At 43.8% G+C, this 53220-nt stretch carries 38 protein-coding genes and 1 pseudogene (1 of these 39 running past the window's edge); 7 read left to right on the top strand and 32 right to left on the bottom strand.

What is annotated here, in order from left to right; all coding sequences use genetic code 11:
- The 10 genes from DWW70_RS11750 to DWW70_RS15240 all read right to left on the bottom strand — a co-directional run.
- On the bottom strand, positions 1-1030 hold the 5' portion of the coding sequence (locus DWW70_RS11750; RefSeq protein ID WP_015534061.1) for a sugar ABC transporter ATP-binding protein. It extends 470 nt beyond the left edge of the window; only the first 1030 of its 1500 coding nucleotides appear in the window; the start codon lies at positions 1028-1030; its stop codon lies beyond the left edge, outside the window.
- Positions 1031-1198: 168 nt separating this feature from the next.
- Positions 1199-2215, bottom strand: a complete 1017-nt coding sequence (locus DWW70_RS11755) for a sugar ABC transporter substrate-binding protein (RefSeq protein ID WP_118017836.1) — start codon at positions 2213-2215, stop codon at positions 1199-1201.
- Between the two features lie 505 nt (positions 2216-2720).
- The gene (locus DWW70_RS11760) at positions 2721-4718 is read right to left on the bottom strand and encodes a LacI family DNA-binding transcriptional regulator (RefSeq protein WP_118017903.1); all 1998 of its coding nucleotides are present in this window, start codon (positions 4716-4718) and stop codon (positions 2721-2723) included.
- A 33-nt stretch (positions 4719-4751) separates the two neighbouring features.
- A complete protein-coding gene (bsh, locus tag DWW70_RS11765; RefSeq protein ID WP_118017838.1) occupies positions 4752-5732 on the bottom strand; it encodes a choloylglycine hydrolase in 981 nt (326 codons plus the stop codon).
- Between the two features lie 31 nt (positions 5733-5763).
- On the bottom strand, positions 5764-6192 hold the full coding sequence (locus DWW70_RS11770; protein ID WP_118017840.1) for a GNAT family N-acetyltransferase: 429 nt from the start codon (positions 6190-6192) through the stop codon (positions 5764-5766).
- Positions 6193-6388: 196 nt separating this feature from the next.
- The gene (locus DWW70_RS11775) at positions 6389-7408 is read right to left on the bottom strand and encodes a sensor histidine kinase (RefSeq protein WP_015534065.1); all 1020 of its coding nucleotides are present in this window, start codon (positions 7406-7408) and stop codon (positions 6389-6391) included.
- A gap of 24 nt (positions 7409-7432) precedes the next feature.
- The gene (locus tag DWW70_RS11780; protein WP_004849887.1) at positions 7433-8101 is read right to left on the bottom strand and encodes a response regulator transcription factor; all 669 of its coding nucleotides are present in this window, start codon (positions 8099-8101) and stop codon (positions 7433-7435) included.
- A 15-nt stretch (positions 8102-8116) separates the two neighbouring features.
- On the bottom strand, positions 8117-10198 hold the full coding sequence (locus tag DWW70_RS11785) for an FtsX-like permease family protein (protein ID WP_004849884.1): 2082 nt from the start codon (positions 10196-10198) through the stop codon (positions 8117-8119).
- Positions 10188-10961, bottom strand: coding sequence for an ABC transporter ATP-binding protein (locus tag DWW70_RS11790; protein WP_004849881.1), 774 nt, complete (start codon positions 10959-10961; stop codon positions 10188-10190). The genes DWW70_RS11785 and DWW70_RS11790 overlap by 11 nt, the downstream gene beginning before the upstream one ends.
- Before the next feature lie 331 nt (positions 10962-11292).
- Positions 11293-11535, bottom strand: coding sequence for a solute carrier family 23 protein (locus DWW70_RS15240; RefSeq protein ID WP_015534066.1), 243 nt, complete (start codon positions 11533-11535; stop codon positions 11293-11295).
- A 147-nt stretch (positions 11536-11682) separates the two neighbouring features.
- Here DWW70_RS15240 and DWW70_RS11800 point away from each other — a divergent pair, with 147 nt between their 5' ends.
- Positions 11683-13431 (top strand): alpha-amylase family glycosyl hydrolase, encoded by a 1749-nt coding sequence (locus DWW70_RS11800; protein ID WP_118649905.1) that lies wholly within the window; start codon positions 11683-11685, stop codon positions 13429-13431.
- A 63-nt stretch (positions 13432-13494) separates the two neighbouring features.
- Here the strand turns inward: DWW70_RS11800 and DWW70_RS11805 are convergent, their stop codons facing one another.
- The 8 genes from DWW70_RS11805 to DWW70_RS15345 form a co-directional block, all read right to left on the bottom strand.
- The gene (locus tag DWW70_RS11805; RefSeq protein ID WP_004849874.1) at positions 13495-14289 is read right to left on the bottom strand and encodes a hypothetical protein; all 795 of its coding nucleotides are present in this window, start codon (positions 14287-14289) and stop codon (positions 13495-13497) included.
- 35 nt (positions 14290-14324) lie between these two features.
- Entirely contained in the window at positions 14325-14906 is a 582-nt protein-coding gene (locus DWW70_RS11810) for a xanthine phosphoribosyltransferase (RefSeq protein WP_004849872.1), read from the bottom strand.
- 283 nt (positions 14907-15189) lie between these two features.
- Positions 15190-17631: a LuxR C-terminal-related transcriptional regulator gene (locus tag DWW70_RS11815; RefSeq protein ID WP_118649906.1), complete on the bottom strand. Its 2442-nt coding sequence runs from the start codon at positions 17629-17631 to the stop codon at positions 15190-15192.
- 128 nt (positions 17632-17759) lie between these two features.
- Positions 17760-27821, bottom strand: coding sequence for an InlB B-repeat-containing protein (locus DWW70_RS11820; RefSeq protein WP_158576555.1), 10062 nt, complete (start codon positions 27819-27821; stop codon positions 17760-17762).
- Between the two features lie 254 nt (positions 27822-28075).
- A complete protein-coding gene (locus DWW70_RS11825) occupies positions 28076-30628 on the bottom strand; it encodes an ABC transporter permease (RefSeq protein WP_118649908.1) in 2553 nt (850 codons plus the stop codon).
- A complete protein-coding gene (locus DWW70_RS11830; protein WP_015534070.1) occupies positions 30591-31292 on the bottom strand; it encodes an ABC transporter ATP-binding protein in 702 nt (233 codons plus the stop codon). The genes DWW70_RS11825 and DWW70_RS11830 overlap by 38 nt, the downstream gene beginning before the upstream one ends.
- A gap of 1 nt (position 31293) precedes the next feature.
- Complete coding sequence (locus DWW70_RS11835; protein WP_055145693.1) at positions 31294-32625, bottom strand: hypothetical protein; 1332 nt, start codon at positions 32623-32625, stop codon at positions 31294-31296.
- A 237-nt stretch (positions 32626-32862) separates the two neighbouring features.
- On the bottom strand, positions 32863-32988 hold the full coding sequence (locus DWW70_RS15345) for a hypothetical protein (protein ID WP_004849860.1): 126 nt from the start codon (positions 32986-32988) through the stop codon (positions 32863-32865).
- 840 nt (positions 32989-33828) lie between these two features.
- Between DWW70_RS15345 and DWW70_RS15020 the strand changes: the two genes are divergently transcribed.
- Entirely contained in the window at positions 33829-34110 is a 282-nt protein-coding gene (locus DWW70_RS15020) for a sodium ion-translocating decarboxylase subunit beta (RefSeq protein ID WP_055145690.1), read from the top strand.
- A gap of 66 nt (positions 34111-34176) precedes the next feature.
- On the opposite strand, the gene DWW70_RS15580 is transcribed toward DWW70_RS15020, so the two are convergent.
- From DWW70_RS15580 to DWW70_RS11860, 5 genes are all read right to left on the bottom strand, one after another.
- Positions 34177-34362 carry a type II toxin-antitoxin system RelE/ParE family toxin gene (locus tag DWW70_RS15580; protein WP_442852314.1) on the bottom strand — a complete coding sequence of 62 codons (186 nt, stop codon included), beginning with the start codon at positions 34360-34362 and terminating at the stop codon, positions 34177-34179.
- Positions 34363-34380: 18 nt separating this feature from the next.
- Positions 34381-34506, bottom strand: coding sequence for a hypothetical protein (locus tag DWW70_RS15585; RefSeq protein ID WP_015534075.1), 126 nt, complete (start codon positions 34504-34506; stop codon positions 34381-34383).
- The gene (locus tag DWW70_RS11850; RefSeq protein ID WP_015534076.1) at positions 34503-34811 is read right to left on the bottom strand and encodes a type II toxin-antitoxin system RelB/DinJ family antitoxin; all 309 of its coding nucleotides are present in this window, start codon (positions 34809-34811) and stop codon (positions 34503-34505) included. Before DWW70_RS11850 ends, DWW70_RS15585 begins: the two co-directional genes overlap by 4 nt.
- A 187-nt stretch (positions 34812-34998) precedes the next feature.
- Entirely contained in the window at positions 34999-35313 is a 315-nt protein-coding gene (locus DWW70_RS11855; protein ID WP_015534077.1) for a type II toxin-antitoxin system RelE/ParE family toxin, read from the bottom strand.
- A complete protein-coding gene (locus tag DWW70_RS11860) occupies positions 35303-35596 on the bottom strand; it encodes a type II toxin-antitoxin system RelB/DinJ family antitoxin (protein ID WP_015534078.1) in 294 nt (97 codons plus the stop codon). The genes DWW70_RS11855 and DWW70_RS11860 overlap by 11 nt, the downstream gene beginning before the upstream one ends.
- A gap of 292 nt (positions 35597-35888) precedes the next feature.
- Between DWW70_RS11860 and DWW70_RS11865 the strand changes: the two genes are divergently transcribed.
- On the top strand, positions 35889-36485 hold the full coding sequence (locus DWW70_RS11865) for an N-acetyltransferase (protein ID WP_118649909.1): 597 nt from the start codon (positions 35889-35891) through the stop codon (positions 36483-36485).
- 345 nt (positions 36486-36830) lie between these two features.
- Positions 36831-38357 (top strand): CoA-transferase, encoded by a 1527-nt coding sequence (locus DWW70_RS11870; protein ID WP_015534080.1) that lies wholly within the window; start codon positions 36831-36833, stop codon positions 38355-38357.
- 123 nt (positions 38358-38480) lie between these two features.
- On the opposite strand, the gene DWW70_RS11875 is transcribed toward DWW70_RS11870, so the two are convergent.
- From DWW70_RS11875 to DWW70_RS11890, 4 genes are all read right to left on the bottom strand, one after another.
- Positions 38481-39281, bottom strand: a complete 801-nt coding sequence (locus DWW70_RS11875) for a metallophosphoesterase (protein WP_243017723.1) — start codon at positions 39279-39281, stop codon at positions 38481-38483.
- Between the two features lie 93 nt (positions 39282-39374).
- Positions 39375-40712: an acetyl-CoA hydrolase/transferase family protein gene (locus tag DWW70_RS11880; protein WP_117874900.1), complete on the bottom strand. Its 1338-nt coding sequence runs from the start codon at positions 40710-40712 to the stop codon at positions 39375-39377.
- A 262-nt stretch (positions 40713-40974) separates the two neighbouring features.
- Positions 40975-41454, bottom strand: coding sequence for an Hsp20/alpha crystallin family protein (locus DWW70_RS11885; RefSeq protein WP_022216070.1), 480 nt, complete (start codon positions 41452-41454; stop codon positions 40975-40977).
- A 255-nt stretch (positions 41455-41709) separates the two neighbouring features.
- Positions 41710-43509, bottom strand: coding sequence for a diguanylate cyclase domain-containing protein (locus tag DWW70_RS11890; protein WP_118649911.1), 1800 nt, complete (start codon positions 43507-43509; stop codon positions 41710-41712).
- A gap of 155 nt (positions 43510-43664) precedes the next feature.
- Here DWW70_RS11890 and DWW70_RS11895 point away from each other — a divergent pair, with 155 nt between their 5' ends.
- Entirely contained in the window at positions 43665-44600 is a 936-nt protein-coding gene (locus DWW70_RS11895; RefSeq protein WP_004849828.1) for an AEC family transporter, read from the top strand.
- 140 nt (positions 44601-44740) lie between these two features.
- Here the strand turns inward: DWW70_RS11895 and DWW70_RS11900 are convergent, their stop codons facing one another.
- Together DWW70_RS11900 and DWW70_RS11905 are read right to left on the bottom strand one after the other, a co-directional pair.
- A complete protein-coding gene (locus DWW70_RS11900; protein WP_022216070.1) occupies positions 44741-45220 on the bottom strand; it encodes an Hsp20/alpha crystallin family protein in 480 nt (159 codons plus the stop codon).
- A gap of 209 nt (positions 45221-45429) precedes the next feature.
- On the bottom strand, positions 45430-46125 hold the full coding sequence (locus DWW70_RS11905; protein WP_330423968.1) for a nitroreductase family protein: 696 nt from the start codon (positions 46123-46125) through the stop codon (positions 45430-45432).
- 297 nt (positions 46126-46422) lie between these two features.
- Between DWW70_RS11905 and DWW70_RS11910 the strand changes: the two genes are divergently transcribed.
- On the top strand, positions 46423-46659 hold the full coding sequence (locus DWW70_RS11910) for a DUF6061 family protein (protein ID WP_044945660.1): 237 nt from the start codon (positions 46423-46425) through the stop codon (positions 46657-46659).
- A gap of 183 nt (positions 46660-46842) precedes the next feature.
- Here the strand turns inward: DWW70_RS11910 and DWW70_RS15590 are convergent, their stop codons facing one another.
- Both DWW70_RS15590 and DWW70_RS11920 read right to left on the bottom strand, forming a co-directional pair.
- On the bottom strand, positions 46843-47097 hold the full coding sequence (locus DWW70_RS15590) for an InlB B-repeat-containing protein (RefSeq protein ID WP_082241386.1): 255 nt from the start codon (positions 47095-47097) through the stop codon (positions 46843-46845).
- Entirely contained in the window at positions 47054-50473 is a 3420-nt protein-coding gene (locus tag DWW70_RS11920; RefSeq protein WP_118649912.1) for a M64 family metallopeptidase, read from the bottom strand. The genes DWW70_RS15590 and DWW70_RS11920 overlap by 44 nt, the downstream gene beginning before the upstream one ends.
- 260 nt (positions 50474-50733) lie before the next feature.
- Here DWW70_RS11920 and DWW70_RS11925 point away from each other — a divergent pair.
- A pseudogene (locus DWW70_RS11925) lies at positions 50734-52105 on the top strand (IS1380-like element ISClsp2 family transposase).
- Positions 52106-52262: 157 nt separating this feature from the next.
- Here DWW70_RS11925 and DWW70_RS11930 read toward each other — a convergent pair.
- Positions 52263-53162: a hypothetical protein gene (locus DWW70_RS11930; RefSeq protein WP_118649913.1), complete on the bottom strand. Its 900-nt coding sequence runs from the start codon at positions 53160-53162 to the stop codon at positions 52263-52265.
- Between the last annotated feature and the right edge of the window lie 58 nt (positions 53163-53220).

Consider the following 53220-nt stretch of genomic DNA (forward strand, 5'->3'; position numbering starts at 1 on the left):
CCTGTTTCTTTCTGTCCTCCGGAACCAGTGCTATGCCTGCCTTGATAGCCTGCATTGGATTCTTGAAGTGAACCGGCTTTCCTCCGAGTATCACCTCTCCCGATGTAGGCCGTGTCGCGCCAAATACCGCCTCCATGATCTCACTTCGTCCGGCACCGACCAGACCTGAGAAGCCCAGGATCTCGCCCTTGTGTACCGAAAAACTTATATCTTCAAAGACACCTGTCTGGGAAAGATTCTTTACCTCCAGAGCAACCTCTGCCTTGTCCATGTCGCAGTAATCTCTTGCATAGAAGCTCTCCAGATCTCTTCCTACCATCATCGCAACCAGCTCATTCGGGCTTGTCTCTGATGTCTTTTTTGTTCCTACGTATGCACCATCCCTGATGACGGTAACTCTGTCAGATATCCTGAAGAGCTCCTCCATTCTATGGGAGATGTAGATTATACTTACCTGTTTCTTTCTGAGATTCTCAATGATCTCAAATAACTGCTCCACCTCTTCATTTGAAAGTGATGAGGTAGGCTCATCCATAACTATGATCTTACCGTTGAATGAGACCGCCTTGACGATCTCCACCATCTGCTGCTGTGCGATGGTCAGATTTTCTACTATAGTGTCTGCTTTTATATTCACACCGAGGGATGATATCATCTCCTCTGCTCTTCTGTTCATCTCTGCAAAGTCCAGCGTTCCGAGCTTTGTCCTTATCTCTCTGCCGAGAAACAGATTCTGTGCCACCGAAAGATATGGAACAAGTACGATTTCCTGATGTATTATTCCTATACCATTTTCTCTGGCAGCCGGAACTCCGTTGATCTTGACCTCCTTGCCATTTACCTTGATGATTCCGCTGTCGGGCTGGTAAATTCCGCCGAGGACCTTGATCAGTGTGGACTTTCCTGCACCATTCTCACCGAGCAGTGCATGTACCTCTCCCAGCTCAAGGGAAAAGTCGATGCCACTTAAAGCATATATTCCGGAGAAGCTTTTCTTTATCCCTATCATTTCCAGAACTGTCTGTCCCATATTAAACCTCCAAGTTTCTAAAATAGATCTTTTGTTATCCTGCTTTTTCGGGATCTCGGCCGGAGATCTAAGATCCCCGGTCTCTCCCGTATTATATACACCTACGTTGTGTCATGTATGTCCAGCCGGGGGCAGCCCCGTGCTGTTACTGCCGGCTTCGATCCGGCCTTACTGCCAGTCGTTAACTGTCTGCTCAGCCTCATCCTTGAGTACGAGGTGTGAGTCAAGATATACCTTCTTCTCGTCGATCGTTGTATCTCCGCCCACATACTTCTGTGCTGCGTTGAATGCGTACTCAGCAATCTGTACAGGAACCTGACATGCAACTGCTGTGAACTCGCCGTCGAGGAGTGCCTGCTTGCCATCTGGTGAAGCATCGATACTGTATACACCAATCTGACCTGTCTTGTTGGCCGCCTTAACTGCTGCTGCAGCGCCAAGTGCTGAAGGATCATTGATACAGAAGAATGCCTGAAGATCTGTGTTTGCTGTGATGATATCCTCTGCAAGGCTCATTGATGCATCAAGTGCTGCCTCGCCATCCTGCTGTGCTACAATGTTGAACTTATCCTTGTTATCACCGAGTCCGTCAAGGAAACCATTTACACGGTCTACACAACTCTCATTTGATGGGAAGTCAAGGATCGCAATGTCTGCTCCGTCCGGATAATCTTTAGCCATCTGCTCACCGACAAGCTGTCCTGCCATGTAAGCATTTGTTCCAACGAACTGTGTTACGAAGTTCTCTATGTCATCCTCGATAACTGCTGTATCTACATTGAAGATTGGGATTCCTGCATCCTTGATCTCTGCAAGACCTGATGTGATACCTGCTGAATCAACCGGGATGATGAACACTGCGTCGTATCCACTATTTGCCACGTCTGATAACTGGCTGAGCTGTGTGTTCAGATCGTAGTCAGGATCAAGACATGTATACGATATTCCGTTCGCATCGCAGAGCTCCTTGAGCTTGGCATCGATTGAACTCTGGAATGTATTGTTGAGTGTGTTTGTACAAAATGCAAATGACAGGTCAGATGACTTTGTGCTCTCCTGCTTTGTACCTGATTCAGATGTACCGCTGTCTGATGCACCTCCTGCTCCTGATCCACAACCTGCCAGTAAACTGAGTGACATGCACAGGCATGCTCCAACTGCTAATAACTTTTTAAATTTTCTCATAATTTTTACCTCCACTATCATGTGTTTTCTTTGCTAATTCGTTGTCGAAAAACTGTTCTTAACCGGTTTATTTACGTAAATTTTAAACTGTTTTTCGTCCCTTGCATGTTTTGATGATATAACCTTTGTCGGTTATTGTCAATATCAAGTGTTTTATTTATTGTTTATTCGTCGTTTTGTACAAATAACGCCCGATTGCATTATAGGGTTCGCGGGTCTTTTATTATTTTTTACGTAAATATTTTACCAGATGTCATACTTATGGGATTTGTAGTGTATGATTGACACCCGTTACTTGTCACCTTGTCTCTTGTAATCTTGTCCATTGTCTCCGGTACCACTTCCCCCGGGAATATTCTCTTTTGGGTGTGGTTACAACAACTTGGACACAAAATTGTATCCTTGAGAACTTCTCAGGCGAAAAAGATACAATCTTCCAAGGTCTTGTGTATAAACGCAAAAAATCCGCCAGAAAGATACAATTTTCTCTCTGACGGATGTCATATCACCTCAATCTGTCCGGCATGGACTCATGGAAGATTTCCTTCCATGCAAGCCTGAGCTGTTTTGGCTCAACCTGATACGGCTGAACTCCCACATACTTTGGAAGCTGTTCTTCACTTACCAGGGACTTGGCAACAACCGCCGCAGCCGCTCTTCCCTGCTCGTATGGTCTCTGCGTGCTGAGTCCCTTGACTATTCCTTCTTCCATGCACCGGGCTATACCATGGTCAAGATCAGTTGTGAACACCGCCACATCCTCCCTGCCAAGCTCCTTGAGCGCCTTTATAGCCAGAAGCGCCGGGCGATCCCAGCTCACATACATTGCCTCAATTTCAGGATTGGCAGTTATCACGTCCTTGGCTACCTGATATGCATTGGATATCTCTCCAAAACTCCTGATCGTAACTATGTCAATATCCGGATAACTGTCCTTGATTATTCTCTCGGCGGCGTTATCCCTGACCCTTGTTCCATAGAATGCCGCACCATGAATAATAAAACCTGCCTTTTTTTTCTTATTTTCCTTACAATATTCTCCCAACATTCTTCCCGTGTTCGTTCCATTCTCCGACTCATTTACTGATACACAGGACACATAGCTGTTCTTGGACATACCCTCCGGAACATTGCTTATGAACACCAGTTTTGACACCTTGGAGAGTTCCTGAAACTTCTCTCTGGTACGGCTGTCATCCGCCGGGATGGCAATCACCGCATCAGGTTTCTGAAGCCTTATTCCATCGAGCTGTGCATTCTGAAGTTCAGAGTCAAAGTGTGCATCCATAACCGACACCACATCTATTCCAAACTGCTCAAGTTCCTCCCGAATTCCCTTCTCATGCAATTCTGCCCAAGACGTTCCGGTATAGTGGAAAGAGATCGCAACCCTGTAATGTCCTGCCTTTAGTCTGTGTTTCTCTTCTTTTGTCAGTACAACCGAATCCGGTGCTGCCGCTTTATCTCCAAATGGTCCATTGTCAAGCATTTTTGTGGATTTTCTGACTACAAGCTCTACATCTGCATAACAGTCATGCGATATGGCAACTCCCGTATTGATCTTCTCAAACAACATCCCAACAGCCTTGGCACTTAGTCCCTTCACATCTCTTCTCAGTATTGTAAGAGGTGGATAAGTAAGTTCAGACCAGCTCTCATCACCAAATCCAACCACAGATATTTCTCCCGGACAGTCGATTCCCATATCTCTCAGTGTCTTCATAAGATAAAGAGTTATTCTGTTGCCTCCCGCAAGTACAGCGGTCGGCCTGTATCTGCGCAGGGCTTTCTGAATAGCCAGCATGCAGTCATCCTCTCCTTTTTCCAACGTCACATCAACAATGTTTGCATCATTTGTATTTATATTGTATTTCTCCAGAGCATTCAGGAAACCTTTTGTTCTCTCATCCCTGGTGGTACTGTCCGTACTCTCTCTGAAAAACAAAACATTTTTGTGTCCACTCGCAAGCAGATAATCTGCGCCCTTAAATATAGCCTCACGGTCGCGAAACTCAACCGAGTCTATCCCTGATCCAAGTATATTTCTCTCCACGCAGACAAATGGAACACCCGACTGTATGAGTTTTGTGTAGTTAGATGCCACATCGCTCACCGGCGCATGTATGATACCGGCAACCTTCTTGTTGATCAGAAGTCCGGCAAGCACCTGCGCCTCCTCCTTGAGATCATTGTCTGTTATCGCCACAAGGAACTGATATCCCTGCACACTGACAAGCTGCTTCACATAAGCTACCATATCTCTGTATATAGTACTTTCAATGTTTGGAATAACTGCAACTATCGTGGACTCCCGTCCAACCAGCAGTTTTCTCTCCTTATCAGCTATCTTATTCTGGTATCCCGTCTCTACAATGATCTTCTCTATCTTATCCACAAGCTCAGGTCTTACATACCTCGTCCTATTTATAACATGTGATACCGTGGCTATTGACACCCCAGCCATCTCCGCTATTTCTTTTATTGTAACCTTGCTTTTACTCATACAGCATCCTTTCTCCCTTGTAAGCCACATACATCAGTTCTGCCAATTGATATTCTCCCCCTGGATAAGAGGGTATCTGGCAAGCTCTGCGCCGTCCAAATTCTCCCTGTTCATATCCACTGCATTTACCTGATGACCCTCGTAGGTATTGTAATAGTATATTCCCTTGTCAGCGTTGCAGCAGGACGTGTATATAGTGATCTCATATTTGTCAGATGCCACCTCACAGCATCCCCTCTGCTGATCCACAGAACCGAGTATATGGAAAAACTGGCTCACACTCTCAGCCTCAGAATCTCCAGACAGACTGTTCTGCTTCACAAATGCCACCCTGGCAAATCTTGACGTCGATGACAGATCCCCAGGAAGTCCTATTGCTCCCATGCCACGGCTGTAAGTATTCAGTCCCACCTCCGGTGCAAATGTGTTCACCGGCTGCTTTGGTGACAGTCCCATATACTGATTGAGCAGGAACATCTGCTGCGGAAATGGCGGGTTGTTCGTGAGAACCCCAACAGGATTCTCATACACATGAAGTCCGTCAGCCATGCACTCCACTGTTATGGCGCCATTTCTGTCCGCGATGATCCAGTGGAGCTGCGCTGTAGGAAGCTGCTCGGAAAACGGTGTTCCTGTCAGGTTCATCCTATCCAGTGCCACCCTTGCCTCACCTACACTGGCACAGCTTCCGAGTATCCATGGAATAAACTCATACTGGGCTACATTGTCCCTGTCACCGCTCTCATCCACTTCCTGATACGCGGCATTTCCAACGAAATTCAGGCCTGCCATTCCAAGTCCCTTCTCATTTATAGCATCATAGTAGAGAGGATAGCCACCCGCCACATGTGCCATTCCTATCATGGCATAATGGCTGTCCTTCCTGCCCATATATCTGAATTCAAACGGGTAATTTCTCGGAGTCACGGTGATCTCATCGCCGTACGAGAATTCATAATCAAGTGTTCTTCCAAAATAGAAATTCTTTGTCTTATATGTCGCTGCTGTACACATATTTGTCTCCTTTCAAATCTCAACAGATAATTTATATCATCATCTCAAAGCCGTAGCAGCTCTTTTCAAAGCCATAGTGCTCGTAGAAGCCATGTGCCCCTGTCCTCGGAAGTCCGGAATCAAGGGTGATAGCCTTGCATCCCCTCTGCTTTGCAAGCTCCTTTGCATGATCCAGGAGTGCCACACCATATCCCTTGCCACGGTCCTCCTCTCTCGTTATGAGACTTGGCACATAGCATGTGAGCCCCGACATCCAGAATGTATTAAAATAGTCTCCATGGCACATGCCTCTGCAAATGCCTTCATCCCATAATAAAAAAACAAAGCTACGATCGTCATCTATGACGTCCATATATACTTTGCGTATTTCTTCCCTGTCATATGTATTATATGTCCATAATTTTTCTATAAAATCAAATACAATATCAAAATCCTCTGCTGTCGCTTTTCTGATCTCCATAATTATATTCTCCTTTCCCACTGAGTTTCAGTCCACGTAAACTGACTTTGCACCATCAACTAAATTACAACCAATGCTTACATTATAAAATATCAAAGTGATTATTAACAGACCGCCACCCATAAATTTATTATAAAATATCCCGGTAAAAAGTGAGGAGGCAGATACGCACAACGCTGTATCTGCCTCCTCACTTTTATATCTTTGTCTCCACATCCGGGAATTCAAGTACTATCTCAAATCCATTCTGCCACTTTGAATTTGCCGTCACTGTGATGCCCAGGTCATGCGCCATCTCACTGACAAGATACAGTCCCATGCCCGTTGCATGCTTCCTGTTCTCACCCGAATCACCCGTGACACCCTTCTCGAATATGTATGGCATGTCACAGCTCTTTACACCTATGCCATTGTCACTCACGGACAGCAGCTTTTTGTCCCCCGCCGTCCAGAAGTCAAATGATATCTCCGGCTGCTCATTTGTGTATTTCATGGAATTGCTCACAAGCTGACCGAGTATAAACTGCAATCCCCTGCGGTCACTGTACACCTCTCCATTCTCAAGACACTTTCTGACCCGTATGCCCTTCTCCTCAAGCAGGGATCTGTAGTCAGCTATCACCTCATCCACGCATTCTTCCACATCTATGCTCTCCATGAGATAATCCTTGGAATCGCTTTTCAGTCTGGCGTAGTAGAGCATCTGGTCCACATAGTTCTGCATCTGGCTGGTCACATTGTCCATCTTCATCACAACATTATGAGGCAGCTCATCTCTCCTGTTGTCCACCACAAATGTCAGCAGAGAGATGGGGGTCTTGATCTCATGTGCCCAGTTCTCCACATACTCCTGATAATCCCTGAGCTGTCTGCCACTCTGCATCACTGAATCTCTCAGATCGTGAAGCTCCTCCGACAGCACGCTCACATATTCCTGTTCAGAAGCCCCGCACAGGCTCCTCATTTCTATCTCGCTCTGTTCATCCGGGGCAGTGACAAATCTCCTGAACGCCTCAATCTTCTTCCTGTCCTTTATACACAGCACCGAGCACACCGCCGCGAACAGTATCACAGTGAACATGCCAACCAGCACCCTTATTCTGACAAATGCCTCTGGTGCCACAAGCCACATGAAGAAGCAGAACGCCACGTCCATCAGAAGCAGCAGACCAAGCCAGACAATATTCTGTTTTATAACAAGTCCAAATCTTTTCATATTTTCTCCACTCTGACAAGTGGGTCAGGCACCTCCGTCCCCAGGGAATATTTTGTATCCAACGCCTCTTACAGCTATGATCTTTGCCTTCATATCCAGTCCCGCCATTTTCTTTTTGAGTCTTGTAAGATTCACCTGCAGGGCATTTTCATCTATATACTCCGATGTGCCCCACACTGCCTCACAAAGTTTCTCCTTAGACACGACATCTCCTCCGCTTGTCATAAGTGTCTCAAATATACGTCCCTGATTCTGTGGAAGCACCGCAGATCTCCCATCTATATACAGAGTGTATGTCTGAGTGTCCAGAAGAAACCCTTCTCCTTCGATCAGGTTCTGTCTGCCCTCGTACCTCTTGAGCACATTTGCCACCCGGGCCAGAAGCCGCTCACGGCGGCATGGCTTCGTGAGGAATTCATCAGCGCCCAGCTCCAGCGCATGGAGCTCGTCCTTTAGCTGGTCCCTCGATGTGAGAACCAGCACCGGGACAGAGCTCCGCCTCTTGATCTCCCGGCATATGTCAAAGCCGCTCCTGCCAGGAAGATTGATATCCAGCAGAAGAATATCCGGAGCCATGTCCAGTATCTGTTCTATTATGTTGTCAAATCCATCTGGCTTAACTGCCCTGTATCCTGCCTTTGTCAGCATATCCAGAAGTTCATCGCACATGAGGACATCGTCCTCAACCACCATCACACACTTCACCGTTTACTCAACCCTTTCCGGTGTCATCATCGCCATGAGATATCTGTTGCTTGAGCGTTTCACCGCTGTCATATAGATATATTCTACCACACACAACAGGATTATCATAACCGCAGCTATGATAAGTATCTGTTTCACACTGCCTCGCATGGATTCTGACAGGATTCCCGTGAGCAGAGCACGCACACCGAATATACTGCTGACCGCCGCCACGGCAACCGGGATTCCGAAATACCAGCCCACCTGTCTGTTTGCTGAGCTGCAGAGCATTTCGTATGTCGCGCCAAGCTTCACAAGGGTTCTGTACCTTCTGCCGGACTTTCTCTGTCCCATCAGGAACTGAACACCGATTATGGTATTTGCGATTATGAGGAACACCACCGCCAAATAAAGCGTTATATATCCTGCAGCCACCGTGTAGAACATATTTCTTCCTATGTTCTGCAGATAACTCTCGCAATCAGCGTTTATACTCTCAAAATCTATGCCGTCAAGTTTCTCATTTTCGTCCATTATGGCTTTCATGAGGCCCTTATCGTCCACGATATCCTTTTTGAGAACGGCATTTACATATAACTCGTAATTGTCATTTGTCAGTCTGGCAAATGTATCATCGTCCACGATAAGTCCGAACGACAGGGTTATCGATGAATCTGTCACAATCTTCGTGGTCTGGACCTCTCCGGTCAGATGATACTCATCTCCTCTTACATCCACCTCCGGACGCTCTGCCAATACCTCATTCAGTAAACCTCCGCGGTAATCAGTAAAGAAATCCGTATAGAGTGCCAGTTCATTCTCTCCGAGCTCCAAAGGCTCCTTTCCCGCAGTCTCAAGCACCTTGTTGTACGCACTCTCCTGGATCAGGTAAGGGTATGTCATGTATGACATGTTATTTATAAGCACGTCCCTGTCCTCTGAAACCTTGAGTTTTTCAAGTGCGGATATGACATTCCCCACGTTCACAGCATCATCATGGGACTCATTTTCACCCATCTTTATATAACCAAGCTTCATATCGAATACGTCCGAGAAATCCTCCAACACGCCGGTTTCCTCCAGTTTCGCGCGGATATTCCTGCTGTCCGTCTCAGCGTCACCCCCATATGAGGCAAATGTATAATCGAGCACATGATCCATATTCTGTCTGGATATACATATGCCAACGCCCGCACCGCAGCAGCACAGAGCGCCGAGTATGAGTATCGAGCTTATTGCAAGCGTTCCAGATTTTGTTGCTACATTTTCGTGTATCTGCCTGAAACCGAACACAGCAAGTGGTTTTGAGCCATTTGCACGTCTGGCCAGTGCATCAACAAAGAGCCTGAGACCGAAAAACAGCAGGAACATGCCAACAAATCCCAGTGTTATGGTGACCGCCATATATTTTACGCTGATCCACGAATAGCCACCTATTCCCTGACAGTATGCAATGACCAGCGCAACAAGACCGAGGACTGCACTCACACCATACACAGGAGCCGGAAGCTGTTTCTTCTCTGTCTCCGGTGTATCTACAAGGAGATCGCCTATCTGCTTTCTTGCAAGCTTACCGCTCAGTATGAGAAATGCTGCAAGCTTTATCGCTACAAATCCAACAGTTGTCAGTATGACTGCCTGCAGTGAAAATGATACGTGATGACCTATAACGCCAAGACCTACCAGTCTGGCTGTGAGAAGGCTGACCACCTCAGACATCAGGATCGCTATAGGAAGTCCGATGAGCAGAGCCACTACGCTGCTGCCCAGATCCTCCGCAATCAGCAGGGCAAAAAGCTTTGATCTCCTCATCCCCATCATTATATACATTCCAAGTTCGTGCCTCCGTCGTTCGAGCTGGTATTTGCTTGCATAGTATATAAGAAAGAACAACATGACCAGTGAAAATACATAGAACACCGCCGCTATCTGAAGAAGACTGTTCACCGCATCGCTTTCAAGACTTCTCAGGAATATCATCACATCCTGATGGGACAGCGCCAATATGATATAAAATGCCACTATGGACACGACCAGCGAAGCGAAGAACAGACCATTCTCTTTCCTGCTTCTCCGGCTGTTCCTCATTGCGAGTTTAAAGAACATTTGCGCTGCCTCCTCCCATCTGCGCCATCAGCTTGAGTATCCTCTCATAAAACTCCTGCTGTGACTCTCTCTCCATATCTCTTCTGAGCTCATGGAATATCCTGCCATCCTGTATGAAGAGTATCCTCTTGCAGAAGCTGGCCGCATTTGAGTCGTGGGTCACCATAAGTATGGTAGTGTTGTCATCCCTGTTCAGTCCCAACAGTTTCTCCATGAGTGCCTTTGCATTTCTTGAGTCGAGTGCTCCGGTCGGCTCGTCCGCAAGAATGATCCCCGGATTAAGTATGAGTGCTCTGGCGGCCGCAACCCTCTGTCTCTGACCACCAGACATCTGCGATGGGAATTTGTCAAGCACGTTATCTATCTCCAGATATGATGAAAGCTTTTCCAGTCTGTTTCTGCTCTCATCCTCGGATACACCGTGTATTGACAACGGAACCATAATGTTCTCTCTGCCTGTTAGATTGTCCAGAAGTTCAAAATTCTGGAACAGATAACCTATCTCCCTGCCTCTGTACTGCGCAAGCTTCGCACCTTTAAGCGCCTGTATCTCTTTGCCCTGAAGCTCTATGGTTCCGCTGTCAGGCTTTATGACCGTTGCGATACAGTTCAGCAGTGTGGACTTTCCCGATCCACTGCTACCCATGATGCCAAGGAACTCCCCCGGCATGACCTGAAATGATATGCCGTCCAGAGCCTTAGTCTGGTTTGGCTTTTTGCCATAGTATTTCTTCAGTGATTCTATCTTTAATAAACTATCCATATTGTTCACCTTTCTTTATTTTTATTTTGGGGGATTTTTGCCGATTTTCTTATAATGGGGACGGAGGTACCTGACCCCTTTTGACCTATTTTTGAAAAAGCAAAAACAGCGCCGTTCTGAAATTATAATATCAGAACAACGCTGTTATTAACACTTACACCTTATGAAAGGTTTTTACTCTGCATCCTCAGTCTTTGGGGCCTCGTGGGCATCCATGTTCTTAGGAAGCACAAGATTCAGAATGATGGCAACTATGAATACAACAGCCACACAGTTCTCAGCAAATACCGTCTGCACGATCTTAGGGAAAAGTTACTGATATGATCGCGTTTCAGTTGAACTCCGGCTTAAATGGCATGATGTGAGGGAGCGCTATGACTGATGTTCCGCTGAGTGCGGAGAAATCCACCATACCCATGCACACTGCTACTATATATCCAACCACAAGTCCGAACAGAACTGAGAGCTGCTTCCAGTATGACTTTGCAAATATATGGACGAGCAGACAGCACGCCAGCGTCACTACTCCAATGGAGTCTTTTTCCTGCATCTGTGGCTCTGTCGTGCAATACATACATGACTTTTTGTCGCATTTTTCTAATTTTTTTAGTATAATATAAACGTTGTGGGCAGCTTCTGATAACACTTGCAGCTCACAGCGTATATCAAATAATATCGGGTGCTTTGTATTTGACAGCACCTAAAATATGGAGGGATAACTATGGCATGGTATGATGAGGCAGTTTTTTATCACATTTATCCACTGGGACTTACGGGAGCCCCTAAACAGAACGACTACGGTGAGCCTGTTCACCGCTTAAACACCCTGCTTCCATGGGTGGATCATATAAAGGAGATTGGCGGTTCAGCACTGTACATCGGACCACTCTTTGAGTCAGTCGGACACGGCTACGAGACTACAGATTACAAGAAGCTCGACTCCCGTCTCGGAACAAATGAGGACCTGACAGCATTTGTGGCTTACTGCCATGAACAGGGAATAAAGGTCATCTTCGACGGAGTGTTCAACCACACAGGCCGTGACTTCTTCGCATTCAAGGACATCCAGGCAAATAGAGAGAATTCACAGTACAAGGACTGGTACTGCAACGTGAATTTCTGGGGCAACAACGAGTACAACGACGGTTTCTCTTACGACAACTGGGGAGGCTACAACCTTCTCGTCAAGCTGAATCAGAAGAATCCTGCTGTCGTTGACTATATATGCGATGTGATCCGTTTCTGGGTGAGTGAGTTCGATGTGGACGGAATCAGACTTGACGCTGCGGACGTCCTTGATTTTGATTTCATGAAGGCACTGCGCCGCACAGCAAATGAAGTGAAGCCGGATTTCTGGCTCATGGGTGAGGTCATCCACGGCGACTACAGCCGCTGGGTAAACGGCGAGACTCTTCACAGTGTCACCAACTACACACTTCACAAGGCTCTGTACAGCGGCCACAATGACCACAACTATTTTGAAATCGCGCACACTGTAAGACGTCTCCAGAACATGGGAACATTAAAGCTCTACAACTTCGTAGACAACCATGATGTGGAGCGTATCTATACAAAACTTACCAATAAGGCTCATTTTGCACCTGTACATGTATTGCTCTACACTCTTCCGGGTGTGCCTAGCATATACTACGGTTCAGAATTTGGTATTGAGGGACGCAAGGAATATGGCTCAGACGACAGCTTAAGACCAGCTCTCAATATAGAAGATTACAAGGATTCAGTAAAAACCAACCCTTGCACAGCACTCATCGCCGCACTCGGCAAGGTACGTCAGGCCGTTCCTGCACTGTCATATGGCAGCTACGATGAGCTGATGCTCACCAACAGACAGTTCGCATACGCGAGGGATCTTGACGGAACACGTGTCATCGTGTCAGTGAACAACGACGATGCCCCAGCCGGAATGCACCTTGCAGCAGGGAACTGCACAGCATACATCGGCGCCCTGTCAGGCGAAAAGGTATCTGTACAGGATGGTCATATCAACATAACCCAGCCTGCAAACAGTGGAGAGATCTGGGTGCCTGAGGGAACAGACCTGGATGTAAAGCCGGTTAAGGTTGTGACGAAGACTGAGAGCGAAGCTAAGACCAACACAGAAGATAAAGCAGCATCTGAAACAGCTACCGATGCAAAAGGCAATAAGGAAGCTGAACCAAAGATAGAATCCAAAGAATCCAAAGACATTGTGACTGCTACAGAATCTGCAGATGCTAAGAAAAACACAACCAATACTGAGAAGAATACTGCTGCCAACACCCCGGTTGATCCAGAAACCATCACAGTTGACTGGAGCAAGTCTCCGGAATCCATGACAGTTCCTGAACTTCAGGCTGCTATCCTGGCAAAGCTTGCAGGCAACGGACCTGTTGATGCGCAGATGAAGAAGACTGTCACAGACAACATCTGGCATGACTCTCTTGTGAACTGGCTGAAGAGTTTCAGATAAAATTACGTAGAAACAGCCAGGTGCATATTCTCCAAATTGGAGAACATACACTTGGCTATTTTTTCACCTAAAAATCAACAAATTGCAGCCTGCGGCCATCAAACCTGATATAACCATCAAAAAAACTGCTGACCATATCGCCTGACTGCTGAATATACCGCTGTTTTCCAGATAAAATTCGTACGGATTTTCTGGGTTGATATAAAGATATACCACATCGCCTTTACTTATATTCAGTCCATATACATATGTCTGCTCATACACTTTATACTGCTTATCCCTGTATGTAAATTCAAATACTCCCGCCTCCGGATATCTTCTGCCGGCTCTCATATCCTGTCTCATATCTGCACGTACATCATGGCATACAGCTTTCACAGTAAATGAACATCTTCGCTCAAGCGCTTTTCTCTTACATATCACAGAGAGCAGTGTTATTGCACTGACCACAAAGAATGCACAGGCAAATATCTCTGCATAAAATGCTCCAACATTGCAATTTTCTCTCCCCAATATCCGTTCCGGGAGCAATACTATCTTATCCGCAAAAGAGCCATCTTTCACAGCACACGCCGCCCATATCAGCGCCGATGCAGCACCGGCAAACACAGATATGAACACTATACCGATGATGCTCCCCCGCTTTCGCTTCTTAATCATCGGAATAAGAGTCTTTAGAATTATGACAAGAACTATCCCGGCAAAAAACTGCCCCACAACAAGCATAACAGCATCCGTTCCGATCTCACTTGCAACAAATCCGGCTATAATACTGGCAACAAACCATATGCCAAATATTACGCCTCCAATTTTCTCAGGCATAGAAACATTTTTTTCTTCTAAATTGTTATTTCCCATATCCCCCACCTCTCAGCAAATATCCCGCAGCGATCCTACTGCTCCCTGAACTTTATCTCGCCCGTAGCAGCGTCCATGCTGTCCACTATCGCAAGCGACTCAAGATGATATCCTAGATTCCTGATGACCTGACCACCTGTCTGGAAGCCTTTCTCAACTGCTATTCCGATTCCTTCAACGCTGGCACCTGCCGACTTCACTATGGAGATGAGTCCCTGAAGCGCACATCCATTTGCAAGGAAATCATCTATGATAAGAATCTTGTCCTCAGGATTGATGAACTTCTTGGACACGATGACCTGATTCTTGCACTTGTGTGTAAATGACTCTACCTCTGCCACATACACATCGCCCTCTATGTTGATGCTCTTTGACTTCTTCGCAAATACAACAGGCACATCAAAATGTCTGGCAACAACACAGGCAATGCCTATTCCGGATGCCTCTATAGTAAGGATCTTGTTGATCTCTGTTCCCTCAAATCTCTTCTTGAACTCCTCACCGATCTGATCAAACAGACGTATATCCATCTGGTGGTTCAGGAAACTATCCACCTTGAGAACATTGCCCTCCTTTACTATTCCATCCTTAGTTATTCTCTCTTCCAAAAAATTCACGTCGTAATTCCTCCTTGAATACCTGTCAAATACGAATCCGTCCGTACTCGCTCATTCTCTAAGTTCCAAACGCCATCTTCACCAACACTTTTATGCCATACGGAAATTATCCTCATCTCAATCTGACGTTACTGATTCGTATGTAATCATAATTATAGACATAATACAACAACAGTCTAAGTTTTTCCACCCTAATTATGTACATTCATAGCATACATTCATATGCAACTTTTACATACGGTGTATTCAAGTAAACCACCACCGAACGCAAATCTCACAATCACTAGATAAGTCCCCTGTTAGATGCCTCCCTGACCGCCCCGGCCTTATCAGTCACCCCGAGTTTTCTGTACACTTGATTCAGGTGATACTTTACATTCGCCTCCGACATGTTGAGTCTGTCCGCTATCTTCTGCCTAGACAAGCCCTCTGCCTGCAATTTAAGTATGGCTGTAGCAGTCTCACTGAGCTGAACATCATCCACTCCCGCTTTCATATATCCGGGGTAGTATCTCGTCATACTCTCAGTCTCCTTCTGCAGTTGTCTGAAATATGCCCTTCTTGCGGCTATCTCCTTATCGTCAGCACCATCTTTCTCGACTTTCCATCCACAGGTATTTATAAGAGAATTCACCGCCGCACCTTCCCTAGATATAACCCTTGTAAAGCTATATTCCATCGCAGTATCAATAGCATGGCACATCGCCTTTTTCCAGTCATCATTTTTTAATCGCTGCAAAGCTACAGCCATCAGCACACTACATTCTATCCCTATATACGTACGGGACATCATCTCAGCATAATATCTCAGCTTTGTCAGCAGCGAATATGCCTGTTCATTCCGTCCGCTTTGAAGGTATACTCTCACTTTGGTTAGATAGATAAACCTGTCATATATCCTGAATTCAACGTTTTCATCCGGAGCATTTTCCATCCAACCTGTAACACAGGCTCTATCTCCTCTGTACAGGCTGCATCTGGTCTCAAATGCATATATATTGGGAAGGAGATTTTGTCCTTCCTCTTTTTCAGCCTTTCCCTCTATTCCATTCAAAACCTCAAGAGCCTCCTGTGGCTTTCCGTTCTGCAAATGCAGCCACGCCAATATACCATCAGCAACAAAGCACTGCTCGATTTTTCCTCCTGCTTCCGCCTGCATTCTGCCCTTTGCCGCAAGCGTTGCCACCTCGTAATTATCTCCGCTCTTTTCAAGAAAACTCTCCGCCAAAGCAAGATTTACAAGACCTTTTCCGTATTTTCCAAGTACAAACTCAACAATCCTGCCAACCTTCGACGCCAGCTCTCTGTCCCTCTTGCTCCACTCACAGAAATCTTTTCCGCCATTCATCATTGATGGCAGATTGGATGTAACCGACCATTCCTGTATTCTTACTTCTTTATTAAAAACCATGGTGTATGCTGACTTCAAAAGCTTTAATACATCAACACTCCCCCTGTGCGGCAGACCAATATCCAGATACAGCAAAAGTCCCTTTGCATTTTTCCTGGCACTTCCCTGGTTTTCATCTGCATATAATTTTAGTCTGTCGTACCATCTTTCACTCTCATCAGGATTTAGAAGGAGTGACTGCAGCATGCTCATACCACACATAAGCTCAGGACTTTTCTCGATGACATAATCCGGAAGTTCCAGGTAATATTTTTTCAGATCATAGTAATAACCACTGTTCGCCGCATGTCTGGCATTATCAACAAGTATTGAAACTATTCGCTCTGTAACTCCTGCATTTTCATACATCTCCAAAGCTTTCCTTATATCTCCGTTAAGTCTGTAAAACAGTCCGGCATTCTCATACAGGCCTCTTATACGCTCTTTCTCGTACTTCCGCTTAAGACGTCTGCGCATAGAGACCCTCATGTGAAACTGCAGTTGATATTGTGTATTGCCATCCTTATCCATCCGGCTGGTCATAAAGTTTCCAAGCCACTTTGCCCTCTCGATCAAAAGCTCACTGTCACTTCTTCCGGTTATCATCTCAGCCTGTTTTGTTGTAAACTCATCCACCACGGATATTTCCATGAGAAATTCCTGCATTTCCACATCCCAGTTATCATACACATGATACTCAAGGTAATTACACATCTCATCCTCAACGCGTCTCGAAAAATCATTATACATATCATCTGTTATCTCGCTTGTATATGCCATTTCCATGTATTTGATGTGGCACATCTCCACAGCCAGCGGAAGTCCTGTAGTCTCATAGTACATTCTCTGCACTTGTGCCTCATTGATACTAAATCCAGCGTATTCAGCATACTTCTTTATATCCTCCAGACTGAACATAAGCAGCTTGCTGTCCACCACATAAAATCCTTCTTGAAATCTTACAGCAGAAAGCCATGGGGGAACCGGACACCGGCCAACGAGTATAACCCATACGTCTTCTCTTCTAATGAGTTCTATGATCTGCTCCCTCACTGTGTCCACATCCCCCCATGAGAGCTCGTGCAGATTATCTATGACAATTATTTTTCTTGCGTTGCTGCTTTCTACCACAAGGTCATCCGGTCTGATACCGCCGGCATCCACCACCATATACTTACGTGTTCCAAGATATCTGCTGACAAGAGTCGTCTTTCCCGAACCACTGACCCCGAATATATATGCAGTTACATTCCCTTCATCCGCTGTCTTCAGAAGCCTCCAGGCTTTTTTCGGTTTTATAAAACAGCCTTTATTACCCGAAGCCGTATTCCCCATATGTACAAATCTCCTTTTCTCACTTTTTAATCCCGGTATAGATAATCAACACCCTGTATATATCAGCAAAGGTGCCTGCATCCAGCCCCAACGGGCCGGATATCAAGCACCTCATGCAGCTACTATTTTTATTTTACTATAATCTGCACAGCCTGTGTAGTGCCATTTACAGCAATTACATAGACCGTACACTTTCCTGCGGCCTTTGCCTTTATTCTTCCTTTGGCATCAACTGTAGCAACATTTTTATTTGTACATGCATACAAATACCTTGCACCATGTGTGCCATCAAGCACCTTCTTGCTGGCATCTGCCTTGGTATATCCAGGTTTAAGCTTAATCGTCTGCTTAACTCCCAACACGTAGCTCTTCTGTGGAAGCAGAACCTTCTTGATGTTGGTATATTTGCTGCTATTGGTAACTATATGAAGCATGACACTATTGTCTATATACTTCTTCTTACCATTTACCAGCTTATATGCCTTTACTCTCAGCTTGATCGTATCTAACTTAGCAAGTGATTTGCCATTAATGCTGGATATTGTAACTCGGGTTGCCGATGCGCCCTTTACCGATTTAATAAGACTTTTCGAGTTAAAGTTTACATAGCACTCCTGTGCATATATATCATATCCGTCAGCCTTGTTAACCTTACCCCACACAACTGTCACTTTGTTTCCGGATACTACTGCATGGATATTCTTATTGATACCAGCTGTATTTTGTGCCGGTATTTTTGCTACAAACCTGGCATTGATTTTCATATTCTTATTTGCAGCAACCTTTACCGAAGTTTTTGTACTCTTGAAGCTTCCTGTCCAGCTTCCAAGTTTACAGTTGTTTGCCGCCTTTGCCGTGCAGATAAGAACCGTTCCCTCGATCACTGATGCACCATTCTTAACTGTTTTGCCTTCTGCAGTCTTGATTGTGATCGATCCGTTTTCAGTCTTTCCAATAGCTACCTTCACATACCTGAACTTGAATGCCGCTCTTATATTCATGTTCTTTGTCACCGTAAGTTTCACTGTAGTACCAGTCTTGCCTTTGGCATCTCCGCCCCAGGCTGACAGATCACAATGCTTTGCAGGAATTGCCTTGCAGATGATATCTGTGCCTTCCTGAACCAGCTGTCCGTTAGATATCTTCTTACCGTCAGCTGTTGTGACAGTTACCGTACCATTCTTCACTGTGGCAATACTTACCTTTGCATATCTTGCCTTGAAGGCTGCTCCCACTGTGATACTTCCGTCAAGGGCTTTTTCAAATGTGCTCTCAGCCTGATCTGCCGCATCCTCTGTCCATGCGTCAAAGTCATAGTACATATCCGGTGTTGCTGTGTATGTAAGAACAGTTTTCTCGTCAATCATTTCACCGTTCTCCACCTCTGTGCCATCTGGCTTTGTCACCTTTATGTTTCCATGCTCTGTATCTGCTATTGTTACAGAGTAAAGCTTAACTGCATCAACTTTAAACTCCATATTCTTTGTGACGTTTACATCACTTACAAGATATGCTCCTGTCTCAGTTCCATCCTCTGCAAGCACTGGCTGGACTGACATGATATTCTCTGACTCCTCTGAATTTTCAGCGTTCTCTGGTTCATCAATGATTATATCTCTGATTCTCCAGCCCTCAGCAGGTGTAATAACAACACTCGCATCTCCGTTCTCTCTTACCATATTATCAAGAACTACGCCATTGTCATTCTTGAATACCACATTGTCTGGTATCTTTGTAAGTTCTGTTATAGTGTAAGCTGTCTCCGGTGTGCTTTCACCACCTGCAGTCTCTATCAGATTATTATCTCTGTCATAATTTCCCTCTACAGGAATGGCATATCCAACTCTGTCAACAAGCTCTGCACTTACCTCTATGCTGTTTGTAACATCATTTAAAAGTATCTCGTTGGTAAATCCAAAGTCAGTGCCAGACTCTTCCTTGACAACCTTTCCGCCTCTGATGTACTTAACTGTCCATGCCTGGATCATATAATCATCAGAAGGTGTTATGGCAAATCTTACATCCTTGCCAGAACCTATTCTCACTAAGTTATTCTCAGCATTTATTGGCTTAAGTCCGCTTATATCTCCATCCTCGCCGACATAACCTGTACTGATGTCTATATTGTCATATTTCTTAACTTCATCCTCATTCTTGAATATTACATTTACAAGAAGTGATGGTGCGATATATGCATATATCTCTGCATCCTTTGTTATGTCTGTCAGCTTGTATGTGAGTTCATCTGAATCAACATCTGCTCCGTCAACTGTCCAGTGCTCAACTGTGTTGTATTCATCCTTCGGTGCAACTGTAATTGTAAGATCCTTATGTCTCTTGAGCTTAACCTCTCCTGATACGATCTCAAGTTCCTCACCGTCAGAAGATGCAGTGATCTTCGCCGATCCGGTTCCTGTTGTACCTACCTTAACTGTATACTCTGGAATCTCCACAAACTTAACATATACTGCCACATCTGTGTAGATAGTCTTCACCTCATAGGTAGTCTGCTCCAGTTCAGTTCCTTCTATAGCCTGTGTACACTCAGGATCAAGATACCAGCCCTCGATCATCTGGCCATCTGCAGGAGCTGCCGTAAATACTGCATCTCCGCCGGATACCTGGCTATCGCCACTTGTGATCTCAGCCTTCTCGTCCAGTCCATATACCGCTGTCACAGCTCCAAGAGCAGCATCATTTGCCTCAAAGGTTATAACTGACTTGAGTTCCTGCTTAGCAAAGTGAGCAACAACATCTATGTCAGATGCCACCTTGTCAACCACAAATACGTTGCTGCCAAGCTCCTCTGCTGTGTAATCCTTTGTTCCCTCTGCTGTCTTTACTGTGTATCCCGTACACTCCATATACAGATCCGGAATAGCCGTAAACTTAAGCTCTCTGTCTCCTCTGATCTGTGCAGAATTACCTTCAAGCACTTCATCTGCTGTCACGTTCTCTGCCTCTATCTGTCCGGCTCCGTCCGCTGACCATGTTATCTTATACACAGGTCTGTCAAACACAGCCCTCACATCAACTCTCGTATCCTTTGGCACTTTGTATGCAAATATCTTCTCTGCCACGCCCTGACTGATTCCATTTACAAGCCAGTCTGCAACTTCGTATCCTTCTGCAGCCGCCGCTGTGAATTCCACATATGAAGCAGCACCTATCATATCTCCTGATTCGAGCACCAGCTTTGTAGATGTGATCATGGCGCTCACCTCACCTGTTCCCTCTGTCTCAGGACCAAATGTGAGTACATCACCAACCAGCTCAAGACCAGCCATAACTGTCACATCAGATGAATCTCCGGCAACCGTGATCTTAAGGGTATCATTTACTTTCTTGTCTGAATATAACTTTATATTCTCCGTCTCGCTTGTCAGCTTATGTCCATTTATGATCCATTCTTTTACATTGTATCCATCATCAGGCACAACCTTGAATGTGATGACAGAATCTCTGTATATGTCTGTGATCTGCGCAGATTTGCTCTCCGTCGCATCACTTATGGTATCTCCTATCTGTATGTATGAAGGAAGATTTTTTCTTGACACATCTGCGCTTATAGAGCCGTGTGTCTTTCCTGACGTCTCTCCAGCAGAAGCCTTCTCTATCACCTTCAGAGAATACTCAGCCTTCACGGATGGTGTTATCTTTTTGTATGTGGCATTTACTGTCACATCCCCTGTAAATCCATCTGCCGGAGCACTCCACGTAAATGTGTATCTCTCTGTTCCGGACTCAGCATCCGCAGTCTCAGCCAGTTTTCCTTCTCCGCTGTCCTCCGCAAGACTGAATACATCCTCTCCTGCATAATTTACCTTTATGTCAGCTATCTCATAATTTCTCTTCGCCGCAAATGTGAATTTCAGATCATCCTTACTTGCATATGCGATACAGCCGCCATTTGCCAGATCAGAATCTCCTGACTTTGCAGTCATCTCTGTGTCATTTCCTGATGTCCACGACACAACCGGCTGTTTGTAGAAGTATACGACAACCTTTGTATCCTTGCCGAGATATTCAAGTTCATACCTCTGGGCATCAGCACCTTCTGCCTCAGCATCAACCTTCTCGCCATTTACCTCCCAGTATGCTATCTCATAGCCTTCATTTGGAGTTGCTGTAAATACTATGTCACTTCCCTGAAGCTGCTTGTCACCGGATGCAAGTGCGTCTGCACTTCCGTTAGCCACAGCATCTACCACACCAGCTGCATCATCATCCGCACCATATGTCACCTTGTATCTGTTCGGCGCAGTGTACTTAACTGTATAATCGAGGTCTGAAGCTATATCATACACTGTCATCGTCCTGAGATCCGCTGATATAGTTCCAAGTTCCTGTCCATCTGCTGCTAACCATCCGTCGAGAAGGAGTCCTGACGGAACTGTAACCTGAATGGTTACGTTGTCGCCTCGGCTGACTTCATATATACCGTCTTCACCGCTCTCTATAGTCACTGTGCCGTCAACTCGCTGAGCCTTGACTGTGACATCCACACCTGTTGTCACTGTAGTCTTTCCATCGCTTCCAACAGTTACAGGCGAGACTGATATTTTGAAATTCTGTGCCTCTGCAAAATATGCCGTGATAAGTGTATCCTCGCTGATCTCCTCTGCATCATATGTGAGAGATGTGTTATTTGTCACTCCATCTTCCGCGAGAACGGTCTCTGGAACTCCATCTTCTCCCGTAACAGTCCAATGATCCAGAACATATCCTGCTGCCGGAACCGCAGTGAGTCTTACCTTCTGTTCTATATGAATGTTTGCACCTGAACCGAACGATTTTCCAATTGTTCCATCCGTCACATAGTTTGCTTTGAGTGTTCCGTGAGCCTCATTGTCCGGCTTGTATGTCAGCTTGTGATATACAGGCTCAAAGTTTACTGCTACATTCATGTTTGCTTTCAGCTTAGCCATCTGGATCTGGTCATCGCTGCACGCCTTGCCACCGGATGTTCCACACTGTGGATCCGTAACTGTCTTTCCATTTAGTGACCAGCTCTTAACCTTGTATCCCTTATGAGGAGTAGCAGCTAAAGTGATCGTTGAGTTCTCAGGGAGTCTTGTTCCACTGTCAACTGTGAGTCCGTCACTGTTTTCATTTCCAGGCTGCTGGTACTTGATTGAAACTGTACCATGTGTATTTGCCGGCCTGGCAGTAACTGTGTACACGTTTCCTGTCAGTGTGTATGATGCTTTAACCAGGTTTATTATATAGTTCTCCTCAAGTTCATTCATAACCTGTGAATGCTGATCGCCCACCTTGACGTATGCAACATCTATATCATATATACCCGGCAGCAGCCCACTTACTCCAACTGATCCGAGCTCGTAATCCCTGTCTCTCTGAGGCATTATGTCAGTATCCCATGCCTTGAGACCTGTTATCACCGCATCCTCGCACTCTCTTACAGAATCATTTACACTTTTCTCTGTATCCTGGGCAGCTATCTCAAGCTGTGCCCTTCCAACATTTATATTCTTCTGAGTCTTGTCTCCGCCATTTGATGCCGTTATCTGGAACATTCCAATAGACTTCGGCATAAACACGCCGTTTGCAAGTTCGTATTTGTCTGTGTCCTCAAATTCTCCTGTCTTATTATTCTTTATCTTGACAGTGTATTCTGAATCGTCCGTGATATCCTGAAGCTTTCCTGTATTGTCGTATGACACTCTCTCCAGAGACATCTTCACTGAATCTCCATATCTTACATTATCCTGCATGGTCAGATTCATGTTCGTCTTTCCCTCAAATGAGGTATATATAGCCATCGAGTCAGATATACTGTCGTTGTACTGTTTGTTTCCTGCAAAGTATACATATACGTTGTATATTCCCTGTCCGGATGGCTCCCACTGTGCAGTATAGCAGCCATTTGCTCTGTCATACTTACCAGCTATGCGCTTGCTCTCAGGTCCTGTGATGACAAATTCCACATCTCCCTGTACATCCTCACCTGACAGTGATTTCGGCTGACAGCTGAGTGTGATCTTGTCTCCTGTATATGTGACCTCTGCCCCTGTGGTCTCAGATCTCACCGTCTTGGTCTGATATACCGATTTGAGATCAGTTTGGACCACCTTGACAGTATCTGACACATTAAGAGTCTTCTTTGAAGTCATAGTAAAACTTCCGCTTTCACTACCTGCCACATAATAGTACACCGTACTGTCTTCACTTCCCGATGTGTTTCCGAGAAGATAGAAGTTCTTGCTGCCATCCTCTGATACCCATTTTGCGAGTATCCTGTCATATGTAACATCATCAGATGCATATGACACCTTTTCACCTGCATAATCAGCTGCATTTACGCTGATCAGCTTGTAAGTATTGCCATCAATATCTGCGATGAAATCTGATTCACTCACACCATATGCCGTGCCGCCCACATCAGATGCTTTAAATGTCTGTGATTCATCCACGTAACCATCGCTGTCCTTTTTGACGCTTACGCTGCATGGATAGTAATTCTCGTCACTATCTTTCCACATATAGTTTGTTCCGTCGCTGACAAGAATATATTCCATGACTCCGGATGTGACTGTTATAAGATTTCTCTCCTTAGTCACGTTCTCCACCTTTGTAGTCTCTGAGCCCGATGCCCTGACTACGCTGCCATCCGACAGATCTTTATTCTGGGTATCGTTATGCGCCAGAAGCATGACCTTGCTGTCCGCCTTATTTACAGTGAGTGTCGCAGTCTTGGTGTAGAGTGTGATGTCGTTGTAATAAACTCTGCATCGATATTCGTTTCCATCCATTTCATCACTTACATCAGTAAGTCTGAGCGTAGGATTGCTGCCTCCTGTCGATACGCTTCTCCATCCATTATCTGTATTAACCTGCCAGTTGTATCCAACGCTCTGGTTTACTCCATCCCCATCATAATAAACCGCATTTGCCGCAAATTCTGCATTTCCACCGGCAAACGTATTTGTATCATCAGGGTTCTTTGTTATATGGAAGTTAGAACTGTCCTGAAGTGTCGTCGCGGTCGCCGGACGGCTGAACAGACTCTTTGAACCATTTGCCTGAAGAGCTCTCACCGCAAATGTGTAAGTCCTGTTGGAATATAGTCCCTTCACTTCATAGTCAGTAACTGTATATGGCACAACTGCCTTGCTGTTGTAATTACCTCCTGCATCAACGATACAGACCTCATAGTAATCTGCATCATTGGACGGTGACCACTCAAGACTGACACTGTTTCTCGTTGTGTCGACAACAGAAAGTCCCATCGGCATACGCGCCGGACGAACAACATTCTTAACATCATAGCCAATGACGAACACTGAATCACTGTCGCTGTTCAGCTTTGCAGTGTTCACCCGCAGCTGCCAGTCAAATGAGAAGCCTGTGCAGTCTGCCGGAACATTGTCCACCGTTCCACTGTATGTAACACCATTCGAGCTTACACGGGTGTAACCAAGACCCGCATGCTGGCTTGATGTCACACCGACAATGACCTTATTACCGAGTCCTCCGCCTCCAGCACCAAGCTTTTCGTTCGCCTCAAGGAACACTTCAGTCGAATACTCGTTCTCATCAGTCACAGATATCGTCTGAGTCTGATCTGCACCAGAGCTGGCATTTACAGAAGAATAATTGTTATTTCCACCTGACTGATAGGTGTACTTTAATTTACCTCCAAGAGTCTGGTATGTAGCAGGGTCTCCCGCTGTGTTATTCAGAATATTATTATATATCTCGTTGAGACCCTTGCTCCTTCTTGCAACCTTGTCGTAATCTGCCACATCTATGATTGAAGTTGAAGGTCCGAGACATACCGGCATAACCACCGGCTCCCATTTTCTCGCAATCGGATCATATATGGAGTATTCGTAATACATATATTTCAAACAGTACAGAACAACCTGATCAGAACCTCCACCTGCGGCATTATATGTTATCTCATATTCCGTTGTCTTTGTATTTGCATATTCAAAGCTTGCTCCATACGAAAGTTCAACCTCTACCTCACCTGCTCCGATGAGCTGGATCTCCGACGACACATACGCGCCAACTGATATTGACAGGTTAGTTGATACCGTGTTCGATGAACCTTTGCTTGTTGAATATGATGTTCCACCGTTATTTACATATTCATATACTTCCTGAACATCATCAAAATACGGACTTGCCTGAAGGATTGCATAGACCTCTGGATTTGTGTATACCGGATACTCTCCCTCGTACTTTAACCGCACACTGTCATTATCAATATCCGGAAGACACAGTGAAACAAATGTTCCATACATATCCTGTCTGCTGTTCGACTGGCATACTACACCCTCCTGACTGCTGTATGGGCTGCCGCCATCCATAGAAAATGTCGCTATGTCCAGCCAGTAATAATCATCTTTATCATTGAGTTTCTTCTCTCTGTGCACTCCCACAACGCACACAAAACTCTGTCTGTAATTGTTCCCCTTGGCATCCTTATCGACACAGCCAACCCTGACATCGCCGATCCACACCTGATCTTTTTTCTTCTTGTCGTTGCCCTGATTGCGCTGGTCGGTACATATACTCATGCTTCCTATCTCCGAACCTGTTATTCCGCCATCTTCCAGTGAGAAAGCATATACCTCTGCGCCAAAAAGCACACTGTCATTTTCATTATTGCCGTTCATGCCCTTAAGGTCTGCACACGCAAGCGCCAGAGGTGCATTCACAGGTCTGTAATATTCTTTATTTTTAACCTCGTGATATTTCACGATTTCTTTACTCTTAGTCCCCAGGCTTCTCGTATGATAATCTGACAACACATAATTATCCGTCAGACTATCGTAGTATACGTATCTGTATGCAGCCTGCGTGGCTTCATATTCCATCTGCAAATATTGAGAATTACTCGAATAATATCCACCAACTATAAGTCCTGTGACCATGGCTCCTGATCCAGGATACTTAAACCGGCCAAATGCACAGTTTGCAGCATACATTCCGTAGTTCTGTTTTTTGCCATCTGTGTCTCCAAGTGACACTTCATTCAGACCTTCTATAGGGACAAGTCCGCCGTCTTTATATGTATAGACGGTCATATGACCTGCCTTTGCCATGTTGCGATTCTGAACTGATCCAGATACGGCAACCGCGGCCTCATCCCGGCCATCCTGCTCCAGATCACCGCCGGCCAGAGTTACCACAGGAGCTCTTCCTATGCCATAATCACACCACGATCCACCCGTTCCACTTTCATAATTAGATGCAAGCCCGCCCGGTATGCTTATATTATTTCCCTTTGTGAACCTGCCGTTTCCCTTGCCATAATATACATCGACTATGGCATAGCGTATGTTCTGATCGTTTATATTTCTATCCTCGTAAGTTCCACAGTATACGAGAAGATCTTCAAAGCCATCTCCATTCAGATCGGCCTTTTCGATCTCAAACATCGCATCCAGCTCCTGCTGGTATCTTCTGATAAAATACAAAAGTCCATCGCTATATGTAGAATTCTTGTTTAAAGTAGGGGTAAGCGTAGCAATTGAATATCTTGTACCATCAGCTGCTATCTTGAAAATATTCACATCTATCTTTCCGCGGTACTCCTTGCCGTCTATGACAGTTTTAATACTTTTCCATCCAGCTGGACTGAATACTTTATCTCCATGTACTCTTAGCTCCGCAACGTAGTTGGTTTTTCCGTCGCCTCCATCAAATGCAACGCTTGTCGCATACAGGCCGTTAAAACCATTACTGTCCTTTTTTAGAACATTTCCCATGTTGCTACTTATGTTACTGTCTCCCGATCCGCCGTGTTCCACTTTCACATTATCTTTGCCAAGATCATAGAAACCATACGCTCCGTACAGATTGCCAAGGCTGCTGTTTACCTTTGTAGTCCTGTCCTTGAAATCTCCAATCCTGTCAAATCCGTCTCGCACAGTGTACTTGTTTCTGTAATTGCCGTTTGCCGCAACGTATACCTCATTCACCTCTGCAAATGTAGATATATTATCCTTGTCATACGGCACCGCAGCTTTGCTTTTGTCTATATCGGTGCTGAGACCCAGAGCTTTGTATGTACTCTCGTCAATCTCTGTCTCGACCACCGTCTTGCCTGTTTTCTTCGAGCTGTCCGCCGCGTATGCTTTTTGTCCGGGAATAAATCCGGACAGCATAGATAGCACCATACTGGCCGTCAGCGCCCAGCTTATCGCCCTCTTTCTCATAATTTCTTCCTCCCTTTCACTTAAAAAACTAACCATGAGCACCAGCCGTTTTAAGCTGACACATTCTGATATCAATAATATATTTACAATTATAATTGCTATGTTTTTACATGTACACTAACCAAAAGGCTAGTAACAGGAGGTAAAAACAACTTTTTTGCAAAAAAATCCACAGAACGTACCGTCTATACTGTACGCCCTGTGGATCGTAATAAACATCTAAACTATTCTGTTACATGCCATATATGAAAGGATCATTCCACCGACTTAAGCGATTCCGCCATATTTATCTTATCAAGCTTGACTGACATGACTCTGTTGACAAGGAAATTGAACACAAATGTCAGAACGATACTGTACACATAGCTCATCGGCGCTATATATGTATCAAATGCGACCATATCCACCTTGATCTGTCCTATGACAAATGCATGCAAAAACACTCCAAGCACAAGTCCCACAGCGATTCCAAATGTTGTCAGGACTCTGTTCTCCCTGAACACATAATCTGAAGTCTCGTTTTTGAAAAATCCCAGAACCTTTATGGTTGCTATCTCCCTGAGGCGCTCTGTGATATTGATATTTGTCAGGTTGTAGAGAACGATAAATGCAAGCGCCCCCGCCGAGAGTATAACTACAATTACTATATAATTCAGACTCTCCATCATCTTAGATATCCTGTTCTTCATATCCTTGTTGATAGTCACTGATGCTGTTGCTGCATCACCCATAAGATCAGCAGATATCTCGTGCGAATCTGCGCCTTCCTCAAGATTGAAGTACACCGATTTGTACTGAGGTGCTTCCCCCATCTGATCCTCATATGTTTCAGGTGATATATACACATAGTTGTATACATGATTCCTGAATATGCCTGATACGGAAACTCTTATCTCTTTCATCTCGCTGTCTCTGACCGTTATTACATCGCCCGTTTTGATGTCGTACTGTTCTGCCAGCGCAGTATTGATCACAGCTTCCCCTTTGCCCGGATATTCTATCTTCGCACCATCTTTATCCGCCAACTTCATATACCTGTCAACGTGCTCAGGTTCTTCCATGATGACCATGTTCACGGACTTTACGCCACCATCATGAACCAGATCCCAGGTAGATTCACTGACGAGATCATAGCAGGAGGTATCCTCCTCCAGCCGGTCTTTCAGACTACTGAAGCGCTCATCTTCTCTATCACCCGCAATCGGTGTATTCAGCGTTATCACTCCATCTCCGACCTGTATCTCCCCATATTGATTGTCCGCAAATCCGCTTATGGAATCATTTATTCCAAAGCCTGTGAGCAGCAGCGCAGTACAGCCGCTTATTCCTATTATCATCATAAAAAAACGCTTTTTATATCTGAATACATTTCTGACACTTACCTTTCTCAGAAATTTCAGTCTCTTCCATATAAATGGGATATGCTCAAGGAACACCCTCTTGCCCGGCTTCGGAGCCTTAGGCCTCATAAGACTTGCCGCAGTCTCAGAAAGCTCGTATCTACAGGAAAACCAAGTTGTACCTACAGTGCACAAAAGGGATGCTGCCAGCACGCCAATAACCAGCGTCCAGTCTGTGGTTCTCTCAAGCGGCACATGTATATACATCATATGATATGCATACCAGATAACCTCCGGAAATACATATGTACCTATAAGATATCCACCTGCACATCCTACTACAGCTGCAGTTCCCGAATAGATCATATATTTTCCCATGATAGCCGCCTTGCCATAGCCGAGAGCCTTCAACATGCCTATCATAGAGCGCTGTTCCTCAACCATTCTGTTCATGGTAGTCATACACACGAGCACGGCAACCAATATGAAGAATACCGGAAATACCTTTGCAACTCCATTCACTATGTCTGAATCGCTCTCAAAGCAGACATATCCGATATTCGTCTCCCTGCCGAGTATGTAATAATTCACACCATCTGCATCATCCAGCGTTATGTCCTTCACCATATCCTCCGTCATACCCTTTGCCATGAGGATATCCTTATATCTGTCCAGTACACTGGTCTTACATATTGACTCCCATTCGTCCTTCCTGTCGTCTATATAGTCTTCATACTCATCGGCATACATATCAAACTTTCTGTCAAATTTCACATATACATCGGTGTAGCATTCGCTGTCAAATGCTTCAGGGCTGACATATACAAAGCCCGCGATCTTACCATTTCCAAGGGTTGTGGTGCCTCTTTCAAAATTAATATAAAGAGGGGAGTTGACAGTTCCGACAACGGTGAATTTCTTCACCTTAAGGATATCCTGTGTACTGCTGTCCTCACCTTCTGCTGCATCGTCATCTGCCACCTCTATGACATCACCTATCTTTATACTGTCCATCTTGGCATCTACAACACATTCATCTTCCTTTTCCGGCATGCGTCCGTCCACAAGACTCAGTTTATTGATGTTTTCCGGAACTGACATAGTCTTCAACACCCTGTCATTTTCACCCTGGTTCTTGTATAGGACGTCCAGACTATAACCGCCCTCAGCGTACAGCACATCCTTCTCCCCGGCAAATGAATCCACGTCATCATCCGTATATCCAAGAGTTGACAGAAGATGCAGATCATAGAAATTTCCCTTGTCAAGGAAATTCGATATGGTATTCATCATGTCCGGCTTCGTCATCTTGAGACCCGAGAAGAATCCCACGCCCAGGGCTATGATCGCCATGATGGCTGCAAATCTTCCAAATGTATTTTTTATCTCACGAAATGTCGTGCGTCTCATCATTGATTTCATAGGCCACCTACCATTCCAGATCTTCAACGTTCCTGATGTTATCATTCATAACCACTTTCTCCACAGTTCCGCTCTTAACCGTGATGACTCTGTCCGCCATGGCTGTGAGTGCCTGGTTGTGCGTTATGACTATAACTGTCGTTCCCGTATTTCTGCATGTATCCTGAAGGAGCTTCAACACAGCCTTGCCTGTGTTGTAATCCAGAGCTCCGGTCGGCTCATCACAGAGCAGAAGCTTTGGATTCTTTGCAAGCGCCCTTGCTATGGCAACTCTCTGCTGCTCACCACCTGAGAGCTGTGCCGGGAAGTTCGCCATACGATCCTCAAGTCCCACCTGCTTCAGAACCGTTGCAGCATCCAGCGGTTCCTTACAGATCTGTGCCGCCAGCTCCACGTTCTCAAGTGCTGTGAGGTTCTGTACCAGATTGTAGAACTGGAACACGAATCCCACATCATACCTTCTGTATGCCGTGAGCTGTCTCTTATTCAGAGTTGATATCTCTCTGCCATCCAGCTTCACGCTGCCGCTTGTCAGAGTGTCCATACCGCCAAGTATATTCAAGATAGTAGTCTTGCCCGCACCGGAGGCTCCGACTATGACACAGAACTCTCCCTTTTCTATCTCAAAATCCACATCACGGAGAGCATTGATCTCCACCTCTCCTGTCTTGTATACCTTCTTAACATCTTTAAATTCTACGTAGCTCATCTCACACCATCCTTCCACTGTTCTTTCTTACAATCTCATCCAGACTCCACAGCCTTGCCTCGGTCACCCTGTCAAATTTGATCTCTATCCACTCTTCCGTTCCAGGCTTATATATTCCCGCAAAATCATCATTTTGTATTATCTCACAGTCCATCTCCAAAATAAACTTCTCTTCATCATCAGAGAGAACGACAACTGTAAAATCCAGATTTTCTTCCCCCGGCAAAATGTACCGATTTATCAAATGCCCCTCCAGAAGTCCGGGATCGTCAACAAACAAAACTATATGCCTATATCCGCCTACATTCTCGCTGTTCACAAAATAATCCAGAGTACCATTTCTTTTCTGAAGCTCATTTGCCAGCATGTCTAACAAGCCCTTCACATCAGCTTCTCCTGCGGCAAAAGAGATTTCTCCATTCTTACGGTCCGCCAGATAAAGCTCATCATATCCTACCCATTCACCATCACCCGGATCACAGGCAAATGCTAGCTGAATCCTGTCATTTGTCTCATTTATCTCAAGCTGGCCTATGATATTTCTCGCTATATCAAATGCACTCTTTTTATTTCCATCACTTACTATTCCTATAACCCCGGTACGGCTGAGATCCAGCACCACCGGCAAGTCGTGGATAACTGCCGTTTTTATCTTCACCTCATTTGCAACGTCTGTGAGCTGTACCTCTCTCTCCCGCTTTCCGCCAGCCTCCTGAACCACCACATGATCAGATATATCCACACTGCCAAGCCCCAGTCTGACCATAAGATGATTGCAGGCCCTCGATCTATTCAGACATTCAGCCTGCGCCTCCGAAAAAAAGATTTGGACTACAGGATTGAATCTATCTCTCATATTATCCAAAATTTCCGTCTTATCGATCTCGATCAATCTGCACAAATGCTTTGCATAATTATTTCTCCTGATAGATTCAAGCTCCCCACGTTTCTCTTTCCCCGGTCTTGTCGAAAAATCCGCTATAGTACCCGGGATTACCCGCATCACTCCGAGGCCAATACACATAAGTATGAGCATAATGAAACCATACAGGTCTATGCCGGCGAATCCTATTGGATGCCAGCGCCCTCTATAGTAATACCCTTTCATGTCAGGATTCCTGCCCTTACCATTTACTGCCATAACTATCACAATCACAGCGATCACTGCCACAATGAGAATTTCCACCAGAAGTATCTTCATATTAAGCTTGTTCTGATTTTGGGGCGTAGAGGCCTTAGGCAGTACAAGCTTGTCCGGCGGCAAAAGCTTCTCATCCAGCTTACCCGTTTTTCTGACCTTATCTGTTGTTTCCGTTCCTTCCGCATTCTCCATATTTTTCATATTCCCCATGTGTCCCAAATCTATTATCCCATCAACACTCAATATATTTTAGTTCGAAAATATATCAGTCTGTCAAGTCCGACAATATATCCCATAAATATTTGTTATATATATTATACATCAGTAACCCCATATTCAGAAATCAAATTTATATATTGCTGTTCCCACGACAAAAAAAAGTCCCCCATACCTGCCTGATGCAGATACAGGGGACCTTTGTCTCATATACTATTTATGCTTTTTTGACTTTGGTGTAGCCGGTTCTTCAGCTGCTGCAGCGTTGTGATTTGCTGTTGCATATACCTTCTGAACTGCTTTCTTTTTCTTCAATGGATGCTTTGGATTTTTATCCATTTTGAACACTTCCTTTCTGTTTTCCTAAAATGTTATATAACAGAAATCTGCAGTGCATATGTCAAACGGTCATGTGCACCACCGGTTGTGCTATCCTTTTCTTATCTTTGACTATGTTATAGTCCTCTATGCTAGCAATGTCAATAGGTGAGTGCTAATTATTTTGTGAAGATTTTGTGAAGATTAGGTACTCGCATATTAACCGGGAAAGCGTACTGCCCCTCGGCAAAGATATGGTTCAGATACCCCCAATTTCCCCGCGGTTCATTGAAACCATTTTCTCAATTGGATATATTGTGGGTGTTATTAGCAAAAAGGAGCTGACAGCCATGCCAAGTCATCCCTTGAAAACAAGGCCATAAAGACCCCCGATGCAAATCGGATTATAGAGGCAAATATAGTCTACAATGTAAGAACCGGCGAACAGCTTACCAGGAGAAGACAAAATGCCAAGGGCTTCGAAGAGCTTCTTGACTGTGCCGGTGTCCTGTTCCTTGAAAATAACCAGACAGGAAATCTGATCATCAATCCCCCGCTTTCATCCATCGATGACCTGATGAAATATATGCAGATAGATTTTCTGCAGCCGATATACACACTCACATTCAGCAACGGACTCAGAGGCGGGCACCATACTTACATACCCTATCGCCAGGGCAATGGGCCTCGATGCCGGTTCTTCAGCCGCAGTCTCCATCATCGGCGGTGCGGACGGACCTATGGTTTTATTTGCATCACTCAAGCTGCTCATACCGAAGAGCATAAGAGGCAAAGCCATCGTCAGGGAACAGAGAAAAAGCAAGATCACATCCAAACAAAAGCTGGTTCCTGAATGAACAGGTGCTCAAGCTCCTGATCCTTGGAATGCTCGCGCTGCTCCTCTCAGGTATCGGCGGAATAGTCGGAGGCTACATCGTATACCTCTTCAAACGTGGAAACTTCAACCCTACTGTCGGTATTGCCGGAGTGTCATGCGTACCTTCTACCGCAAAGGTCGCCCAGAAGGCGGCATCCAAGGCTGACCCTTCAGCATTTATTCTCGACTACGCCCTGGGCGCAAATATCTACGGAGTTATAACGACTGCGATACTTACGGGAATTTATATAACGCTTTTGAGTTAAAATTACATGGTTTTATATACACAAAATGCCACAGCAGTTTTATGCTGCTGTAGCATTTGCTTTACCCTATTGCTTTGTGTATAGATTTAACTGATTGTCTGTGTCACGTCCTGCATACATTACTCTAAGAATGGTTACAACCTTTTTATCGCTATCAGGAATATAAAATACCACATAATTATCTACTAGTAATACACGAAGTCCACGGCTTTTCCACGGTTCTTTCTCGTATCTTCGATAACGCTCCGGCATCGTATCCAGACTTAATATCTACTCTTCCAGACGGTCAAGCTGTCCGCTTGCGTTTTGAGAAGATTGTAATTCAAAGGCAATATATTCAAAAATTCCTCTCAGATCATTGTCAGCCTGCTCGGATATCTCTAATTCATATATCATATTCCATAATCCTTACGAATGTCAGTAGAGACCTTTTTAGCATTTTTCGTCCGTCCAGCCTGCATATCAGCATATCCTTTCTCCAATTCTTCATCGAACTCTGCATCTGATAATGTGCTGATGTCAACAGGTCTGTCATATGGTATTTTTACTTCAAATGGAAGTCCTCTCTGTAAGATAATCTGTTTATAAAACATATTTATAGCACTAGAAGCAGGGATACCCAGTGTAGCCAAGATACTTTCTGCTTTTTCTTTGACATCTGGTTCAATCCTTGCATATAAATTTGCAGATTTTGTAGCCATATAAAGCATCTCCTTTCATAAGTAGTGTTTCCATCTATCCTTAATTATAAGCATATGTCCGCACAACAGCAATACTTTTATCTCAAATAGAAATACACTATCATACACTTACTCATATAAGAAAAATATGTGGGAAGCGTATTGTATTGCTTCCCACTCTTTAATGTTAATTGCGCTACGGATTGTTCTATATCATTTTCCCCTCAAAATCCTGTAATTCGTGAAATATATTATCTACTATAATACGTTCTCCTTCTATTCGATATAACATAAAATATCTATGCCTTTCAAAATTAATTCTTCTATATCCCAGCTTTCTCAAGCGCAGATTATCACATAGTTTCAAACTTGAAGCAATTTTTTCCAAACTTCTTTTCGTATTCTCAAAGTCCTGAAGAACATTTGCTGCAGCCTGTTTACTATGTTTTTCAAATAAGAGATATTGAATAAAATTATCCAAATCATTCTCTGCATCTTTTGTCAAAACCACCTCATAAGTCATACTTCTTCCTCATATCATCTATCACAACATCAGCATCACGACATTCACCTTTTTCAGCATGTTGTCTTGACTTCGCCAGTTTGTCTATCATCTGTTCCTCTGTCATTGCCACATATGGATCTGTAACAACCCTTTTTATCTCAAATGGAAATCCATTATTTGCAACTGCCTGGGTAAGAAAAATTCTTATAGCTGTCGTAGTATCTGTTCCAAGATCATGAAATAATTTATCTGATTTTGACTTAAGATCATTGTCTACCCTTACCTGTATTGTGCTTGCCATTCTCATGCACCTCCTAGTATTAATAATATGCAACTCCACCGCTTCTTTATAAATTATAATACTTAATTTATGCCAATTCAATACAAATGTATTGTTTTAGTAGTGATGTTTCATATGCAAACACTATGACATCGGCATCCTTCACATCTTCATATATTTCTATCATGTCATCCTGAATGAGATCATAGTTTCATTTTCACTCTATATATGATAATATGATTATGGTTAGGTATGTCTAACCATATAAATCAAATTAGAAACTACAATATAATTATCGAACGGAGAAAATACAATGAAGATAACAAAATGGGATGCGCAGGTAGCCGAGGATATCGGCCATGCGTTTGGATATTACGACTATGGGCAGGAAACAGGTATGGGAGTGTTCTACAGCAGCAAAGAAGCCGTAGCAAATTACATTGCAGGCTACGTCCGCATGGCATTTGAGGGACAAATGCTCTACGCGACCAGTGAGCGGGGCGAGGGATATATCGCCTACACCCTGCCGGGACAGAAAATAAATCTCAAGGCGGGCATGGCTATCCTCAAAGCACTGTTTCGCAACATGAGCCTTAAAGAAATGATCTGCATGGGAAAAGCTCTGTCCAAGGGAGGAAAATCCCTTCAAGATCGAATGAAGAAAGAGAAGAAAGATTTTATATTCGTCGGCATGGTCTGCGTCCGCGAACAATACCAGGGACAGGGATACATGAGAAAAGTTCTGGACATGGCTTTCTCTGAGGGAAACAGGTTGCACGTTCCAGTCATCCTTGAGACGGATGCCAAGTCAAAGTGCGACAAATACATGCATCTCGGCATGGAGCTTGAGGGTGTGCGCGATATGGGCGCTTATGGTAAGATGTACGATCTGATCAAGTATCCTGATTAGAAAACTAAAAATGTCAGCTAGATATGAGTTCCAAACCATTGCTCATATTTATCTGGCATTTTTAATTTTATCTTTTTGACTTAATCTTGCTCTTCTGTGCATAAAATTTTCGCTTATTTGTTATAAACCTCCAAAAAGATACAAACTTGCGATTTTCTGTATCCTTTGCGCATTTTTCGTCAGAAAAAAGAAAGTTTTTTATCTTTTTAGGATAAGTCGAATTTTTCTACCCCAATATCACCATTCCCCTTAATAATCTTCTTGACATCTCATCCTCAAAAGATAAAAATAACAAGTGACTGACTAAAATTCAGCAAAGGATTCTATAGATACGAGGTTAGACAAATGTACCAGATAATGACAGCCGACGAGGCAATGGATCTTATAAATGACGGAGATGTGATCGCACTCAACTCATTTCTCGGCATAGATATTCCAATCGAGCTTCACGAAGCATTATATAAAAGATACCAGAGGACAGGTTCGCCGAAGCACCTCACAGCTATATCAAGCGCGGGCTTTGGTGCGTGGGATGAGAACAAGGCGGCAGAGGGATACATAAGAGACGGCGCCGTTGACAAGATCATCTGTGGACATTTCGGTGCCATGTACAGCACCAAGAAGCTTGTCCTTGAGGACAGATTTGAGGCATACAATCTCCCACTCGGCTGTATCTCACACGCAATACGTGCGCAGGCCGGCGGACTTCCGGGAGCACTCTCCAAGGTCGGGCTGGATATATTTGTCGATCCTAGACTTGAGGGACCGGGAATCAACAACATATCAAAGGATGACTCACTTGTTAAATACGTCGAGCTGGACGGTGAGGAATTTCTCTACTACAAGCTGCCGCTTATCAACGTGGCTATCATCAAGGGAACTGCTGCCGACCGCAAGGGCAACATCTCATTTGAGGATCTGTTTACCGCAGGAGATGCGCTGTCCATCTGTCAGGCAGTAAAGGCAAATGGCGGAAAGGTCATCGTGCAGGTTGACAGACTTGTGGCAAGGCCATCAAGACCTCACAATACCATCATTCCGGGATGTCTGGTTGACGCTATCGTTGAGATACCGCCGGAGCCAAGACACGCATCATACGAATCCCTGACAGGAAGTTTTGAGATTCCATATTCACAGTGGCAGGACTGGGCTGAGATGCTTTCCGGTCGTACCAAGACAAAGAATGTCGTCAATACAAGCGCAGAGATCATTGGAAGAAGGGCCGCTCTGGAATTGAAACCGGACGATATAGTCAACATAGGTGTTGGAATTCCGGAGACTGTATCCAAGTATGCCAGAGAGAACGGTATTCTGGACAAGATAACCCTGACCGTAGAATCCGGAGGTGTAGGAGGATTTCCTGCATCGGGCAAGGTGTTCGGCGCTGTTATCGGCGCAGACTCCATATATGACATGGCAAACCAGTTTGATCTCTACAACAATGGCGGTCTTGATATCTGCTTCATGGGCGGAATCGAGGTTGACAGGTTCGGGAATGTAAATGCCCACAAGGGTCCTGGCGCATTTGCCGGTGTAGGTGGATTTGCAAATATCACCGCCAAGACAGCAACCGTTGTATTCTGTCTCACATTTGACACGAAGGGGCTTGCCGTGGAGGACAATGACGGCATCGTGACCATCAAAAACGAGGGAAGCATTCCTAAGTTCGTAAACGATGTCAGAAGCATCAGTTTCTCAGGAAAACGTGCGCTGGCAAACAGGCAGAGGGTTATATACGTCACAGAACGATGCGTATTTGAGCTCACTGAAAAGGGACTTAAGCTCATTGAGGTGTACCCGGGAATTGATCTTGAACATGACATTCTGAACAAGCTTCCTTTCAAGGTTGAGGTGGATGAAAGGCTGCGATAGCTAGAAGGCTGAGAAAAATAAATCCTAATATATTAAAAGGTCGTGAGAAGATCCCTACTCAAAATCTTCCCACGATCTTTTATGTACATCATTTTCTTATCTACATTAACTTTCTCACAATAACTAATGCTTCCCCACCAGCTCCACGCATACTATCTCCGGGAAGTTAAACAGCCTCACCGGAATCACACTGTTGCCAAGGCCTCGGCTGACTATCATCTCGGTGCCATTCATATAATATTCACCTGCTGTATATTTGGGAAGAAATCCCTGATCCGGAGCCACTATCCCGCCGACAAACGGCAGTCTGAACTGTCCGCCGTGGGCATGTCCGGAAAGCACGAGATCAACACCGATGCTGGCATACCTGACAAGGTATTGTGGCTCATGTGCAAGAACGACCGTGAGCTCCTTTTCATCACTAAGCAACGCCTCCAGTGTTCCATCCGCAAGACTTTTATCGTCCAGCCCAACCAGCCTAAACTTTGCATCACCCATGGATATCTCCACAACCTGATCATCCAGAATAACCACCCCGGCACCTATAAGCCCATCCATAAGCTCGTCATATTCAGATTTCTCAAGCCAATATTCATGATTGCCTGTGACATAGTATACCGGACATATTTTCACGATCTCATCCACAAATTGGACTGCGCGGTCTACATTTGTGTGATTTGAGTCCACAAGATCTCCGGTCAGGACGATCATATCAGGTTCACATTCTCTTATCCTGTCCACCAGTTTCTGGTTATTCTTGCCAAACTTTGCATTGTGCAGATCCGATATCTGGACGATGCGATATCCCTCAAGATCTGCGCCAAGCTGCTCTGCCGCATATGTATAATGTGTGGTTTCAAGGTGTTTGTTCTGAAAATTGCAGAACAATATTATGACAATAACTATGCTCAGAGTAATTGCCAATTTTATATATTTCTGCTTTTTCGTATTTCTACTTTTTTGTTTTTTAGATTTTCCTTTCATTCGCAGCCCCACTTTTATAATGCCATGATCTTCTCATCTCTTATTCGACCTCCGCCAGATCTTTCTCTCCTGTGCCTCCTTTATCAGCATGTCCCGGAAATCAGGATGGGCTATGGATATCAGAGCCTCCGCTCTCTCCCATGTGGATCGTCCTTCAAGGTTTATCACACCGTACTCTGTCGCAAGAAAGTACACCTGACTTCTCGGCGAGGTGATGATATCTCCATTGAACTGCGGTTTTACCCTGGAATGCTTCACCCCATTCCTGTCGGTGTGTGTGGAACTCATGCAAATAAACGCCTTGCCGCCACGGGAGCCCGAGGCTCCGATCAGGAAATCGAGCTGTCCGCCGGTTCCGCTGATCTGGCGTGAACCACTGCTCTCCGCCGCAACCTGTCCGTACAGATCCACAGCCACACAGCTGTTTATGGACACCATGTTGTCTATCTGCGATATGACATATGGCCTGTTCACATACTCAAGTGGATATGCGGCGATTCCCGGATTGTCGTCCAGCCACTCATACAGCTCATTTGAACCGATGGCACAGCCAAATACGCCTTTTCCTCGGTCTATGTTCTTGTATTTATTTGTCAGCTTGCCCGCCTTGTACAGGGCTAGATATGCATCCGAGCAGAGCTCCGTGTGCATGGCAAGATCCTTGAGATCCGACTGAGCCAGCATCTCACCCACCGCATTTGGCATTCCCCCGATACCGAGCTGCAGTGTTGAACCATCTACTATGTATGGAATGAGCAGCTCCGCTATCTTCCGGTCAACCTCCCGCGGTGCCTGTGTTTTCACATCAGCAAATGGCTCGTGCTCCCCCTCTACGATCATATCCACATCCGATATGTGAATACACTCGTCATATCCACCGCGTATCTTAGGCATGTGCTCATTCACCTCAACTATCACGATGTCCGCCTTCCTGGCAATAGGGGCAGCTACACCGGTATTCACCGAGAAGTTAAAATAGCCATGCTTGTCCATAGGTCCCACCGACACCATGACCACATTCACATGGAGGAAATACTCATAATAAGCCGCATTGTTGTGGAACACCATCGGTATATAATAGCATTTGCCCTCATCGCACAGCTTTCTCTCGTACTGCGAACAGTGCCAGCTATGATACACAAAATGCTCCTGACTGTCATCGCACTCTGCAACCTCTATAGGCCCAGCCATCAGATTGCCCCTAATCTTCACATCGTGCAGCTCATCTCTCCGCTTTGCCAGTGCTCTGTCAAGTAGTACAGGTTTTCCAAGGGACGATGTGTAATCGACCCAGTCTCCATCCTTGACACACTCCACCGCAGCCTCTGGTGTACGCAGCTTTTCTCTATACATTTGCTGAAAATCGAACATATAAATCCCCCTTTATTGAATAACGTTTCACCGATTGTCCTCCATCACCAGTCTCAATCACTATTATCAAATAAATCAAATGCCATTTCAACATTTTTAGAGATATTCCAGTCCAAAATAGTCATAATATTTTTTCACCTTTACTGGTTTACATCTAATTGCAAAACGCAAAAGAGCCCCCCGCATACCTGCACCTTGCAGATACACGGAGGGCTCTACGAATATTAGTCATCTGTTATTAAGTAATCTCGCATTTCTTACATTATTCGATTGCGATGTAATTACTCTTCTCTACTTTCTTCTGCTCTTCCTTCTTAGGAATCGACAGTTTCAGTACGCCATGTTCATACTTTGCATGAATGTCTTCCTGGGTAACTCCCTCACCGACATAGAAGCTTCTGCTCATGCTGCCGGCATAACGCTCACGCCTGATATACTTGCCGCTCTTCTTGTCCTTTTCGTCCTTATCCAGACCCTTTGCAGCCTCAATTGTCAGGTAACCATCAGCAAGCTGAACCTTTACTTCATCTTTCTTGAATCCTGGGAGATCCATATCTACTTCGTATGAATCGTCTGTCTCACGGACATCGGTCTTCATCATGTTCTTTGCATGCTTGCCATACAGAGCACGCTCGGTAGGTGCTAACGCTTTACTGAACTCCTTGTCAAAATCCCTTCCAAATGGGAAATAGTCATTCATCCAATCATCAAATAAATCTTCTCCAAAAATACTAGGTAACATAAGTCATTTCTCCTTTCAATCTCAAACAAGTGTCGGAAATTGTGGTTTCTTATGAAACCCCAAGGCACTTAGACTTTTTGTTTACTGTTACTTTCAAAATAATTGTCAAGATAAACTTTCGGGATTCTTTCTCTTCTTTCTTATCCCTTTCCTTATCTTTGACTATGTTATACACCTGATTGTTAGCATTGTCAATAGGTGAGTGCTAATTCTTTTGTGAAGAATTTGTGTCCTATTCCTGTAATAGCCAATCCGCTATTCTGGCACAGTTTCCAGACCTGTTTTGTTATCATAATAAGATTCAACCAGAGCGCAGTCCATGATCAAAACGTAGAATACATTTCCATAATAACGGTTTTCCACTATTCTTCCGTGATCAAGAACAGGAAGATATGTTCCATCTTTTTTTGCAAAATGGAACCTTACATAGTCATTATTTCCACTGGTCTTTGCATCAATCTGTTTCCAGATGCTGGTCTCAACAGAATCCCGTTCGTCTGGATGGACCAGGTTTCTGAATCTATGATCTGTGTAATCAAGAAAATCATCAAAATCCCTGCAGCCAGCAAATTCTATCAGTTCACGATTTGCAAATAAAATATTATCATTTTCAGGATCAGCTATATATATAAGGAAAGCTCCCGGAAGATTCTTTGATACATCCTGAAGTGCAAACCCAAGCTGGCTTCTGTGCTGCATCTTATAAGCTCCTCGATAAGGACTGCAATTATGCTTTCCATGAAGTTTTACCGCATAAAGTGCCATATCCGCGCATCTGATAAGCTCCGAAACATCTTCACAATCTTTTGGATATTCTGCATACCCAAGAGAAATGTAAAATGGATGCTCCCCACCATTATATGTTATATGCCGTGACTGAAGAGTAAATTGTTCTATTTTCTTTCTTGCCTCTTCCTCTGTTGTGTCAACCAGAATGGCGGAGAACTCATCACCGCCATTTCTGCAAATAATAGAATTATCATTGAAATAACTCTGCATGTCCTGTGCAAGACTTTTCAGTGCGGCATCTCCAACTACATGACCATACATATCATTTATAAATTTAAAATCATCAATATCCATCTGTATACCCACGCAATGAATATGAAGATCGCCCTGCATAACCTTTTTGAGCTGTTCGTCAAACCCCTTACGATTCAAGAGTCCAGTCAGCGGATCTGTTATCGCCATTTTTTTTAATGTATCTCGATGTCTCTCAATCACAAGGATGACCACCGTTAATCCAGTTAAGAGCAAAATAACACATATTCCCAAAAACAGCTGCGGAAATACATTCCACCCATGACTCCAGCCATCAGCAGGCATTATCTCAAAATCAAATAGACTGCCGCAAAATTCAAACTCAAATGTAATCGGATTCTTCATAATATTGCCGGATGATGATACTATCTCTGTATCATCAGACAAAGGGGAAACTGTCTTTGTCAGGGAGTAATCATAACCGAATTTTGTGAGTGCCTGAATTGATTCTGTAAATATCTCCGGAACACGTATAATTACTATGGTAAATCCCCAAAATACTGGAGAGCCATCTGCCCCCTCCAGATATACAGGATTTCTAATCGCAATGCCCTGCCCCCCCTGTTTTAAATCAAAAGGACCCTGCATCGTGACTATATTTTTATCTCTTCCATAGCGGCATATCTCTCCACGACTTTCATCATGCATCAAATCTATCTTTCCAGCTTCATTCCCTGCCTCCGGATATATATCTGTGACAACACCGTCAGGCGCAATCTGTATGCTCTGAATAAAATCTGCCATCAGATCCCGAGCAACTTTTTGAAAATTGTCAATTTTCCCATTTTCGCTGATTGCTATCTCTTCAAGTGTATCTGTAATTGCAACTCCACGGTTCATGTCATTCTGTAGTCGTTCTGCATATGTTGTGGCATTAAGCGCTGTGACATTCCGTACCTGTTTATAATTTGATCTATATGAATGATATAAAACTACTGTCAAAACCAGACAGCCAACCAGAAAAATGAGAACCGGCAACATAAGCTTTTTGTTATGGTTTTTACGCGAATTCATAGTATGTCATCTCTCCTTATTTTGGATGCTATTTACAAGTTCTCTACAAATTGCACATATTTTATCGCATTCATTCATTTTTGACAAGTCAGCATTCAGGGATGTTTTTTTAGAGGAATAGTATTATAATACAGAAACGAAAAGAGGTAATCGCTATGCAGATAAGTATAATTTTGCTCGGAAAGCTTATTAACTTTTTTATTATGATCCTGCTTGGTTTTATTCTTGTCAACAAAAATATATTAAAATCATCTGACAGCCGGATATTATCTATCATCGTGGTATACCTGGTGATGCCCTGTGCCATAATTGGTTCATTTGAGATTGATTTTACAAAAGAAAAACTGCAGGGACTGTTATTTTCCGCTGTCATTGCGGTCATTATACATGTTCTGCTTTTGATTTTTATAAATATTGGAAGGAAATTTTGGCACTGGACCCCGGTTGAATGTGCAACTGTCATGTATTCCAACTCGGGAAATATGATTATCCCACTTGTAAGTGCTATTCTGGGTTCCGACTATGTACTGTATTCATGCGCATTTATGTCTGTACAACTGATATTTCTCTGGACACACTGCAGCACAATGCTCTCCGAAAAGCCACACCTGGAATGGAAAAAGATAATATCCAATATAAATGTATTAGCCATAATAGCTGGTCTCCTGCTATTTTTCTGCAAGATAAAACTGCCAGCCGTCATCCTTGCACCGATAAATGACATCGGGAATATGCTTGCACCTCTAAGCATGATAGTAACTGGTATGCTGATGGCTGATTCGCCGATTCTGGCCAGCCTGAAGAATGCAAAACTATACCTTTTCTCTGCCATCAGACTCGTTATCTGGCCTACTATTTTGCTGCTTATAATGTGTGTAAGTCATGTATACGAATTTATTCCAGACGGAAGAACCTTACTACTCATAGTATACCTTGCCTCCATCACGCCATCAGCTTCAACAATCACCCAGATGGTTCAGGTATATAACAAAGATGCAACATACTCCAGTCTTTTAAATGTATTTACTACTTTGTTCTGTATCATAACCATGCCTTTGGCTGTCATATTATTTTCATGGCTGATACTTTAATGGGGACGTTTCTTTTGTCATGAGGATTGTCCCTGGAACAGACAAGCAAAAGAGCCCCCCGCATACCTGCACCTTGCAGATACACGGAGGGCTCTACGAATATTAGTCATCTGTTATTAAGTAATCTCGCATTTCTTACATTATTCGATTGCGATGTAATTACTCTTCTCTACTTTCTTCTGCTCTTCCTTCTTAGGAATCGACAGTTTCAGTACGCCATGTTCATACTTTGCATGAATGTCTTCCTGAGTAACTCCTTCACCGACATAGAAACTTCTGCTCATGCTGCCGGCATAACGCTCACGTCTGATATATTTGCCGCTCTTCTTGTCCTTCTCATCCTTATCCAGACCCTTTGCAGCCTCAATTGTCAGGTAACCATCAGCAAGCTGAACCTTTACTTCATCTTTCTTGAATCCTGGGAGATCCATATCTACTTCATATGAATCATCTGTCTCACGGACATCGGTCTTCATCATGTTCTTTGCATGCTTACCATACAGCGCACGCTCGGTAGGTGCTAACGCTTTACTAAACTCCTTGTCAAAATCCCTTCCAAATGGGAAATAGTCATTCATCCAATCATCAAATAAATCTTCTCCAAAAATACTAGGTAACATAAGTCATTTCTCCTTTCAATCTCAAACAAGTGTCGGAAATTGTGGTTTCTTATGAAACCCCAAGGCACTTAGACTTTTTGTTTACTGTTACTTTCAAAATAATTATCAAGATAAACTTTCGGGATTCTTTCTCTTCTTTCTAATCCCTTTCCTTATCTTTGACTATGTTATACACCCAGTTGTTAGCACTGTCAAGAGGTGAGTGCTAATTATTTTGTGAAGATTTTGTGTCCACTCCCAGCCTCAAAGTGGTATTTGGCAATTCCAAGATCTATCTTCGTGCAGATTCCTCTCGGAGCTTTCGCTGTCACCATCTCATCTTTCAGCTCAAACATGAACTTCTGCTGGTTCACCGCTGTCGGTGCCAGACACACCGCCTCCATCCCCTTCGTGAACCAGTCTGTCTCCACATCTGCACTGCTGATTTCTGATATATCTTTGCTCTTGTGTGCAACACCCTGATTCTCACCATACCCAAGGGCAATCACTATCAGCAGTTTCTGTCCTTTGCCTATGACTGCCCTGGTCTTACCATGTGACATTGCAACCCAGCATGTGTTAAGTCCAAGTTCCTGACATCCAAGCACCAGCTTTTCACCGTAGTAGCCGGCCTTTTCCTGGTCGTTCTTCGCGCCAACTATCGCTATATAATTAGAAACATTTGTGAATTTGCCGTAATGCGCCATAAACGAATCAAAACAGTTCGGCTCATCGTAGACCGCCTGCATACTCAGTCCGCTCTCAGAATTTATCTCAGAGATAAGCCTGTCTATCTCCGCACGTTTCTCCTGCTCGATTGGCTTATCCTTATATTGCCGCACACTGTGCCTCTCCTTCATCAACTGTAACATATCCATGCATTTTCCCTCGCTCTCATTCTGATATCTACGCCGAGTATAGTCCATCAAACTTAAATTGAGATTTCATGTATTCCAAGGGATTTAATAATTGTTATATTTTATTATCAAATATCTCTGAATCCCTTGAAAACACTAAGTTTGTCGCAGGTGATCTTTCCCTTAGACTTTCCCTTATGTTATATCTTCCCATATGGATTTATGAACCCTGATAAGGGAAAATACAAGGAAAAGAAAATCCTCTAAAACAGTATAACACAAAATAAAAACGACATGGTGAACTGATTGAAATGCTTCTGATTTTTGTAACAAATGATTGATTGAATGATAAGGAGATTTGATACGATGAGAACAATATTTGCAGAATACAATCCACAACGCAACAGCATTGATGTTTATACTTCTGCTGGCTATATGCTCCGCATTGACTGCTGGGAAGCAGAAAAGAATTTAAAAACAACACCCAGATTAGATTGTGCATTAAATGCACTTGCTATTGATGAACCACTTGAATATGCAAGACTATACCTTGATGGAACTATGCAGATGTGGGTTGATGCCGAAGATTCATTTTATTTATGACAATGAAACTGTCACTCCTAGTGTCTCCAGAGAGTGACAGTTTCATTGTCATTTTGAGCTCGTCTTTTTTAAGACAAGCCTCGTATATTTATTTGTAAGCTGCGTTCGCTTCTTCTTGAGTGATTTTCCCAGTTTTAACAGCATCAGAAATTGCTTCGTCTAATTTAGTATAAACAGTAGTTGTCACAACTCCGAAGCCGCTGACGAACAGCAGAGCGATCCACAGCCACTCATACTGTTGTCGCCGGTCTGCGGATTCTGAACATCATCCGAAGGCTTGGTGGTATCGTCAGACTTGGTAGGAGCGGCAGGTTTGGTTGCCTTCTGACCTTCTTCGATAGTCTGAGTCGTTACTGCAGAGCCACCGGCAGAATCAAAGGTTACGGTATAGTTTTTATTTCTTTGTTGTAACAGTCTTAGCTTTTGACCAGCCTGAATAAATCCTTATGGATTTGCCGTTAATCTTAACTGTCTTATAGGTGCGAACTCTTACATAATACTTTTTCTTGCCCGAAAGCTTTGAAATTTTCTTTGATACTGTTGTATTCTTGCCTACTGTTACGGTCTTAGCCTTGCTGAATTTACTTGAGGCACTGTACTGTACCTGATAGCCTGTTGTCTGTGTAGCCTGCTTCTTCCACTTTACTGTAAACTTCTTTGAACCTGCTTTAAGTGAGGAAATACTTGTTGCCTTTGGCTTGATTGTGAAATAAAGCGTCTTTGTTCCGCTGTATTTACCCTTAAAGGTAATCTTTACTGCGTACTTGCCAACATACTTTCTGCCTTTTGCATAAGACACAGTATAGTCAGTATTCTTAACAAGTGTCTTTCCTGTTCTGTCCTTAACAATAACCTTAGGTGTTCTAACCTTTCCGTTATATGTTAATGATGTTGCTTTAAGCTTTATGCTTGATGCCTTTGGAATTACTGTCGTTGAAAGAGTTTTCTTACATACCGAACAGTAATTTACTATCTTGCCGTTTGCTGTTGGGGTTGCCTTTGTTACGGTTTGCTTTGTGGTGTGGGCAATCTTAGCAATATTGCCCCAAGATGCAAGGTCGGTTATTTCCTTTGTACCGAGTACATCTTCATAGAACTTGCCACAACCTTCGCACTTGTAGTATGCTTCCTTACCGCCCTCTGTGCAGGTGGCAGCTTTCGCAGCAACCAAAGTCAGATTGTGAGTGTGTTCTTCGTTTTTATTTTTGTAATAATATGTAACAACCGTTCCGTCCGAAACAATAGGCTTATTCAAGCCGTCAACCTTTATAAATTCATAATCATAAAGTGTTTTTGCCGGTGTTAAATCAAGCTTTGTGCCGTATGGCACGGTAAATGTTCCGCCGGCAGTGTTTGGAATTTCAGAGCCGTCCTCAAATTTATACTGAATTGAAACGGTTGTGTAGCGCTGTGTTTCCGTATTGTCGTCTGCAAGCACATTTCCGTTTTCATCGAGCACCTGAAATGCCACGGTATCGCCGCTCTTAAGCTGTGCATCAGACGGAATTTGATAAATAAGCGAGCAACTCTTTAAGCCTGAATTAAAGTCGCTTTTGATGTGATCCAAAGCACCGAGCGGCCAGAAATTTGCCTTATCATTCCAAACAGGAATGTCAAAGGTTTGTACTGTTTGAAGCGGATTCCCCGATGAATCGGTCGCAACGCTTCCGTCGGAGTGCTTAATCCACATTTTGAATTTTAATTGTCGTGCATTTTTATCTGAAATGTTTTGAATAACAGTTCTAAGCTCGATTTTTTTACCGTTCATATTAGTATTAAATCTGCTTTTGCTGTTGCCGCTCAAAAGTCGGTCATTGCGATTATATGTGTAATTATAATATGAACTTGTTTCAAGGTCGGTAAAATCAGACGGCTTTGAATAAGCGCCCGTATATTCCTTAACCTCGGGAGTTGCAACATAAAGGTCTACATCCTTAACAAGCTGAGACATTCGCTTGAAGCCCTGCAAACGGCAAACCTCACAGAATTGATAGTTTGTGTCTCTCATTATGCACTCATAACTTGAAACAAGCATTTTTGAGCCGTAAGCATTGCGGCAGGTATATGTGTTTCTAAAACCTAAAAGCTGTCGCCATTTTATCTTTTCCGGGTCTTCAACCGAGGAAAGATTGAGTGATTTAAGTTCCTTATCGTCAAGCAAATATCCGTTACTGTATTCATCACCGAGACCGAGCAAACCGTGTCCAAACTCGTGTGCAAAAGTTTTTGACGCACGATAACTGTCTGATGGCGAAATGAAATAATGGAAGCCGTATTCACGGTTATTATAAGCACCGCCGAAATCTGATTTTGTGTTTACAACCATAGCGAACTGAGCAATATAATCGTGAACATAATAATAAGGCTCATATTCCGAACCGGACGGAATTGTGTTTGGATCACACTTTTTTTTGATATGAGCATCGTGAATTTTCTCGATAAATTCAGGACCGATACATCTCTCAAAAATATGATTTTTCCACTGACTTCCGTGGAGATTATTAGAAATAACAGGCGAATTATATTTGTCGACTATAACATCAAAGAAGGTGCTTCCACCATTGTCAAAAGTCGATTCGGAAGCTGTGCAAAGAGCGTAAACATTGAATCTGTCGGCATAACTGCGATACGGTTCATATTTCATAGCGTCCTGCCAAAGTCGTTTGACATCATTGATGAATTTGCCCTGCTGACTTTTTGTGTATCCCTCGCCGCAAACGACAACAACCATATTTTCCGTGTCGCTGCGTGTTTTTTGGATGGTATAAACAGGGATGGTAGGATTAGAATATTTTCCGTCATTTGAATACCACGGGCCGAGGGTGAGCTGAATGCTTTGCTCGGTGCTGACATTCCAATCGGGATTTGCGTCCTCGGCAGGTTCCGAAATTGTATAATCATCCTCTTGCTTATTTGGAGCAGAGCCGATATAAGGACTGCTTTGTGAGCCGCTGCCGGAAGTTGTAACAAAATATTCGGAATCGAGATAAAATGCAGGTCTTACGCCCAAATCGGAATACCACGGAGCATAACGACCGACCTGACCCGATGAACTGATATAACGCATATCGTGATTGCAATCGGTAACAGGAGTGCGAAGCCAATAAGGCCAAGCCATACCGTCATTATTATACGCAACATAATAACCTTTGAGATTTTTCCACACGGCATTAGCCTGCTTTACATCAAGAAGAAAAACCTTTTCGGTTGTAGTTTCAAAATATGAACTGTCGTAGTTTGCCACCGCTTCCGAAATATCGGTGTAGTATAACAAATCCGAATTTGCGTCTCCATCAACTATGCCCTTGTTGTATTCGGGATGAGAAACGAGAGAACGCTGGGTAACGGTTTTCATTGCCGCAATTTCAGATTTTGAAAAAGCGTTGAGAAAACCCGCTTTTTCGTTGTACGCTCCCACACCGCTTACATATCCGTCTTTCGGAGGGTTGCCGCAAAGCCAATCGACTTTGCCTTCAGCTGCGGTCGAATTTAACCAAGAACGCATATTGCTGTCTTTCCAATAGTTAGAACCGTAATCATCACGCTTATAGCTTCTGCTGTGTGATTTTGAATTGCTGTTGTCATTTGTTTTGGCATCATATGCAAGGGTGTCAACAATTTTGTCTGCAAGCATAAGCGGTCCGTTATTGTCAATGCTTACACATCGCCAAAGAATTGAGGCATTGTTATACGCGCCCATTTTAACATAGTCGCCAACTTTAATATCGGGCTTTGATGCCGCCTGAATGGTCATCGGCAAAGCGGAGATTGCCATGCACAATGCCAAGAATATTGCGGTTATTTTTTTCGTCATTAAGGAACCTCCTTTATAAGCTATATATTTGCTTTTATTATATTGTAAGGTGTTATATGCGTCAATGAAAATCCACCTTATTCCGTGAAACTTACCATAGTGTTACATCCCTTTTTTTCAGCAATAATACCTGCTGGAAACTGATTTTCGCAATACATTTTATTTCACCCACTAGGTTAAACAAAATTTTGTTTTTTTACTGTATCATCATGCATTATCCTATATAATGAAAGTATCAAAAGATAGGCGGAGGCAGTGCAATGAAGAAAATACACATTAAATTCAGCGATGAGCGGCTCATTACTCCCAGTGGTCTGGTATTCGTAGGGCAAATACTTGGAAAAAGCAGTTTTGTTAAAAAAATCAACCGTGCTCCAATTTCAAAAGATTATCTGCAGAAACAGATAAAAAATGGAGACGTGCTCCTCACCTATATTGGTATGCTCTGTCAGGGAAAACCCCAGTATGAGGCTGTCCGTGAAATGATGGATGACCCTGACTACTACAAATACGCATTAGGCATCTCCTATGCGATTCCTTCCGCCGAAACACTCCGTCAGCGTTTTGACATGATCGGGGATTCCCTGCGCAAAGACATCCAGCAGGCAAATGTCGACATGCTGCGTGAAATGCACATAGAGCCGACAGCCCTGGATAACGGCTTTGTTCCTGTCGATATTGATGTAACCCCCTTTGACAATTCGAAATCCAATAAGGAAGGCGTATCCCGTACCTACAAGGGTTTTGACGGATATGCACCAATTATGGCATATATCGGCACAGAAGGATACCTCGTCAATCTTGAACTGCGGATTGGGAAACAGCACTGCCAGAAAGAAACTCCTGATTTCCTGAGAGAGACCATTGAACTGTGCAGACAGCTGACGGAAAAACCACTGCTCATCCGGCTGGATTCCGGCAACGATGCATCTGAAAACATAGGCATCTTTATGGAAGAAAGCTATAAATACAACAATGTGTCTTTCATCATAAAACGGAATCCCAGACAGGAAAGTAAAGAAGAATGGCTGGAATCCGTCAGGGAATGCTGCCAGAATATCCAGCATCCACGTGATGGGAAAACTATTTATATCGGACAGACCTTCCGGAATGTGACATATTCCCTTTCTGATAACGAGGAGAAAACTGTCGGAATACGCACAATTTATGAGATCACGGAAAGAACCATTGACCGATATGGGCAGTATTTTATCGTACCCGATATAGAACTGGGCACATACTGGACAAACTCTTCCCTGCCAGACGATACAGTCATTGATCTTTACCATGCCCACGGAGAAAGTGAGCAGTATCACAGTGAAATCAAGACGGACATGGATGTTGGAAGACTCCCGTCGGGAAAGTTTGAGAGCAACAAACTGGTGCTGGGTGCTGACAATGATCGCATATAATATCCTTCGAATCATAGGGCAGGAATCGCTGAAAAAGAAGGATGCTCCCGGCCGGAAGAAAATACATCGCCGAAGAATACGTACGGTGATCAGTAATCTTATGCAGTTTGCGGGACATCTGACAGAACATGCCGGCCGTCTGGTGCTGTCCATTGGAAGGAGTAATCGCTGGAGATTTACTTTCAAGCGTCTTTATGACAGCTTTGCATTCATCACCTGACAACAGGTAGCTGAATATGGCAATGGCAGCTGCACACAAATGGTGCAGTCTTTTTTTGAACGCAAAATTATGCAGCATTTTCAAAATTTAGTATACAATAACAAATATGGCAAACATTTCCTGTGTGCCTTTTCATTTTGAAACAAGGTTCACGGATTCAGGTATTATTGAATTTTTCATGCCCATCTAATATATATGCAAACTCCTTATTATTTACAGATATCTCAATATCACTATACAGTTTCTTAAGATCCGTTCTCGTAGCTTCGACAACTCTTGCATCCGCAATATCATTGATTCGCATTTCTTCCATGTGTTTTCTCAGCAAAACATCTCTGACTATCGCATAATTAATCATGTCATAGCTATAATGTTTAAATATCTTTGTATAAATGTTTTTCCCCTTTTCTACTATTCTTACGACATATCCATTTTCATCCACTTCGACAAAAACCTTACCATCCTCAGGATTTTCAACATTAATGTATTCTGCTTCTATTTTATCTGCATTTGTATAATCGTGATAAAGCTTATTGACCTGTATAGGCACCCTTTCTTTTATACTATCTATTGCATCAAATCTATAGATAGTCTTTGCTTTTTCAAATAAATCTGACAGATCGGGATATTCCTTTGACAAAACATCCATATTTCTCGCAAGTGGCAATGCGCTGTTAGATTTAATACTGATTGCATAATCAACAAGCTCATTGAACAGCTTAATCGTTTCTTCCCTTCTATGCATGCTTTGCGAAATCAATGCAATCGAGTAATAATAGCCCATGATATCCGGTATAAAATCTGTGTTTTTAAAAGGATATTTCATATCCTGTAATGTATCCAGAACTACATCGACAATTGCATCATCCTCAGCGAACACCGCCATTTTCTTAAAATCTGACATAGCGCCCGGTACACGAGCATAAGACGCTAACTTTTTAACAAGCTTCCATACAAGTTCCTTCATTTCTTCAGAAGCATGTTCCATCAATGGCAATGTCATCTTCTTATGGCTATAATTCTTTATTTCATCATCGCTTGGAGTATTTTTCTTCATTTCTTTCCCTCACAAATTCCGATTTCTCAGTTTCAAAAACAGGAATTTGACTTAATAT

It is taken from the genome of Coprococcus sp. AF16-5 (genome assembly GCF_003479365.1).
GTDB classification, from domain to species: Bacteria; Bacillota; Clostridia; order Lachnospirales; family Lachnospiraceae; genus Coprococcus; species Coprococcus aceti.

Excerpts from the sequence above, each read along its gene's own strand:
- DWW70_RS11910 (WP_044945660.1), top strand. The coding sequence starts at position 46,423 with ATGAGAACAATATTTGCAGAATACAATCCACAACGCAACAGCATTGAT.
- DWW70_RS11775 (WP_015534065.1), bottom strand. The coding sequence starts at position 7,408 with ATGAAAAGATTTGGACTTGTTATAAAACAGAATATTGTCTGGCTTGGT.
- DWW70_RS11920 (WP_118649912.1), bottom strand. The coding sequence starts at position 50,473 with ATGACGAAAAAAATAACCGCAATATTCTTGGCATTGTGCATGGCAATC.
- DWW70_RS11905 (WP_330423968.1), bottom strand. The coding sequence starts at position 46,125 with ATGGACTATACTCGGCGTAGATATCAGAATGAGAGCGAGGGAAAATGC.
- DWW70_RS11835 (WP_055145693.1), bottom strand. The coding sequence starts at position 32,625 with ATGGAGAATGCGGAAGGAACGGAAACAACAGATAAGGTCAGAAAAACG.
- DWW70_RS11850 (WP_015534076.1), bottom strand. The coding sequence starts at position 34,811 with ATGGCTACAAAATCTGCAAATTTATATGCAAGGATTGAACCAGATGTC.
- DWW70_RS11880 (WP_117874900.1), bottom strand. The coding sequence starts at position 40,712 with ATGTTCGATTTTCAGCAAATGTATAGAGAAAAGCTGCGTACACCAGAG.
- DWW70_RS11860 (WP_015534078.1), bottom strand. The coding sequence starts at position 35,596 with ATGGCAAGCACAATACAGGTAAGGGTAGACAATGATCTTAAGTCAAAA.
- DWW70_RS11895 (WP_004849828.1), top strand. The coding sequence starts at position 43,665 with ATGCAGATAAGTATAATTTTGCTCGGAAAGCTTATTAACTTTTTTATT.
- DWW70_RS11855 (WP_015534077.1), bottom strand. The coding sequence starts at position 35,313 with ATGACTTATGAGGTGGTTTTGACAAAAGATGCAGAGAATGATTTGGAT.
- DWW70_RS11900 (WP_022216070.1), bottom strand. The coding sequence starts at position 45,220 with ATGTTACCTAGTATTTTTGGAGAAGATTTATTTGATGATTGGATGAAT.
- DWW70_RS11780 (WP_004849887.1), bottom strand. The coding sequence starts at position 8,101 with ATGGTGGTTGAGGACGATGTCCTCATGTGCGATGAACTTCTGGATATG.
- DWW70_RS11825 (WP_118649908.1), bottom strand. The coding sequence starts at position 30,628 with ATGATAACATCAGGAACGTTGAAGATCTGGAATGGTAGGTGGCCTATG.
- DWW70_RS15580 (WP_442852314.1), bottom strand. The coding sequence starts at position 34,362 with ATGCCGGAGCGTTATCGAAGATACGAGAAAGAACCGTGGAAAAGCCGT.
- DWW70_RS15585 (WP_015534075.1), bottom strand. The coding sequence starts at position 34,506 with ATGATATATGAATTAGAGATATCCGAGCAGGCTGACAATGATCTGAGA.
- DWW70_RS11870 (WP_015534080.1), top strand. The coding sequence starts at position 36,831 with ATGTACCAGATAATGACAGCCGACGAGGCAATGGATCTTATAAATGAC.
- DWW70_RS11805 (WP_004849874.1), bottom strand. The coding sequence starts at position 14,289 with ATGGGAAATAACAATTTAGAAGAAAAAAATGTTTCTATGCCTGAGAAA.
- DWW70_RS11760 (WP_118017903.1), bottom strand. The coding sequence starts at position 4,718 with ATGAGTAAAAGCAAGGTTACAATAAAAGAAATAGCGGAGATGGCTGGG.
- DWW70_RS11790 (WP_004849881.1), bottom strand. The coding sequence starts at position 10,961 with ATGGATAGTTTATTAAAGATAGAATCACTGAAGAAATACTATGGCAAA.
- DWW70_RS15240 (WP_015534066.1), bottom strand. The coding sequence starts at position 11,535 with ATGTATTGCACGACAGAGCCACAGATGCAGGAAAAAGACTCCATTGGA.
- bsh (WP_118017838.1), bottom strand. The coding sequence starts at position 5,732 with ATGTGTACAGCAGCGACATATAAGACAAAGAATTTCTATTTTGGAAGA.
- DWW70_RS11755 (WP_118017836.1), bottom strand. The coding sequence starts at position 2,215 with ATGAGAAAATTTAAAAAGTTATTAGCAGTTGGAGCATGCCTGTGCATG.
- DWW70_RS11785 (WP_004849884.1), bottom strand. The coding sequence starts at position 10,198 with ATGTTCTTTAAACTCGCAATGAGGAACAGCCGGAGAAGCAGGAAAGAG.
- DWW70_RS11820 (WP_158576555.1), bottom strand. The coding sequence starts at position 27,821 with ATGAGAAAGAGGGCGATAAGCTGGGCGCTGACGGCCAGTATGGTGCTA.
- DWW70_RS15345 (WP_004849860.1), bottom strand. The coding sequence starts at position 32,988 with ATGGATAAAAATCCAAAGCATCCATTGAAGAAAAAGAAAGCAGTTCAG.
- DWW70_RS11865 (WP_118649909.1), top strand. The coding sequence starts at position 35,889 with ATGAAGATAACAAAATGGGATGCGCAGGTAGCCGAGGATATCGGCCAT.
- DWW70_RS11930 (WP_118649913.1), bottom strand. The coding sequence starts at position 53,162 with ATGAAGAAAAATACTCCAAGCGATGATGAAATAAAGAATTATAGCCAT.
- DWW70_RS11830 (WP_015534070.1), bottom strand. The coding sequence starts at position 31,292 with ATGAGCTACGTAGAATTTAAAGATGTTAAGAAGGTATACAAGACAGGA.
- DWW70_RS11890 (WP_118649911.1), bottom strand. The coding sequence starts at position 43,509 with ATGAATTCGCGTAAAAACCATAACAAAAAGCTTATGTTGCCGGTTCTC.
- DWW70_RS11815 (WP_118649906.1), bottom strand. The coding sequence starts at position 17,631 with ATGGGGAATACGGCTTCGGGTAATAAAGGCTGTTTTATAAAACCGAAA.
- DWW70_RS11885 (WP_022216070.1), bottom strand. The coding sequence starts at position 41,454 with ATGTTACCTAGTATTTTTGGAGAAGATTTATTTGATGATTGGATGAAT.
- DWW70_RS11800 (WP_118649905.1), top strand. The coding sequence starts at position 11,683 with ATGGCATGGTATGATGAGGCAGTTTTTTATCACATTTATCCACTGGGA.
- DWW70_RS11770 (WP_118017840.1), bottom strand. The coding sequence starts at position 6,192 with ATGGAGATCAGAAAAGCGACAGCAGAGGATTTTGATATTGTATTTGAT.